The organism is Streptomyces sp. NPDC005566 (genome assembly GCF_040605575.1).
Taxonomy (GTDB): domain Bacteria; phylum Actinomycetota; class Actinomycetes; order Streptomycetales; family Streptomycetaceae; genus Streptomyces.
This window is the reverse complement of record NZ_JBEXDB010000015.1, coordinates 186615-236029: the sequence shown is the minus strand read 5'-3', so window position 1 is coordinate 236029 and position 49415 is coordinate 186615. Positions and strand designations below refer to the sequence as shown.

Sequence of the window (49415 nt, the reverse complement as noted above, 5' to 3'; positions counted from 1 at the left end):
AAAAAACATAAAAAGCAAAACATCTTACGGTTGTAGGTGTTGGTATTTCAGCGGGTGGCCCTCCCCACCCCCCCCCGCAGCCCCCCCCCCCCGGGGGGGGGGGCCCCCCCGCCCCCCCGCCCGCGCCACTCGGATGCGCTACTGACAGCCGCTGTTACGACCAGCCGCCGTACGGGCGGGTGATGAGTTCCATCCCGTGCCCGCTCGGGTCGGGGAAGTAGATCCCGCGCCCGCCGTCGTTGTGGTTGATCTCGCCGGGGAGCTTCTGATGGGGATCGGCGTAGTACGTGATCCCCTGCGCCTTGATCCGCTCGAAGGCCGTGTCGAACTCCGCCTCGGAAATGAGGAACGCATAGTGCTGAGCGGTGATCGATTCGGCGGGAATGGTCGCGAAATCCAGTGTGACGCCGTTCGCGAGAACGAGCGGAATGAAGGGGCCCCATTCCCTCCCGGCGCCCAGGCCCAGAACGTGCGCCAGGAAATCGGCGGACTCACGGTTGTCCCGGCAGTGAATGATGGTGTGATTCAGCTCGACTGACACTGTGGAATGCCTCCAACAGGCATCTCACGGGCTACCTCCACGCCTCACCCGGACGGTGACCGACGCGCGATGCCGTACACAAGATCTTAGGCGAGAGGTCACGGTGCGTCGAGGGCTTGGCCTCTGATCGCCCGGTTTCGGCCGATTGCCGGCCGCCGTCCGTACCGGCGGAGGTGGAGGGCGACACCCCGGCCGACGTGGTGAATTCCCAGGCAGGTGCCACTATGGACAGCACGCGCGAGTGTGCCGTCCCCCGGCGCACAGCCGGTTCCGCCGGTACGGGCCCGGCCCGCAATGGCCTGGACGGATCGCCACGTGGTTTCCCCCTGCGAGGATTCGCAGCGCGACCGCGGGGCACCAGTACCACCCACTCGACGTGGTGGAGGCACTGATGGGACGGATATCGGCGGGCGCCGGTGGCAATGGTGGGAATCGGGGCGCGGCGGCCCGGAGCGGCCGTGAGGAGACGGAGGAGGAGCGGGCGGACCGGCAGTGGACAGATCTGCTGCAGGAGCTGCGGGTTGCCCAGACCGGCGTGCAGATCCTTTTCGGTTTCCTGCTCGCGGTGGTCTTCCAGCCCCGGTTCGCCGACCTCTCCATCGCCGACCGGAATATTTACGTCGTCACCGTCATGCTGGGATCGGCCACCGCTGCCGCACTGATAGGGCCGGTGTCCTATCACCGGCTGCTCACCGGCAGACGGATGAAGCCGCAGACCGTGACCTGGGCATCGCGCCTGACGAAGCTGGGGCTCGGACTGCTCTTCTGCACGATGTGTTCGACCCTGCTGCTCATCCTGCGGGTGGCGCTCCACAACGTCCTGGCCCTGTGGCTGGTGGGCGCGATGGCGCTGTGGTTCCTGGCTTGCTGGTTCCTCTTCCCGTTGTGGGCCATCGCCCGGGGCGGAAACCCGAAGTCCGGCGACGGTGGCCGACCCGGCGACGGGGACTCCGGTTCGGCCGCATGACCCGTTCAGTCGTCGTCCGTGTCGGCGGGGCTGCGTACATCCGTCACGGTGAACAGCCCGCCGTCCGGGTCACGCAGCGTCGCCTCGCTGCCGTGGGGCACACTGCGCCGCTCCATGAGTGTGCCCCCGTGCTGCTCCGCGAGGTGGACCGTCGCCGTCACATCGGTGGTCGGGAACTGCACCTGCCAGTGAGGGCGCACCATGGGGTCGGGGGCGGCCTCGACGGCCCCGGAGCTGATCCGGGCCAGCGGGCGGCCGTCACAGCGCACGAGGACCTCCTCCTTGACGTAGGAGACCTCGCAGCAGCCGGGCGCCCCGCTCTCCCAGTCGAGTACCTCGCCGTAGAAGATCGCGGCGTCGAAGGCGTTCCTGGTGCGCAGCCTGAGCCAGGCGTGCGCCCGGTGCCCGGACGGTGCGAGGGAGGCCGCGCGCCCCGTCCACTCCCAGACGCCGAAGGACGCGCCGTCCCGGTCGGCGGCCAGGACGGCGCGCCCCTTGCCGATGGTCAGCGGGCCCACCGCGACCGTGCCGCTGCGTTCGCGGATGCGGGCCGAGGCCACATCGGCGTCCCGGACCGAGAAGTACGGGGTCCAGGCCACGCCGACCTGGTAGGCGGAGGCGACTGCGCCGATTCCCGCCACGGGCACTCCGTCCGAACGGGCCATGGCGTAGTCCTTGCCCAACGGGCCGGTGCGGAACGTCCAGCCGAGGACGGCACCGTAGAAGCGCTGAGCGGCACCCAGCTCCCGGGTCACGAGATGGACCCAGCACGGCGCTGTGGCGCCGGTCAGCGGTGCCGGTTCGCTTGCGGTCATGGGCGCTCTGCCTTATCGGTTCTGCGGCATGACTTCTTCGGTGCCGCGGGGGCCAGCACCAGCCTCATGTGTGCCGACCGGTCCCGCAACACGCCACCTCCTCGCCGTCGGGTCGGCGAGGAGGTGGCGGCAGGATGTGCGTTCGGGCCCGGGCGCCCGCGTCTCAGTCACGCGGGCGGTCGGTGTCGGGCGGGATCACCTCGTTGCCGTGGCTGCCGAGCTCGTAGGGCGAGAGTCCCCGGCCGTTGTCGGGAAAGTTGTCCGATCCGTGCTTGTCGCTCTCCCGGATCTCCGTCCGGTGATCGGGGCGGTGCGGCTGCTCCTCGGGGCGCGGCGGCGGAAGTTCCTGGTCCCGGCGCCGCATGCCCCACCAGAAAGCGCCGATCAGCACGACCGCCACGGCAAGCCCTGCGATGCCGACGACAACCCCGATCGTGCCGGGCCCGGCAAGGGTGACGGCGAGAGAATCCCTGACTCCGTTTGTTACGTCCATGCATGGCGCATACCCGCGAGGATCGAAAACAGACAGTTGGCGAAGGTAATTCATATTTTGTGACGGTGTCCTGGTGAAAGGGTTTCACGCGGGTGGAACCGGCTACACGATCACCAGGGGGCAGGTCGCCCCTTCGGCCCGGCCCTCCGCCGGGCTGAACCGGCTCGTGTCGCCGACGCGCAGCCACCGGGTGAGCCTGGAGTGGGTGCACCCCGGGGCAGGCCGCGCCTGCGCGTCCGAACGGGGCGGAGTGCCCGCTTGCACGGGAGCCGCGGCCCCGCGTACCGCGCCGTCACCCGGACCGGCCATCGTCTGGCCCTCCACGTGGGCTCGCACGAGTGAACTGGGCGGCCGGCTGGTGACGATCCGCCCCGGCAGCGGTATCGCCTTCCTCGAAGCCGAAAGGAACCACTGTGAACAGCACGGACGTACAGGCCCAGGAGCACCGGGAGAGCGGCGACGTAGTGGTGGCGGTGACCGGTTGCCCGAAGGAGGACGCGCGCACCGTGTTCGACGTGCTGCGCCGCGCCTTCGTCTCCGACCGCCCGGCGAGCGACACCCCCGAGGAGGTGTCGACGACACGCCCGACCGTCTGGACGGCGACCGTCGATGTGTCCGAGGAACGCGCCGGTGCCCGGCCCACACAGCTGTCCGCGCCCGTGACCGTCGAGGCGCAGGGCGGCTACTGGGCCGTCGACCGCCTCCGTCAGCACCTGGCGGACACCTTCACCGTCCGAGTCGTGGGGACGGCCGCAGGTGACCAGGAACAGGAGATCCGGCTGCGACTGGAGAGCCGCGGCCCCGCGTGATGCCCGCACCGCACGAAACCGGAAGGCGCCAGTCCATGGACCTCACCTCCAGGGAGGGCGATCCGGACACCGGACAGGTTCCCCTTCCGAGCACCCGCTCGACCTTCACCCTGCACATCAACGGCACCGCACGGACGGTGACGCTCGATCACCGCACCACTGTGCTGGACGCGCTGCGCGAGCACCTCGGACTCACCGGTTCGAAAAAGGGCTGCGACCACGGTCAGTGCGGTGCCTGCACCGTGCTCGTCGACGGCCGACGCGCCAACAGCTGCCTGCTGTTCGCCGTCGCTCAGGAGGGTGCCCGTATCACCACCGTCGAAGGGCTGGCCGACGGCGACCGGCTGCACCCCCTGCAGGCGGCCTTCCTGGAGAGGGACGCCCTGCAGTGCGGCTACTGCACCTCCGGGCAGATCTGTTCGGCGGTCGGCATGCTCGGCGAGGCGGCGGACGGATTTCCCTCCCACGTCACCCCGTGCACGGCAACCGCCCCCGACGGCCCGGCGGCCCTGGGGCCGGAGGAGATCCGCGAACGGATGAGCGGCAATCTCTGCCGGTGCGGCGCGTACCCCCACATCGTCCGAGCGATCGAGGACGTGGCCCCGTGAAACCCTTCGCCTATCTGCGCCCCGGCTCCGTGGCCGAGGCCGTCCGCGCCTGCGCCGAGCGCCCCGGAGCCCGGTTCCTCGGCGGCGGCACCAACCTCGTCGACCTGATGAAGCTCGGTGTGGAGTCGCCCGGGCTGCTCATCGACGTCAGCCGGCTCCCCCTGGACCGGGTGACGCGGACGGACGACGGCGGTCTCCGGATCGGTGCGACCGTACGCAACAGCGACCTCGCCGCCCACCCCGATGTGCGGACCGGCTACCCCGCCCTGTCGCAGGCTCTCCTCGCCGGTGCCTCCGGGCAGCTCCGGAACACCGCCACAACCGGCGGGAACCTGCTCCAGCGCACCCGGTGCCCGTACTTCCAGGATGTCTCCAAGCCCTGCAACAAGAGAACTCCGGGCTCCGGCTGCCCGGCCCGTGAGGGCACTCATCGCGATCTCGCGGTGCTCGGCCACTCGGCGGACTGCGTTGCCACCAACCCCTCGGACATGGCAGTCGCCCTCGCGGCCCTCGACGCCACCGTCCGGCTGCACGGACCCGAGGGCGAACGGACCGTGCCCGTCACCGGCTTCCACCGGCTGCCGGGCGACAACCCGGACCAGGACACCGTGATCAGGCCCGGCGAGCTGATCACCGAAGTGGTGCTGCCGCCGCGTCCGGACGGCGCCGCCTCCCTGTACCGCAAGGCCCGCGACCGCGCCTCGTACGCCTTCGCGCTCGCCTCCGTCGCCGCCGTGCTGACCGTCCGCGACGGCCGCGTCGAACAGGCTTCGCTCGCCTTCGGCGGACTCGCCCACCGGCCGTGGCGCGCCCTGGCCGCAGAAGAGGTGCTGCGGGGTGCACCCGCTACCGACGAGACCTTCGCCCGGGCGGTGGACACCGAACTCGAAGCTGCCAGGCCTCTGCGGGACAACGGCTTCAAGGTCACCCTGGCACGCAATCTGGCGATCGGGGCCCTGGCGGAACTCGCCGCCCTGCCCGCACCGCCCCGCTGAGCAGCCCGGCCCGCACTCCGACGAACCGAGGACCTCCGCCATGAGTCACCCAACCCAGCCCCCCGGCGCCCCCGTCGTCCGACGCGAGGGGCGGGAGAAGGTCACCGGTACGGCCCGGTACGCCGCGGAGCACACCCCGCCCGGCTGCCTGTACGGCTGGATCGTTCCTGCCACCGTCCCCAGCGGGCACGTCACCGCGACCCGTACCGCCGACGCCCTCGCCGTACCGGGGGTGCACACCGTCCTGACCCTGGACAACGCGCCCCGCCTGAAGGAACCCGACGACCCGGTCCTCTCCGTCCTCCAGGACGACCGGGTTCCGCACCGGGGCTGGCCCGTCGCCCTCGTCCTGGCCGAGAGCCTCGAAGCCGCCCGGGCCGGCGCGGCGGCCGTCCGTGTCGAGTACCGGACGACCGACCACGACGTGATCCTCACCCCGGAGCACCCCGGCCTCTACACCCCCGAGGAGGCCAACGGTGGCCACCCCGCGGTACGCGAACGTGGCGACGCCGACGCCGCGTTCGCCGGCGCCCCGGTTCGGATCGACGCCACGTACACGCTCGGAGGCCTGCACAACCACCCCATGGAACCGCACGCCTCCACCGCCCGGTGGGCCGACGGGCACCTGACCGTCCACGACTCCAGCCAGGGCTCCACCACGGTGCGCGACAGCCTCGCCCGGGCACTGGGCATCGAGCGGGACCGCATCACCGTCGTCTCCGAGCACGTCGGCGGCGGCTTCGGCTCCAAGGGCACCCCGCGCCCTCAGGTCGTCCTGGCCGCGATGGCCGCGGGCCACACCGGACGCCCGGTCCAACTCGCCCTGCCCCGCCGGTACATGGCGGCGATCGTCGGCCACCGGGCGCCCACCGTGCAGCGGGTGCGGCTGGGTGCCGACCGCGACGGCGTGCTCGTCTCCGTCTCCCACGAAATCGTCACGCACACCTCGACGATCAAGGAGTTCGTCGAACAGGCCGCCGTACCGGCCCGCGTCATGTACGCCTCACCCCACAGCCGCACGGTGCACCGGGTGACAGCCCTCGACGTACCCAGCCCTTCCTGGATGCGGGCACCGGGCGAGGCGCCGGGAATGTACGCCCTCGAATCCGCCATGGACGAACTGGCCTGCGCCCTGGGGATCGACCCGGTCGAACTGCGCCTGCGCAACGAACCGGCGGCCGAACCCGACAGCGGACGCCCGTTCAGCAGCCGCAACCTCGCAGCCTGCCTGAACGAGGGTGCCCGGCGGTTCGGCTGGCACGACCGGGACCCGAGCCCCGCCGCCCGGCAGGAGGGGCCGTGGCTGCTCGGCACCGGGGTCGCCTCGGCAACGTACCCGGTGCTCGTCTCGAAGTCCGCCGCCTCCGCGCACGCCGCACCGGACGGCTCGTTCCGTATCGGGGTGAACGCCACCGACATCGGTACCGGCGCCCGCACCGTCCTGGCGCAGATCGCCGCCTCGGTACTGGGCACCCCGCAGGAGAACGTCCGTATCGACATCGGCAACAGCGACCTGCCGGCGGCTTCCGTGGCCGGCGGCTCCTCGGGCACGGCGTCCTGGGGATCGGCGGTGCACAAGGCGGCCACCGCCCTGGTGGACCGGCTCGCCGGACATGACGGGCCGGTCCCGCCGGAAGGCATCACCGTCACGGCGGACACGGAACAGGAGGCGGGGGAGGAGTCCCCGTACGCCCGGCACGCCTTCGGCGCCCACTTCGCCGAGGTGGCGGTCGACTCCCTCACGGGCGAGGTCCGCGTGCGGCGGATGCTGGGCGTCTTCGCCGCCGGGCACATCCTCAACTCCCGCACGGCGCGCTCCCAGTTCATCGGAGGCATGGTCATGGGTCTCGGCATGGCCCTCACCGAGGGCAGCACCATGGACCCGGTCTTCGGGGACTTCACCGAAAGTGACCTGGCCTCCTATCACGTGCCCTCGTGCGCCGACGTCCCCGACATCCAGGCGCACTGGATCGACGAGGACGACCCCCACCTCAACCCGATGGGCAGCAAGGGAATCGGTGAGATCGGCATCGTCGGTACGGCGGCCGCGATCGGGAACGCGGTGCGGCACGCCACCGGGGCGCGGCTGCGCACACTTCCCCTCACCCCGGACAAACTGCTGCCCTACCTGCTGTGACACAGCGTGGCCAGGTCCCTCGGTTGCGCAACCGGCCCCCTCGGGTCACTCTGATGAGTGACCCAGAAGTGGATACTGCTCACGCTTCGTATTCGGGGGTCGTTGGTACAGACGGGGTGAAGTACGTGGGCCTCGCGGTGAGGAGCCTCGACGATGACCGTTCCACTCGACCGGCACTATCTGGTCGAACTGCAGGTGTCGGCAGAGCGCATTTCCCAGCTGCGGCGCATAGTCGCCGCGCACCTTCGTCACTGGAGTCTCGATCTGCACGTCCGGCCCGTGTGCCGGGCCGCGGAAGAGCTCCTGACCAACGTCCAGCGGCATGTCGGTGACGACAACAAGTGCGTCGTCGAACTCCGCTGGAGCGGCCGCCATCTGACGGTGTCCGTGGCCGACAACGATTCCCGGATGCCCAGGCTGCTCAGCGGCGGCGGCGGTGGCCTCAGTCGGGTCATGGCCCTCAGCGACAGCTGGGGCACCTGCCGGACCACCGACGGCAAGGTCGTCTGGTTCACGCGCTACGCCGAGACACCGCGGACCACCGGACTGCTCCCGCGGACGCCGCTCCCCGGCGGCCGTGCGTTCGTCGGCCGGCCCGACCCGGTGCCCGTCCTCGTGTGAGGAGCGGCCCGGCGCCCACCCGGTCGGCGCGGACCGCGTGCCTCGCGCACGCATGATCCGCGCCGGCCGGGTACGTGTGCACCACGGGTCGCGTTGCGCGGCAGGGCGTGGCGCGGCACGGTCGGAGAACCCATGCAAGGAGGCCACTGCCATGCCCATCGCGACGGTCAATCCCGCGAACGGCGAGACGCTCGCGACATTCGACGCACTGGACGAGCAGGAGACCGAGCGCAAGCTCGCCGCCGCCGACCGTGCGTTCCGCCGCTACCGGACCACGCACTTCGCCGAGAGGGCCCGCCTGCTGAACCGGGCCGCCGACCTCCTCGACGAGGACCAGCAGGACATCGCGCGCACCATGACCACCGAAATGGGCAAGCCCGTCAAGGCGGCCCGTGCGGAGGCCGCCAAATGCGCCAAGGCGATGCGCTGGTACGCGGCCAACGCCGAGCGCCTGCTCGCCGACGAACACCCCGAGGACACGGACGTCAAGGACTCCGGGGCGTCCAGCGCCCATGTGCACTACCGCCCGCTGGGCGTCGTCCTCGCGGTGATGCCGTGGAACTTCCCGCTCTGGCAGGTCATGCGCTTTGCCGCACCCGCCCTCATGGCGGGCAACACCGGGCTGCTCAAGCACGCCTCGAACGTGCCGCAGACCGCCCTGTACCTGGAGGACCTGTTCACCCGGGCCGGATTCCCCGCCGGGTGCTTCCAGACACTGCTCGTCGGTTCGGGCGCCGTCGAGGCGATTCTGCGCGACCCCCGGGTCGCCGCGGCGACCCTCACCGGCAGCGAACCGGCCGGCCGGGCGGTCGCCTCCGTCGCGGGTGACGAGGTGAAGAAGACCGTGCTGGAACTGGGCGGCAGCGACCCGTTCATCGTCCTGCCGTCGGCGGACGTCCGGAGGGCGGCGGATACGGCCGTCACCGCCCGCGTACAGAACAACGGGCAGTCCTGCATCGCGGCGAAGCGCTTCATCGTCCATGCCGACGTCTACGACGAGTTCGCCGAGCGTTTCGCCGCCGGGATGCGCGCCCTGACCGTGGGCGACCCGATGGAGGAGTCCACCGACGTGGGACCCCTCGCCAGCGAACAGGGCCGTACCGACCTGGAGGAGCTGGTGGACGACGCCGTACGCGCGGGCGCCGAGGTGCTGTGCGGCGGCGGCCGGCCCGAGGGCCTGGCCGGTGGCCTCGACCGGGGCTGGTTCTACTCCCCGACCGTTCTGGCCGGGATCACCCCAGGCATGCGCATCCATCAGGAGGAGACGTTCGGCCCGGTGGCGACGCTGTACCGGGTCGCGGATCTGGACGAAGCGGTGGACCTCGCCAACGACACGCCCTTCGGGCTCAGCTCCAACGTCTGGACGCGTGATCCGGGGGAGACGAGCCGCTGTGTACGCGATCTGGAGGCGGGCGGTGTCTTCTTCAACGGCATGACCGCTTCGCATCCGGCCCTGCCGTTCGGCGGAGTGAAGCGTTCCGGCTACGGGCGGGAGCTGGCCGGGCACGGCATCCGCGAGTTCTGCAATGTCACGACGGTCTGGCACGGCCCCGAGCCGGAGGTCCGCTAGGAACCACCGGTATCAGCACCCCGGCCGGCCCGCGGAGAAGCGGGCCGGCCGGGGGCGTGCGGGGGTGTCCGCGGTTTCGTGTGCTCAGCGCACCGTCGTGCGGACGACGGGCGAGACCGCGCCGCCGCCGACGATCCGGAGCGCGTTCTCGCCCTTGATGCCGAGCTTCACCCGCAGGCTGTAGCTGTTGCTGCCGCTGGTCTTCATGGCGGCGGGGAGCGAGACCCAGTGCTTGCCCTGCTTCTGCTGGAGGGCGACCGGCGTGCCGGAGCGGATGTTCTGGGCGGAACCGTGGATACGGAACTCCTGCCAGGCGCCGACGCTGGTCAGCGTCGCCTGCGCGGTGAGTGCGGGCCGCGTCGCCAGGTCCTCCGCGCTCGCCCCTGAGGGCGGTGCGGGGACACCGGACGACGCCGCTGCCCCGCCCACCGCGCCGGCCAGCACCGCCGCTGTCAGCAGGGCCGCTGCCGATGCGCGCCTGAATCGGTCCATGAATGGCTCTCCTTCGTGCACAAGCGTGATCAGTGAGATCCCGGAGCGCCAAACCTAGACATAATTCACATAATCTCCATGTAGGGACACGCCGTCAGAAGCACAGGACCGCCGGGATCCCGGCTGGGACAGATCGTCAGAAGCGCAGGACCGCCGAGATCCGGCCGTGGTCGGCGAGGGAGTCGTCGGCGACGAACGCCACCTCGCAGCCGCTGTCCAGTGCCGCCTCGACGAGCTCGTCGACGATGTCCTCGCGGACCTGGTCGTCGACCTTCCCGGTTCCTGCCGTGTCGACCGGCTCCAGGTGCTCGTCGGTGACCCTGACGGTCTGCTGGAAGTGCTCCTCCACCGCGACCAGTCCGGCGCGGCCCTCCCGCACCGCGGCCCACACCTCGTCGAGTCCGCCGGCGAAGGAGCGGCTGCCGCGGGCGTTGTCGAGCCTGCCCTGGATCTCGGCGGCTGCCTGCTTCCGCCGGTCCTCGAGCGCGGGGCGCAGATCCTTGAGCAAATCGGGCGCGGTCGTCTCCGGGGTCGTTCCCTTCGCGACCCTGCCGATCGCCGACTTGGAGCTCTCGCCGACCTCGTCGAGCAGTGCGAGTGCTGGCGCGAGGCCGACCAGGAACAGCGGCCGCGGGTCCGCCGCGAGTACCGCGCGCAGCTTCTCGTCGACGGAGCGCAGGAAGTTGCGCGCGTCCTCGCTGCTGTAGGTGCTCGGGGTGTCGCCGATCCGCTCCTCGCGCTGGGGGTTGGGAGCCTCGTGCGGAGCGGTGAGGGGGAATCCGCCGGTCCGCTCGCCGCGCAGGTCGTCGTTCGTGCCGGACCACAGGGTGGCGTGCTCGGCGGAGACGGCCAGTACCCAGAACAGCTGGGCCCCCGCCTTCGCCGCGACCAGGTTGCGGGTGAGGTAGGAGTCGCTCAGGACCACCCGTTCGGGTGTGGTGCGCGGCAGTTGCCAGATCTGGTAGCCCTCGGCGTCCGCGAGGACGACCAGGGCCTCCAGGGCGCGGCGCTGGTCCACCTCCTCGGCCGCCCGCTGGAGCTGCGCCTTCACCGCGGCCCCGGCCTCGCGGGAGACCCGGGGGTCGCTCTCCAGCCGGTTGCCTGCCTCGGCCACCAGGTTGCGCAGCCGTACGGAGTCCTGGGCGTTGTCGGGCGCCCGGCGGTGGGTCGGCATCGTCAGGGACAGGGCCGGATAGGGCCTGGTCGCTCTCAGTTCCTGCAGCAGACCGGCGGTCAGGGCGTCCGTATCCATCGTTCCCTCCCGGAGGGTTCGGGGCTCGCGGTGCTGGGGTGCCCGCTCCACGGTGGGGGCGGGTCGTTCGACCGGTGCGAGTCGTTCGGCGAGTCAATTCATACCTTTTGATCCTAATATGAGCGAATTGTTATGTTTTCCCCTGGAGGTATGCGATGTCCACGCTCACCGTGTGGAAGTTCCAGTCGGCCGAGGGCGCCGAGAACGTGGAGACGGCCCTGAAGTCCCTCCAGAAGGAAGGCCTGCTCAAGATCCTGGACGCCGCTGTCGTGACGTGGCCGGCCGAGAGCTCGAAGCCGAGGACGAAGCAGCTGATCAACCTCGTCGGCGCGGGTGCGCTGAGCGGCACCTTCTGGGGAATGCTCTTCGGGCTCATCTTCCTGATGCCGCTGCTCGGGGCGGCCATCGGAGCCGCGGCCGGGGCGCTCGGCGGGAAACTCGCCGACGTCGGCATCGACGACGACTTCATCGCCGAGGTCAAGCAGAAGGTGACCCCCGGGACTTCGGCGCTCTTCCTCCTCACCATGAACGAGGTGCCCAGCCGGATCGGGGAGTCCCTCCCGGGGGGCGGCGCCGAGCTGCTGCACAGCAACCTCGACACCGAGCGCGAGGCCAAGCTCCGCGACATCTTCGGTGACGACGCGCAATGAGCGAAGGGAGGCCGTTCCTCTCCGCCGGGACGGACCCGGGATGACCGCGTCCGAAGCCGTCACCGATGCCCTGCGCGAACTGCACTCCCGGTTCGTCGGGATGCGCGGCGGAGAACGGGCCGACTACATCCCGAAACTGACCAGAGCCGACCCGGACGACTTCGGGCTGGCACTCGTCAGCATGGACGGTCACTGCTACAGCGCAGGGGAGGCTGACGTCCCCTTCACCCTGCAGTCGGTCTCCAAACCCTTCGTCTACGCGCTCGCCCTGTCCTCGCTGGGCCTCGACGAGGTGAGCCGGTGGGTGGGCGCCGAACCGAGCGGTGAAGCCTTCAACGCCATCAGCCTGGAACCCCGCACCGGCCGGCCGGCCAATGCCATGGTCAACGCCGGAGCCATCGTCACCACCGCGCTGGTGCCCGGCACCCCGGCCCTCCCCGCCTTCGACCGCATCCTGATCTGTCTCAGCAGGTTCGCCGGACGACGGCTGGACGTCGACGAGGAGGTGTACGTGTCCGAGGCGGCGACCGGGGACCGCAACCGGGCGCTCGCCTACCTGATCCGCAGCACGGGCACCCTGCACGTCGACCCCGTGGCCGCCGTGGACACCTACTTCCGGCAGTGCTCCGTGCGGGTCACCGCCGTCGACCTCGCCATGATGGCCGCCACGCTCGCGCACGGCGGCGTCAACCCGATCACCAGCGAGAGCGTCGTCTCCCCGGCCGTCGCCGCTCAGGTCCTCGCGGTCATGGCCACCTGCGGCATGTACAACGCCTCCGGCGACTGGCTGCTGCGGGTCGGGCTGCCGGCCAAGAGCGGTGTGTCGGGCGGACTGATCGCCGCAGGCCCTGCACGCTTCGGCCTCGCCACCTACAGCCCGCCGCTGGACCCGGCCGGAACCTCGGTACGCGGACAGGCCGCGCTCGGCGCCCTGTCCGAGCGGCTCGGCCTCCACCTCATGAGGAACCCGGCACTCCCCGGCTCCACCGTCACGCTGGCCACCACTGCCGATGTGCTGCCCTCGGCCCCCGCCGGCCCGCGGGAGCGTGCCCTGCACGAACGGGTCGGCATCGTCGCGGCGCAGGGCGCCCTCGACTTCACCGCCGCGGAGCGCGTGCTCCACGCCCTGGACGAGTCGGGCCCCGAACAGACCGGTTCCGTCGTGCTCGATCTGCGCGAGGTGACCGGTGCCGACTCCCTGGCCCTCACCCTGCTGCACGCCGGGCTGGCCCGTCTGGCCGAGGACGGGCGCCGCGCTGCCGTCGTCGACCCGGGCAACCGGCTCGGCCCGCCCGACCTCGTCCGGGAGCGGACCGGCCAGGACCTGCCGCGCTACGGCACCCGCGAGGAGGCCGTGGAACGCTGCGCACAGGCCCTGGCCGGCCCCGACTGAGACCTACCAGATGGCCTCGACCCATTCGGGGTGGTCGATGAACGGGTTCCGGTTGTGCTGGTAGGTGTCGAATATGACGTCGTTGCGGTGCTGCTCGAAGCTGTCCGGCGGGTCCTCCTGGCTCCACTGCTTGAGCACGGAGAGCCGCCCGATGTTCGGGGCCGAACCGTTGCTCACGCTGTCGTTCGGTTCGAGGTCGGCGAAGGCGTCGCCACCCTCGTACCGCACGGCCATGTAGAGGATCATCCGGGCGACGTCGCCCTTGACCGCGTCGCGCGGTTCGAAGGAGTCACCGTCGGTGTAGTTGCCGGGCGCCCCCGACACACTGCTGCCGCCGTTGTCGAAGTCCTTGTTGCCGCGGATGGAGTTGACCTGGACGTCCTCGGGGCGCAGGTGATGGATGTCGGTGCCGGGCCCCGTCGCCGTACCGAAGTCGCCGTGCGACTTGGCCCAGACGTGCTCGCGGTTCCAGTCGCCGGTGTCGCCCCCGTTGCCGCTCTTGGCCTGCGAGCGGCCCGTGTAGAGGAGGATGACGTTGGCGGAGTTGGACGGGTCCTCGTCGGTGGCCTTGAGCGCGTCCCAGACCTGGCTGTACGAGAGCTTGGTCTGGTCGCTGATGATGGTGTGCAGGGAGCTCTTGAGCGCGGTGCCGGTCTTGCCGAGGGCGTCCTGGTAGTAGGTGTCGTCGAGGGCGACGAGTGATGCCGGGGCGGCAGTCGCGTCCTCGGGGGTCGCGGCGGGTGCGGTGGCTGCGACGCCGGTGATGACGGTGATCGCGGCAGCTGTTGCCAGCAGCGGACGCGCGTAGAAATGGCGACGACTGGACATGTGGGGTGTCCTCTCCGAACGGCGGGAACCGCGCCGCCGGCAGGGTAGACGGGCGGGGATGCGGTGCCACGGCGGCCATGTGATGTCTGGTCAGCCGGGAGCCTTCCACACGCACCGTGCCGGTCGTGTGAACGTTGCGTATTCATCATGTGCAAGTCAAGTGACGTCGTGCCGACCCGGCAGGTGGGGCATCGGATGCGGCGACGCCGCCCCGGCGCGAGAATTACCGCAAGGACGAGGAGGCGGTATGAGCGAAGAATCCGAATCCGTATCCGTACCCGTGCCGGAGATCAGGGGGGTGACCCCCGACCGACTGCTGCACACCGGCGGGAGCGACCGGCCCGCCGCGGAGGATCTGGTGCTCGCCTCCGGGCGGGACCTGACCCCCGCGACCCTGGAGTGGGCGCGGCGCAGGCTGGCCCAGGAGGGCCGGTCGGCCATTGACAAGCAGCTTCCGTAGAGGCCCCGGGCGGGGAGCGTGCGGGGTGCTTCCCGCCACTCGGTTAGCCTGAACGCAATATGAACCGTTTGACTACGTCACAGGGTGGGCTCGATCTCGCCCGATTCCCCGAGGACCCGCGCGACCCGTTCCGTGCCTGGGACGCCGCCGACGAGTACCTGCTGCGCCGGCTGGAGGATCCGGAGGGAGGCGAACCGGTCGACCTGACCGGCGAGGTCGTCGTGGTCGGCGACCGCTGGGGTGCCCTCGCGACCGCGCTCGCCGGACACGGCCCCGTGCAGATCACCGACTCGTACCTCGCCCAGCGGGCGACCGCGGCCAACCTGGCACGCAATGGTGCGGCGGCCGACTCCGTTCGGCTCCTGTCGGCGCGCGACACCCCGCCGGAGCGCGTCGACGTCCTGCTCGTACGGGTGCCGAAGAGCCTCGCGCTCCTCGAGGACCAGCTGCACAGACTCGCCCCCGCCGTCCACGCCGGGACCGTCGTCATCGGCACCGGCATGGTCAAGGAGATCCACACCTCCACCCTCAAGCTCTTCGAGCGGATCATCGGGCCGACCCGCACGTCGCTCGCGGTGAAGAAGGCCCGGCTCATCTTCTGCACCCCGGATCCGGCGCTGCCCCGGACCCCGAGCCCCTGGCCGCACCGCTACGACCTGCCCGAAGACGTCGGCGCCGTCTCCGGCCGGACCGTCACCAACCACGCCGGGATCTTCTGCGCCGAGCGCCTGGACATCGGCACCCGCTTCTTCCTGAAGCACCTGCCCGGGCGTACCGGCCCGGACCACGTCGTCGACCTCGGCTGCGGGAACGGCGTCGTGGGCACCTCCGCCGCGCTCGCCAACCCCGAGGCGTCCGTCACCTTCATCGACGAGTCGTACCAGGCGGTCGCCTCCGCGGAGGCCACCTTCCGGGCCAACACGGAGTCGGATGCCAAGGCAGACTTCCTGGTCGGTGACGGACTCGCGGACGTGCCCCCGGGAAGTGTGGACCTCGTCCTCACCAACCCGCCGTTCCACTCCCACCAGGCGGTCACCGACGCGACCGCCCGCACCATGTTCCAGGGAGCCCGGGCCGCACTGCGCCCGGGCGGTGAACTGTGGGTCGTCGGCAACCGGCATCTCGGGTACCACACGCAGCTGCGCCGGACGTTCGGCAACTGCACCACCGTCGCGGGCGATCCGAAGTTCGTGGTCCTGCGGGCCGTCAGACGCTGACCCGCAGGCAGCCGGGGGCGGGACCGCCCCCGGCCGCCCGCGCATGGCCCTGCCCCTCCCCGGAACGTGCACGGTTGCGGTAAGCATGGAGTGACGCCGAAGCGGCACAGCACCTTTCACGGTCTTCCGAGGGCGACCGCACCCCGGCACGACCCGGCCGCCGCGAGGCTTCCCCGTTCCACAGCCGAGCGGAAGCTACGAGCCGATGAGCGACGCAGACCCCGGCCTGTTCGGCCCCCGTTCCGTCACCTGGCAGATGCACGGGGACCCCATGATGTGGGTCGCCGGCGTACGCGCCCTCTACCTGCAGGCGCTCCACCCGCGCGCCGTACGCGGCGTCATGCAGAATTCGGACTTCCGCAAGGACGCCTGGGGGCGCCTGATGCGCACGGCCGACTTCGTCGGCACGCTCACCTACGACACCACCCGGGCAGCGGAGAGGAGCGGCGCCCGGGTCCGCAGGATCCACCGTCTCCTCAAAGCCACCGACCCGGAGACCGGCGAGAGCTACTGCATCGACGAGCCCGGACTCCTGCTCTGGGTGCACTGCGCCGAAGTCGACTCCTACCTCCAGGTGCAGCTCCGCTCGGGCTTCCCGCTCACCGGCGCCCAGGCCGACCGGTACCTCGGCGAACAGCGCGAGAGCGCCCGGCTCGTCGGCCTCGACCCCGTCGGCGTCCCCGCCACGACCGCGGCCCTCGCCTCCTACTTCGACCGGGTGCGCCCCGAACTCGCCGCCGGTCCGGAAGCGCTGGACGTCGACGACTTCCTGCACAACCCGCCGGTCCATGCCCTGCTGGCCCCGGCGCGTGCACTGCTGTGGCGGCGCGTGGCGGCACTCGCGTACGACTCCCTGCCCCCGTACGCCCACGAGCTGTACGGCAGGCCGGCGCCGCCCCCGGAAGCCGTCGACCGCCGCCTGCGCACCACCGGCACCGCCCTGCGCTGCATTCCCGCACGCATCCGCTGGTGCCTGCCACCCGGACACATTGTGAAGGCGATGGCACGACTCGGCCCAGGGAGCCGCCCCGCCCCGTACAAACTCCGCAGTCAGGCCGCCATACTGGACGGGCCGGGGAGGGCGCAGCAGTAGGCGATGCGACGGGGGCGACAGCAGGAGATGGCGGACACCAGGCTGATCCAGAGCCGGTACCGGCTGCTCGATCTGATCGGGCGCGGTGGCATGGGCGAGGTGTGGCGTGCCCGCGACGAGTCCCTGGGCCGCCAGGTGGCCGTCAAATGCCTGAAACCGATGGGGCCCCAGCACGACCCGTCCTTCACCCGCATCCTGCGCGAACGCTTCCGCCGCGAGGCGCGGGTGGCCGCGGCGCTCCAGCACCGAGGTGTCACCGTCGTCCACGACTTCGGCGAGTCCGAAGGCGTCCTCTACCTGGTCATGGAGCTCCTGGAAGGACGCAACCTCAGCCAGCTCCTCGAGGACAACAAGCAGAACCCGCTGCCCGTACCCGACGTCGTCGACATCGCGGAACAGGTCGCCGACGCCCTCGGCTACACCCACCAGCAGGGCATCGTGCACCGTGACCTCAAGCCCGCCAACATCATGCGGCTCGGCGACGGCACGGTGAAGATCTGCGACTTCGGCATCGCCCGGCTCGGACACGACATCGGCTTCACCTCACGCCTCACCGGCACGGGCATCGCCATGGGCACCCCGCACTACATGTCGCCCGAGCAGATCAGCGGCGGTGAGGTCGACCACCGCAGCGATCTCTACTCGCTGGGCTGTGTGCTGTACGAGATCGCCACGGGCGTACCGCCGTTCGACCTGGACGACGCCTGGGCGGTCCTCGTCGGACACCGTGACACCCAGCCCGAGCCCCTGCGCACCCACCGTGCCGAACTCCCCGGGTTCTTCGACCGGGTCGTCCTGGACCTGCTGGCCAAGACTCCCGAGGGGCGGCCCGCCGACGCCGGCGACCTGCGCAGGCGCATCACACTCGGACGCACCGGCGGGCAGACGCAGGGCCAGGACACCGGAAGGGTCCGGCTCGCCCCGCCCGCCCCCGTCCTGCACCCTGCCCGCCGGCCCGCGAGCGGCGCGCAGGGACTGCCGTCCTGGACCCGCAACATGACCACCGGTCACAAGGCGACCGGTGCGATACCCCCGGGAACGGCACCCATCGACCTCTCGCTCGGCCTGACCGGCTCCTGGACGACCGGAACCGACCTGAGGGTTCTGCCCGCCGGCCGTCCTGCGGCCGGGTCCGACCGGCCCACCCCGCCGCCCGAGCTGCTCGCCACCCTGGCCAGCCGGCACAGTGCGGGCCTCAACCTGGGGCGACTCGGCCACTGGGACGAGGCGGGCGAAGTGCACCGCGCGGTCGCCGCCGAACGCGAGCAGGCCCTCGGACCCGACCACCCCGACACCCTCTCCAGCCGGTACGAGGTCGGCTTCACCCTCAGCCGCACCGGACGCGCCACGGACGCCCTGCGCGAGTTCGGCCGGGTCGCGGACGGCCGCGAACGCACCCTGGGACCCGACCACCCGGAGACGCTTGGGGCCCGGCAGGAGACGGCGTACGTCCTGGGCCAGCTCGGCCGGCACTTCGAAGCCCACCAGGTGTACGCGGCGGTGCTCGCCTCCCGGGAGCGTTCGATGGGCCCGGACCATCCGGACACCCTGCGCTGCCGCCACAACCTGGCGTTCAACCTCAGCAGACTGGGGCGCGTGGAGGACTCGTACCGCATGGCCCGCGACGTGGCGAACGCCCGCAGCCGCCTCCTCGGCGCGACCCACCCGGACACCCTGGTCACGCTGTACGAAGTGGCGTACACGCTCGGCCAGCTGGGCCGGTGGCCGGAGGCATTGCAGACCTACCGCGACGTCGCGCAGGCCCGTGCCGTGGTGCTCGGGGCCGACCACCCGGACACCCTCTCCGCCCGCTACGAGGTCGGCATCAGCCTCGGCCGGCTGGGCCGCAGCGCCGAGGCGCTCGAGTTGTACCGCACGCTGGTCGACGACCGCACCCGGGCCGACGGAGCCGCCGACCCGGAGACCCTGCGCGCCCGGCACGGACTCGGCGTCAACCTGGGGCGGATGGCGCGCTGGGAGGAGGCGCTCGTCGAATCACGCGAGGTGTGCGCGATCCGGGAGCGCACCCTGGGACCCGACCACCCCGACACGCTCGTCAGCCGCCGGGAGGTCGCCGTCGGCCTGGGCTGGCTGGGCCGATGGGCCGACGCCCTCACGGACTACCGGAAGGTCGCCGAGGCCCGTGAGCGGGTCCTGGGCGCCGACCACCCCGACGCGCTCGCCAGCCGCAACGACGAGGCGCACTGCCTGGAACAGCTCGGGCGCAGCGCCGAAGCGGTGGACCTCTACCGACGGGTCGCGGCCCTGCGCCGGCAGCGCGGGACACCGCCGCACTGAGCGGACGTCAGATGTTCTGCCCGCGGTACAGGTCACGGAGCAGCGCGATCTCGGCCCCGTGATGCAGCAGCTCCTGGTTGACCCACCACACGATGTCGATGAACGGGTCCTCCGGGTCGCTGCCGTGCGGGTACGTGCTGTACCCGACCGTGTCGAGCGCGGTGTCGTCGGCGCCCAACAGGGCCGTTCGCCATGCGGCGGCCGCGGTCCCGAAGGCGGCGAGTGCCCCGGCCGCGTGCCCCTCGACGCGGAAGTCGTTCCGCGTCAGGCTGTGGCTGCCCGCCGAATGGTCGGCGCGCAGGGCCAGCAGCTCGGTGAGATGACTCAGGCGCCACGCGATGGTGGTGAACGGCGGTGGCGAGGGGTGCGGGAAGGCCGCTGTGTCGCGCCCCCAGTCACCGGTGCCGGCCAGAGCGGTCGCACGCGGTCCGGGACCCGCGGTACGCGGACGGACCGACCAGCAGTCCGGCACGGGCTCCCACAGGTACTCCTCGTCGGTCATCGGCGGGGCCTCGACGTCGGTGCCGTTGCCGCTGTCCACGACGGGTCCCGCCATCCGGTTGCCGAGGCGTCCACACGCCCAGTCGAACTGTTCGAGCAGTGGGGTCAGGCGTGCCGGTGTGGCCATGAACTCTCCTGTGACGGGGCCGGGCAGGGGTGCGGCAAGCAGAAGTGGGGCAAGCAGAGGTGGGGCACAGCGTTCCGGGGAGAGACCCTGCCACAGCCGCCCCGGGCCGCCCACCGATTTCCGTGCCGCTGCTTGCGGGCCCGCCCCGCCGCCCTCCCGGCACCCTCCCGTCACCCGGACACCGACACTCCCCGGCCCTCTGGCCAGGGATGATCGTTCCGTGTTACGAAGGGCCCATGTCCACAGACGAGACGCAGAAGCCCGGCACACCCGCGCACGACAGCTACGACACGGTGATCGTCGGCGGCGGCCACAACGGCCTGGTGGCCGCCGCCTACCTCGCCCGTGCCGGGCAGTCCGTCCTCGTCCTGGAGCGCCTCGGAAGCACCGGGGGAGCGGCCGTGTCCACCCGCCCCTTCGAGGGGGTCGACGCCAGGCTCTCCCGCTACTCGTACCTCGTCTCGCTGCTCCCGCAGAAGATCGTCCGCGATCTCGGCCTCGACTTCGCCGTCCGCAAGCGCACGGTGTCCTCGTACTCCCCGGCCGTGCGCGGCGGACAGGCCACCGGACTGCTCGTCGGCGGTGACAACACCCGGGCGTCCTTCGCGGAACTCACCGGCGACGACCGCGAGTACGAGGCCTGGCAGCGCTTCTACACGATGACGCAGCGCGTCGCCGAGCGTGCCTTCCCGACGCTCACGGAACCCCTGCCGACCCGCGACGGGCTACGGGCGCGGATCGACGACGCCGAAGCCTGGCGCACGCTGTTCGAGGAGCCCATCGGCGTCGCCGTCGAGGAGCGGTTCAGGGACGACCTCGTACGCGGAGTGGTGCTGACCGACGCCCTGATCGGCACCTTCGCCGATGCCCACGACCCGTCCCTGCTCCAGAACCGCTGCTTCCTCTACCACGTCATCGGTGGCGGCACCGGGGACTGGGACGTCCCGGTCGGCGGCATGGGAGCGCTCACCGATGCCCTGGCCGGAGCGGCCCGAGCGGCGGGCGCCGAGGTCCGCGTACGGCACGAGGCCACCCGCATCGAGACCGACGGGACCCACGCCGAGGTCACCGTCCGCTCGCCCGCCGGAGAACGGGTACTGGGCGCCCGCAGGGTGCTCGTCAACGCATCGCCGCAGGCGCTGGCCGCGCTCCTCGGGGACGAGCCGCCGGCCCGGGCGGAGGGGGCGCAACTGAAGGTGAACATGCTGCTCACGCGGCTGCCGAAGCTGCGTGACCACTCCGTCGACCCGCGCCGGGCGTTCGCCGGAACCTTCCACATCGCGGAGGGGTACGGGCAACTGGCCGACGCCTATCGCGAGGCGGCGGCGGGACGGCTGCCCGCCGCCCCGCCGTCCGAGATCTACTGCCACTCACTGACCGACCCGTCGATCCTCGGCCCCGACCTCGTGGCACGCGGCTACCAGACCCTCACCCTCTTCGGGCTGCACACCCCCGCCCGGCTCTTCGCCGCCGACAACGAGGCCACGCGCGCGGCCCTGCTCAAGGCCACCCTCGCAGAGCTCGACGCGCATCTGGAGGAGCCGATCGCCGACTGCCTGGCACTCGACGGCAACGGCGAGCCGTGCATCGAGGCGAAGACGCCGCTCGACCTGGAGGCGGACCTGAGGCTGCCCGGCGGCCACATCTTCCACCGGGACCTGTCCTTCCCGTACGCCGCCGAGGACACAGGCCGCTGGGGCGTCGAGACCGCACACGCCAACGTCCTGCTGTGCGGGGCGGGTGCCGTGCGCGGCGGCGGGGTCAGCGGGGTGCCCGGCCACAACGCCGCCATGGCGGCGCTGGGCCGGTGACGGACCGACCGTCGCCTATTGGCCGAACACTCCGCGCAGCGCGGAGAGCTTGCGCGGCAGGTCGTACTCCGCGCCGCCCTCGTGGCCGTTGTACGGGAACACCTCGATCTCGGCCGGACCGGCGTAGGCGTGGTAGGCCGCGTACACGGTCGAGGACGGGCAGATCCGGTCCATCAGCCCCACCGAGAACCACGCCGGAGCGGTCGCCCGTGCCGCGAAGTTGACGCCGTCGAAGTACGACAGGGTCTGCATCGCCTCCTCGACCCGGAAGCGGTGCCCCGACAGCCAGCGGGCGATCTCGGCGTAGGGTCCCGCGTCCGTGATCTGCGACCCGCGCCGGAAGTGGCACAGGAACGGCACATCGGCGACCGCGGCCGTCACGTCCTCGCGAAGCCCGGCCACGGCGAGGGCGAGGCCGCCGCCCTGGCTGCCGCCGAGGACGGCGACCCGGGAGGAGTCCACGGCCTCGTGGGCCCTGACCGCGTCGACGGCCCGTACCGCGTCGGTGACGAGCCGCCGGTAGTAGTGGCGGGAGGGGTCCTCGATGCCACGGGTGAGGAACCCGGGGGAGGAGGAACCATGCCCGTCGGGGCCGAAGTCGGGGGTGTCCGCGGTGTTCTTGCCGCCGCCGCCCTGGCCCCGGTTGTCCATGACGAGGTGGGCGTAGCCGAGTGCGCTCCAGGTCAGCCAGGAGTACGGGATGCCGCGGCCGCCGTTGTAGCCGATGTACTGCACCACCGCGGGCAGCGGCCCGGAGCGGACCCGCGGCAGCATCAGCCATGCCTTCACCGGCTGGCCGCCCCAGCCGCGGAACGTCACGTCGAACACGTCCACGGTCGCGAATCCGGCGTCGTGGGGCACGAACGAGGCGTCCAGGCCGTGCCGGGCCGTCTCGGTGAGTGTCTTCTCCCAGAAGGCGTCGAAGTCGGCGGGCTCCTCCGGCTGCGGCCGGTATGCGCGCAACCGCTCCAGGGGCATGTCGAACAGCAAGGGTCTAGCTCCTCTTCAGGGTGAGGTTGAGGGTTGCGCCGTGCCGGTTCGCCGTGTCGGCGGTGATCCGGATGCCCCGTCCGGTGGAGGTGGCGCTGACGCCCGGGTCCGCCGCGACGACCGTCAGGCCGCGTCGTGCGAGGTTCACGACCACCGAGGACCGCAGCTGTGTCGGGTCCGAGAGGGCCACCGTGACCGTCCGGCCGTCCGCTCGCACCAGCACCGAGGCGGGCCCGTCGGCGGTCAGCTCCTGCGCGGCGCCCGCGGTCCAGAAGTTCGCGGCGAGCAGACCGTCCGTGCGGCGGCGCACTGCGTGCACGGCCGTCGAGTCGGAGACGAGCTCCACCGAGGGTGTAGCCGCCCACTGCCTGGCGCGCGCGGCGGAGGCCGCCGGGGCCTGCAGCCAGAAGTAGCCGGCGCCGGACGGTGCCGCGCCGTGGTCCTGCCACAGCGTCAGGTAGGGGCGGGTGACGGGCGTGTCGGTGCCGTACTTGAGGTTGATCTCGCGCCAGGTCGCGGTCCGTTCCTCACGCAGGCCGCGCAGCGTGGTGGGCTTCGGGAAGACGTAGCCGCCGGTTCCTTCGGCGTGCAGCCACCGCACCCCGTCGACCTGCGCCGACCAGCCGGCCTCCGTCGGGGCGGCCTTGCCGTTGACGAGGAGCGCGGCGTGCGGGTCGCACAGCTTGCGGTTCTCCACGAGGGTTTCGACCTGTCCCGCGTCCGCCGTGATGCCGGAGCCTACGCACGCGATGACGTCGTCCAGGCAGAACCAGCTCTTGAGGCCGTGCAGCGAACTTCCGTACGCCCGCAGTTCCATGCCGTAGGCACCGAGCGTCGTCCCCGGCAGTGCGGTCCCGCCCGCCCAGTCGGCCGTGCTCGTCGTGCGCTGCCCCGCCGCGTCCGCCGGCCGGCCCGCGACGACCGTGGTGCCGGGCAGCCGGGCGGGGTCGACGGTGGGCCAGTAGTCCTCGCTGTAGTGCCCGAGGTCGTCGGTGTACAGCAGCACCATGCCGTCGGAGAGGTGCCAGCCGTGCAGATTCTCGTTCTGGATCGACTCGTAGATGTAGATCCGGCTCGAGTACGCCGAGATGCCCAGCGCGAACGACGGCCTGTGGCGTTCGTCGCCGGCTCGGTCAACAGCGTCAACCGCCGGGAGCGACTGCGCGGCTTCCGGGCCGCGCTCGAATCGGCGGCCCTCGACCCGGCCGACGCGATCGTGTGGCCCGGTGCGGACACCACCGAATTCGGGGACAAGGACGCCGCCGAGCTGGGCCGGAACGCCGCCCGGGAACTGCTGTCGGGGCCGCGCCCGCCCACCGGGTTCGTCGCGATCAACGACATGTGCGCGATCGGCGTCTGCCGCGGAGCCAAGGACGCCGGACTCCGTGCGGGGCGGGACGTCTCGGTGGTCGGGTTCGACGACATCCTGCTCGCCGATCTCTTCGAACCACCCCTGACCACGGTCCGCCAGCCGCTTCCGGAGATGGCGGCCGAGACCTTCCAGCGGCTGCGGGCCCGGATCGACTCGGCCCCGGGTGCCGGACGGTCGCTGCTGATCAGGCCCCGTCTGGTGGTACGGGAATCCACCGCACCTGCGCCGTCCGCCGCTTCGGCGCCGTCCCCCGCCCTGGCCGAGGCCGGATAGAGGCGACGCCGAACCGCCCCGCCAGGTCTCGGGACCGGGCGGGGCGGTGATGAGGAACGGGGCGGGTGGGTGCGGGTTTCACGCGCCCCGTTCCGGCCGGTGGCCGACTCCGGTCAGGAGGCGGTGCAGGAACCGACTGCGGGCGCCGAGGTGTTGCCGTTCGTCGCGACGGTGAACCCGAAGCTCGTCGAGGCACCCGCGGCGAGATTCCCGTTGTTGCTCGGCTTCACGGTCATCACGTTTCCGCTCGAGTCCCAGGTGGGCGAGCCGTTCCAGGTGGCGCTGACCTTCTGCGGCGAGGCCACGGTCACCGGCACCGTCCACGTACTGATGGCGGAACTGCCGGCCTTGATGGTCACCTGTCCGTTGTACCCGCCGTTCCAGGTGGCGGTCCGGGTGTAGGTGGCGGTGCAACTGCCGGTGCCACCACCGCCGTCCCCGCCACCGGTGGATCCGCCGAGTGCGGCGAGCACCGCGTCGTACGCCGGCTTCTTGTTGTAGTTGCCGTCGAACAGGAGCGGAGTACCGCTGCTGCGCCACGAGTACTTGTCCGTGACACCCCAGACGGTGATGCCGGTGCAGCGCGACACGGCCAGGCAGGCGTTCACCACCTTGGTGTAGTTGGCGGCCTGGGCCGAACCGGACCCCTCGATGTCCAGTTCGGTGATCTGCACGTCGACGCCGAGAGCGGCGAAGCGCTGAAGGTTGGCCTGGAAGTCGCTGGGAACGGGGGAATTGCTGTTGAAGTGCGACTGGAAGCCCACGCAGTCGATCGGCACACCGCGCTGCTTGAAGTCCTTGACCATGTCGTAGACCGCGTTGCTCTTCGCGTTCTGGCCGTCGGTGTTGTAGTCGTTGTAACAGAGCTTGGCGTTGGCATCGACCGTGCGGGCGGTGCGGAACGCCTCCTCTATGAAGCCGTTGCCGAGCTTGTCCTGGAACGGTGAACTGCGCCGGGCCCCGCTGCTGCCGTCCTGGTAGGCCTCGTTCACCACGTCCCAGGAGTGGATCTTCCCTTTGTAGTGCGTCATCACCTGGGTGATGTGGTTGTTCATCGCCGTACGCAGATCGGCGGCACCCAGGCCGCCGACCCAGCCGGGAAGCTGGGAGTGCCACACGAGCGTGTGCCCCCGGACCTTCATGCCCTTGCTCTGGGCACGGCTGACGATCTGGTCGGCGGACGAGAAGTTGAACGAGTTGCGGGAGCCTTCGAGCGCATCCCACTTCATCTCGTTCTCGGGGGTCACCGAGTCGAACTGTGCGTCCAGCGTGGACGCGTACTGCGCCTCGCCGAGGTGATTGGCGGCCACCGCGGTACCGAAGTACCGGCCCTTCGCCGCCGCGGCGTTGCCGAGTGTGCCGACCGCCTCGGCCGTACCGGCGAGAGAGACCACGCCCGCGGCGGCGAGGACGCCCGCCGTGATGAGCGAGACCGCCCGCCGGGCACGGGCCGGCAGGTGCGGACGGGCGAGGGTGTCGCCGGGGGATTTCTTGGCCATCACGTTTCCAGCCTCTTCTCCGGTTGCCGGGCGGAGCGAACTGGGGACCCGGCAAGGTGGTTCGGACCGTTCGAGGAGCTGTGCAGCCGCCGCGGGTGAACCCGGTGGGCGCTCCCGCGGCGGGAGGACGAGCGTTGGAGCAGTAGGGGGCGCGAGGGAGAGTATGCGCTCACTGTGACGAACCGTCAACGCTGCATTTCCGAAATATTTCCGAGCGAACACCCGCTCATGTGTGACCGGGTGGTGATAGGACCTGCACAGAAGGTATGTTTCCGGTATGGAGGAGATTCCTCCGGGCAGGGTCTCCGGCAATCACGCTCGAGCATGACGAAACATGTTCATGAGCAGGTACGAAAGTTTCGGTGACCGAAACGGCGGAACGCGGACCGCTCCTGGGGCGGCCCGCGCTCACTGTCCCTCTCTCGTACTCCTCGCGCCGTGGCGCGCGTCCTCAGTCCCTGCTGAGGGAGAGCCCGATCACGACGCCCGCCGACACGGACACCCTGCCCGGTGTCAGATCGCCCTCGCCGCCGCCGCTCTGCCCGCCGTGGGAGCGGTAGTTCTGCAGCTGCTCCGAGTCCACGTCCTTGATGTGGATGACGGGTCCGAGCCGCACGTCGGCGGCCTCGGCGTACAGGGCTGCCTTCTCGCGTGCCGCGGCCACGGCCGCCGTGCGCGCCCGGGCGCGCAGCTCCTTCTTCGTGCTCACATCGAACTCGACACCCTTGACCTGGTTGGCCCCCGCGTCGACGACATCGATGAGAACGGTCTCCAGGATGTCCAGTTCCCGCAGTTCGATCACGAACGAGGCGGTGCACTCGTAGCCGAGGAACGTGCGCTCGTCGCCGTAGCTCCACTGGGACGACAGGTTCAGCCGCGATGTCGACACGGCGGCCTCGGGCACCCCGTGCCCGCGCAGGACCTCCCGGATCCGGTTCACACCGGTCCGGGTGGCGGCGAATGCCTCCCCGGGCTTGTTCCTGGTCTGCTCGATCGCGACCCGGAGGCGTGCCAGGTCGGGCGCGGCTTCCACGCTGGCCGCACCGAACACCGACACGCCCCACGGGGCATCTATGGACTGGGTTCCATTCATGCCGTCATCCAACCAGCCGGACCGCTCAGTCGGCGGAGAGGATCCAGCCCGTCGCCTCGATGCGGCCCGAGTCGCCGGGCCTGTCCCCGTCGAAGAGCGTGCGGCTGCCGTCCCGGACACGTACACCGTCGACGTACGCACCACGCCCGACGTACAACTGGTCGGTGGTGTAACGCCATCGCAGCAGGACCTCCGTGCCGCGCCAGGCGGCCAGATCCGCCTCGAGACGATGCCAGACCCGGCCCGACCAGCCGGACACCGAGCCCGCCGGGTGCGGCTCGGGCTGCGGGGGCCTGGCTCCGTCCGACGGTACGGTCGTGAACGGCAGGGCCTGCCACGTCGACCCGGAATCCGACGACGCCTCCAGCCGCAGGGAGTCCGAGCCCGGCTCGGTGTCCCACCAGAGCGCGCAGCTCAGCACCGCGTGCGCGGACGCCGGACGCAGCGCGGGCAGGGCGAGTGTGGCGGTCGAGGCGCTTGCCATGCCGGAGAACCAGGCGGTGCGTCCGTGGGCAGGGCGGACGGGAACGGCGCGCGCCATCCGGTTGGCCGCTGCGACCCGCGGGGCACTGCCCGAGCGCCAGCTGCGAACAGGGTGCACCGAGTTGCCGAGGACGATCAGGAACGAGTCCGTGGTCGGATCGAGGACCAGGCTGGTGCCGGTGAACCCGGTGTGTCCCGCGGTGCGCGGCGTGGCCATCGCGCCCATGTACCAGTGCTGGTAGAGCTCGAAGCCCAGTCCGTGCTCATCACCCGGGAACGCGGTGTTGAAGTCGGTGAACATCAGCTCCACCGAGTCCTCGGACAGGATCCGGGACCTGCCGTAGACGCCCCCGTTGAGCAGCGTACGGGCCAGAACGGCCAGATCCCAGGCGCAGGAGAAGACCCCCGCGTGCCCGGCGACCCCGCCCAGGCTGAAGGCGTTCTCGTCGTGGACCTCCCCCCAGACGAGCCCGCGATCCAGGCCGGACCAGGGCAGCCGGGCGTCCTCGGTTGCGGCGATCTTCGGCTTCCAGGACGCGGGCGGGTTGTAGCGGGTGCGGTGCATCCCCAGCGGAGTGGTGATCTCCTCGCGGAGCAGGACGTCCTGGGCGCGACCGGTGATCTTCTCGAGGACCAGCTGCAGCGAGATCAGATTGAGGTCGGAGTAGAGGTACTTCGTGCCGGGGGCGGAGGCCGGCACCTCGTTCCACAGCAGACGGAGCTTCCCTTCCCTGGTCGGCTCCTTGAAGAGCGGGATCCAGGACCGGAAGCCCGAGGTGTGGGTGAGGAGCTGACGGATGGTGACGTCCTGCTTGCCGCCGCCCGCGAAGTCCGGCAGATAGGAGGCGACCGTCGCCTCCAGCTCCAGCGCACCCCGCTCGATCTGCTGCACGGCCAGGATCGAGGTGAACAGCTTGGACACCGACGCCAGGTCGAAGACCGTGTCCTCGGCCATATCGATCTGCTGGTCCGCGGGGAACTCCACCCCCGTGTCGGTCTTCTCGTCGTACGCCGCGTAGCGCACCGCCTTGCCGATGGGCCGGTGCAGGGCCACTGTGCCGCCACGCCCGGCGAGCAGCACGGCCCCCGCGTACCAGGGGTGCGCGGGGGAGTCGGCGAGATACGTCTCCGCGTCGGCGACGAGCCGGTCGAGCGGCTCGGACAGCAGCCCCGCGCGCTCGGCCGAACCGCGGCGGAGTGTGGGTCTGCCCTGCCCCGGCCTCATACCCGTACCAGCTCCCGACTGTGTGCCCGCCTCCGCCCCGAGCTCCGCGGCCGCCGCCGCTCCCGCGAAGGGCATCGGCGCGAGGGCGAGGGCTCCGCCCAGCGCCAGTATCCCGCCGCCCAGCCTCCGACGGCTCATTCCCCTGCCCGACACGTCCCCGGTCATCCGGAACCCCTTCCCCTGATGTGGAAAGCACTTGCGCGAAAGTAACTTTCGAAATCTCGTCCGAGTCTGAAACTTCCTGCCGAAGCAGAGGTTACTGTCACGCCCGCCGTCCCGTACGCCTCTGACGGACAGAAGAATCTGACGTGACATCAGGAGACGCTGGGCGTGCGGATCACGGCGCATTGGCGATCGCGAAGATGCCGGTCCGTAGGTTCACGTGAGCCCGGGGTGCCGTCCCACCGAGCGCTCACGGGCCTCCTCTGGCAGCCTGTGGCCATGAACGTGAGCGCAACGGTCCGTGCCCTGGTCACCCGGTGGACCGTTGCGGTACCGGTCATCGCGGCGGTCGCGCTGGTACTCAGCTGGGGCCGCGAACTGCCCCCGATCGCCGTAGCCGTGGTAGCCCTGTGCCTCGCGGGCGCGGTGCTCGCCGCCGTCCACCACGCGGAGGTGATCGCGCACCGGGTCGGCGACCCCTACGGCTCGCTCATCCTCGCCGTCGCCGTGACCGTCATCGAAGTGGCCCTGGTGGTCACTCTCATGGTCGATGGCGGGCCGAAGGCTTCGTCCCTCGCCCGCGACACGGTCTTCGCCGCCGTCATGATCACCTGCAACGGCATCGTCGGCCTCTCCCTCCTGGTCGGGGCCGTGCGCACCCGGGTGGCCGTCTTCAACGCGGAGGGCACCGGCGCCGCGCTGGCGACGGTGGCGACACTGGCCACCCTGAGCATGGTCCTGCCCACCTTCACGATCGGAAAGCCCGGCCCCGAGTTCTCCTCCGCACAGCTCGGCTTCGCCGCCGTCGCCTCCCTCCTGCTGTACGGGTTGTTCGTCGCCGTACAGACCGTGCGGCACCGCGAGTACTTCCTGCCGCTCACCCAGGACGGCCGGCCGCGCAAGGCCGAGGACGACCCCGCGCCGCTGCCCGGCCGGGGCGCGACCGTGCTCAGCCTGGTCATGCTCCTGGTGGCGCTCGTCGCGGTCGTCGGCGACGCCAAGGCCGTGTCGCCGACGGTCGAGTCGGGTGTCGAGGCCGCGGGGATGCCGCAATCGGTGGTGGGCGTCGTCATCGCGTTGCTGGTCCTTCTGCCCGAGACCCTCGCCGCCGTACGGGCCGCGCGGCGCGAGCGGGTGCAGACCAGCCTCAATCTGGCCCTCGGCTCGGCGATGGCCAGCATCGGCCTCACCATCCCGGCCATCGCGCTCGCCTCGATCTGGCTGGACGGACCGCTCCACCTCGGCCTCGGCGCCACCCACATGGTGCTGCTCGCCCTGACCGTCGTCGTGGGCGCCCTCACCGTCGTACCGGGGCGTGCCACGCTGCTTCAGGGCGGGGTGCACCTGATCATCTTCGCCGCATTCGTCTTCCTGGCGATCAGCCCCTGACGCAGACCACCACTGCGTCAGGGGCCGGTCGGAGCGAGTTCTATCGCCGCTCGTGGACCCGTACCACCCGCAGCGCGGGTGAGCGTGCGATGTCCTTCTCGCAGAACCGCGACGTCACCCAGCGCTCGCCCGAGTACAGCCGGGTCTGGTCGCCGAAGTGCGGTGACGCGGGGTTCGACGACTGTGAGTACGTGAGCAGGGTCCGGGCCACCGGACACGGACCGCCGTCCCAGCCGACCACCTGGATGTAACTGGAACCGGCCGACACCTCGGTGTAGCCGCCTCCTGCCGCGTTCCACACGGGCTCCGTCTTGTTCCACACGCCGAGCGACTCCGTGCCGCCGCCCACCGGGATGCGCTTCCCGTTGCGCACGACGAACTGATGGCTGCCCAGGGGTGCGTCCAGCCCGATCCCCGCCGCCCGCAGCTCGGCCACCGCGTCGGCCAGCGCCACGGCGACCCCCGGCGCCGAGGTGTTCAGGGTGTGCGGGGTCCGGACCGGATCCGCGGCGGAGAACGGCACTTTCCACAACTTGTCGGCGGGGACCGTCCCCGTGGCCCTGCGCCAGAAGCGGTCGAAGAGCAGGGCTCCGGCGCTGCCGGAGTCCATGGTCCGGTCCCAGCGCTTCAGCACGACGCATGCCGCCGACACGTCGACCGGCGAACCGTCGGTGCCGGACGCGGTGCCGCCGGGCAGCGCCGAGCAGGCACGTGCCAGATCAGCGGCCGCCAGGTCACCGGCGGGCGCCCGGTTCGCGAACTGCTGGCGCTGCAGGTCACCGACGGTCAGCCGGCCCTTCTCCGCCATCGCCGCCACGTCCTCGATCGCACCGCGGGTACGCAAGGAGCGCGGAGTGCCGATGGTGCCGAAGACACGCTCGTAGCCGGTCAGCGGTGTGTCCGCATGGGTCAGCCAGGCACTGTCGTTGGAGTTCTCCACATAGGGGGCGTCCTTGAGCACGGGCATCCTGCCCGGCCCGAAGATGCCCGGCTGGAGCGCGTCAGGGTCGGAGCCGAGCGCGCACTCGCTCCTCGATCCGTCGAGCACCGCAAGCCCCGACGAGGGGTACGTGGCCTTTCCCAGCGGGGTGGAGCAGCGCTGGGCCAGGTCGTCCGCGATCCTCGGCAGAACCTGGGACTGGGAGAAGAAGGAGTGACCCCTGGAATCGGCCGCGACCGTGTTCACCCACGGCAGGCCCTGGGTGCGGCGGAGCGTCGACTCGATGTCCGCCGTACTGCGTGCCCTGCTGAAACCGAGCGAGGTGTCCGAGGCGCGCAGGTTCGAGGCGTTGGGATCGTTCAGCGCGTACGCGGTCGTCGTCGTCCACGGCAGCGGCAGCCCCGCCCCCAGCGAGGTGACGACGGGGCCGTAGCGGGTCCACCACTGGCTGCGGGTCACCGGGGCGGCTCCCTTCACGGGCACCGTGACCGTCCGCTTCGTCATGCGCACGCTTCGGCCGTCCACCAGATAGGCCGTCGGATCGGCGGGATCGAGCGTCAGCTGGTGCAGATTGAGCGTGACGCCCGTGGCGACGGTATGGCTCCAGGCGATGTTCCTGTTGTGCCCGATCGACATCGTCGTCGAGCCGAGCAGGGAACCGCCCGCCACATCCAGCTCGCCGGGAATGGTCTGCTGCGACTGCCAGAACCGGCGCCCGCCCTGCCACGGATAGTGCGGGTTGCCGATCAGCAGCCCGCGCCCGCCGGCCGTCGTGGACCCGTTGAAGGCGACGGCGTTGGAGCCCATGTCGGCGTTCTGCGTGGACAGCAGCCGCTGCGCGGCACCGGCTGCGTCCTCGGGCGACACTTCCGGGACGGCCGGGACCGAGGACGGCGGCTGAGCGGCCGTGATGCCTTCGATGCCACGGCCCTGACCGCCGAGCACCGAGATCGCGAAGCCCCGGGCGGCCACGTCCAGCGGGGTGACGGGCCGCACCCAGGAGGCGCCCCGGCAGGCCGGATCGGTGATCCGGTTCTGCTTGATCCACGCGTTGTACCCGGCGGCCCAGCCGCGCATGGTCTCCTTGGCTTGGTGACTCGGACCGGCCGGCGCCGGGACGTTCAGCAGCTTCTCGACGGTGCCGCTCGCGCGCACCCCGCGGAAGTACAGATCGCTGGAGAGGTTCTTCGCCGCCGAGGACAACGAGCCGTCCGGGGCGGCGTCCTGGCCGAAGTACGCCGACCGCTCACCGCGCACGGTCAGGAATCCGTCGGCGAGGACGCACACCTGGTCGGCGGCCTGCGCCCAGCCGTTGCCGAAGCCCAGAGAGGCGTAGTCCTTGGCCACGATGTGCGGGATGCCGTACTCGGTGTACCGGATGACGGCGGACAGTCCGCCGCCCGAAGGACGGTGCTCGGGCGAGGTGCGGGCCGCGGCCGGAGGCAGCGACGCGGCCGCGGTGAACAGGGCGAGTCCGGAGACCGCGAGGAGTCTCAGACGGTTACGGAGGGGCAAGGGTCCTCCCAACTGTGCGGGTGGGAACAGCGGTTGCCCGGGAGTCCCGGACAGTCACGCGCCACTCAGTCAGCCCACCCGTGCACCTGTCAACCGGCTGGTCGGTATCCGGGCTCTTGACCCCCGGCGGCGGGCCGCCCAGGATCACGCCATGACAGGTGTACGCAGCAGCACAGTCGACGGAGTCGTGGCGCGCAGCGCCCGGCGCACCCCCGAGCACATCGCCGTCCGCTACGCCGGGCGGTCCTGGACCTATGCCGCCCTCGACGCGTCCGTCAGTACGGCCGCCGCGGTGCTGACCGGCGCACACGGACTGCGTCCGGGTGACCGGGTCGCCTCGTTCGCCCACAACTCGGATGTCTACCTGATCGCCTATCTGGCGTGCGCCAGAGCGGGGCTGGTCCATGTGCCGGTCAATCAGAACCTCACCGGTGACGACCTGTCGTACATCCTCGAGCAGTCCGGCAGTTCCCTCGTCCTCACCGATCCCGACCTGGCCCAGCGCATCCCCGAGGGGCACGCCGTACGCGCACTGCGCGACGCACCGGACTCACTCCTCGGCGAACTGGACACCCCGCGCCCCTTCACTCCCGACCGCGCCCCCGGCTCCGACGACCTGGTCCAGCTGCTCTACACCTCGGGCACCACGGACCGGCCCAAGGGCGCGATGATGACGCACGGCGCCCTGGTCCACGAGTACGTCAGCGCCGTCACCGCGCTCGACCTGCGCGCCACCGACCGGCCCGTGCACTCGCTGCCGCTCTACCACTCCGCGCAAATGCACGTGTTCCTGCTGCCCTACCTCGCGGTGGGTGCCGAGAACACCATTCTCGACGCCCCGGACGCGGGCCGGATCTTCGACCTGGTCGAGGCAGGGCAGGCGGACAGCCTCTTCGCCCCGCCCACGGTCTGGATCGGCCTCGCCAACCACCCGGACTTCGCCGCGCGGGAGCTCGGCGCCCTGCGCAAGGCGTACTACGGCGCCTCGATCATGCCGGTGCCCGTACTGGAACGGCTGCGCGAGCGGCTGCCCGGGCTGGCCTTCTACAACTGTTTCGGGCAGAGCGAGATCGGCCCGCTCGCCACCGTCCTCGGCCCCGACGAGCACGAGGGCCGGATGGAATCGTGCGGGCGGCCCGTGCTCTTCGTCGAGGCGAAGGTGGTCGACGAGCACGGCAAGGACGTACCTGACGGCACGGCAGGCGAAGTGGTGTACCGCTCCCCGCAGCTGTGCCAGGGCTACTGGGACAAGCCGGAGGAGACCGCCGAGGCGTTCCGTGACGGCTGGTTCCACTCCGGCGACCTCGCGGTCCGCGACGCGCAGGGCTACTTCACCGTCGTCGACAGGGTGAAGGACGTCATCAACTCCGGAGGCGTGCTGATCGCCTCACGACAAGTGGAAGATGCTCTTTACACCCATCCGGCAGTGGCCGAGACGGCCGTCGTGGGGCTGCCCGACGAACGCTGGATCGAGGCCGTCACCGCGATCGTCGTACTCCGTGGCGAGGCCACCGAGCGCGAACTGATCGCGTACGCCCGCGAGAAGCTCCCCCACTTCAAGGCGCCGAAGAGGGTTCTCTTCGTGGACGGGCTGCCGCGCAACGCCAGCGGAAAGATCCTCAAGAGGGAGCTGAGGGACCGATTCTCCGGCAGCCGGACCTTGAGGCCGGGGGAGTAGGCCGCAGGCTCCCCCCGCCCTCGGGACGATCGGATCACCCGCCGTGCTTAGCCCGTTCGCCGTCCGCCCGTCGGTTCCTCCGCCGTCCCCGCCTCCGCTTCGGTGACCTGCGTAAACGATCACGCAGGTGCGTCCTCCTGCGCCTGGCCGGGTGACGTGTACGGCGACATGTCATGTTGCGGATGTGACGGGCTGTCGGTTGCCTCAGGAACGGAGCACAGCAGAGGTACCGCGCAGACAGGCCGGACCCTGCTCCCGTAGGAGGATCCTCATGCGCAACACACGCGTCGGTGCGGGTATCTGTCTGATCGTCGGTGCCCTCGGGCTCTCGGCCCCGGCCGCGGTCGCCGCCACCGGACCTGCCGCCGAGCCCAGCATCCGCATCAGCCCCGGAAGGGCCACGCCCGGTTCCCAGGTCACGGTCAGTACCAAGGCCTGCGGCAAAGAGACCTACGGCAAGGGCACGTCGGAGGTCGGAGGGGCGTTTCACCTCTTCGCGGGTGAGCGCAAGGGCACGCTCGTCGGCGTGTTCGAGATCCCGGAGGGGACCGTCGCCCGCACCGACACCGTGATCGTGAAGTGTCCGCCGCGGATCATGATCACGGATACGTACCGGATCGCCGACCGCGTCCAGAGCGGCGGTGGAGCCCCGAGCGGCGGTCATACGCCGAGCGGTGGTGTCGACGCCGGCTTCGGGGCTCCCACGGACAAGGGCACGCAGCTCGCCGCGGGAAGCGTGCTGCTGGCCGGTGCGCTTGCCGGAGGTGTGGTCAGGATGCGCCGCCGGGTGAGCCCCGTCGGAGCCTGACCGCGTTCGTTCCGGCCGCGTTCGTGAACCGATCGCGGCCGTGTCCTGTCCGCGGGCCCCGGATGCCGTACCGGCCCGGGAGCCCGCGGGCTTCCACCCCCTCCAGTAATTCACCCGCTGCGAAGCAGAGGCACACGAGATGGAAACCGGGCGCAGGTCCAGCACGTCACCGCAGTCGTTCCCCGCGGTCAAGCATCTTGTCTGGGCCCTGGTCGCGGGCACCGCGCTCGTGATCAGCGGAATGCGTGACGACACACCACCACAGCCTCCGACCACGCAGGCCATCGCGGCTCCCGCACCTTCCGCGCCCGTCCGCAGCGCTCCGGCGCCGGCAGCCGCCCCTCCCGCGCGACCGGCGATCTCCCGGGCCTACACCGCCCCGGTGGGTGCCACCCGCGCGGTGCCCGCCTACGTGAGCCCCGCCCCCGTGCCGGCGGAGCTCGCACCCCGGGCACCCGTACGTCCCGCCCCCCTGCGTCCCCTGCCGGCCACGTCCGCCCCGGCGGCTCTGGCCCCCGTGACTCCCGCACCGGCGGCTCCGTCCCCCGGCCGCACCGCCCCGGCCGCGCGGCCCGCCGTCGACCCGCTCCCGCCGTCGGACCCGGTCCGGCTGCGTATCCCCGCTGTCGGTGTGGACGCGCCGGTCGCCCGGCTGGCCCTCGACGCGGCGGGGGCACTGCAGCCTCCGCCCGACGACAACCCGGTCCTGGCCGGCTGGTACGCCGACGGCACCGCTCCCGGCGCCGTGGGCACCGCCATCACCGCCGGACACGTGGACACCCGTGTCGGACCAGGCGTCTTCCACCGGCTCGGATCCGTCCGTAAGGGCGCCACGATCGAGGTCATCCGGGCGGACCTGCGCACCGCCGTGTTCACCGTCTACGCCGTCGAGTCCTACGACAAGAAGAACTTTCCGGACAAGAAGGTCTACGGCCCGTCGTCCCGGCCCGAGATCAGGGTGATCACCTGTGGCGGGGGCTTCACCAAGAAGTCGGGGTACCAGAGCAATGTCGTCGTCTTCGCCGCTCTGACGGCGACCCGCTGACCGGCGGGGTCCGTGCCGGGCCGTGCCTCAGGTGGCGTCCCTGAGGTCGACGATCCGCTTGATCTTCCCGACCGACCGCTCCAGCACCTCAGGATCGACGATCTCGACCCCGACCGTCACCCCGACCCCGTCCTTCACGGCCGCGGCGATCGACCGGGCGGCGGCGGCGCGTTCGTCCGTCGTGGCCCCGGCCCGCGCCTCCGCGCGTACCGTCAGGGCGTCCAGGCGGCCCTCGCGGGTCAGCCGCAGCTGGAAGTGCGGCGCCACCCCCGGGGTCCGCAGCACGATCTCCTCGATCTGCGTCGGAAAGAGGTTCACCCCGCGCAGGATCACCATGTCGTCGCTGCGCCCGGTGACCTTCTCCATCCGCCGGAAGGCCCGCGCCGTACCGGGAAGCAGCCGTGTCAGATCACGGGTCCGGTAGCGGATCACCGGCATGGCCTCCTTGGTGAGCGAGGTGAACACCAGCTCGCCCTCCTCGCCGTCGGGCAGCACCTCGCCGGTCAACGGGTCGACGACCTCCGGGTAGAAGTGGTCCTCCCAGATGTGCAGCCCGTCCTTGGTCTCCACGCACTCCTGCGCGACACCCGGACCCATCACCTCGGACAGCCCGTATATGTCGACCGCGTCGATGGCGAAGCGCTCCTCGATCTCCCGGCGCATCTGCTCGGTCCACGGCTCGGCGCCGAAGATGCCGACCTTCAGCGACGTCGTACGGGGATCGACCCCCTGGCGCTCGAACTCGTCGAGCAGGGTCAGCATGTACGAGGGCGTGATCATGATGATCTCGGGACGGAAGTCCTGGATCAGCTGAACCTGGCGGGCCGTCATGCCGCCGGACGCGGGAATGACGGTGCAGCCGAGGCGCTCCGCCCCGTAGTGCGCCCCGAGTCCGCCGGTGAACAGCCCGTATCCGTAGGCCACATGGACCTTGTGGCCCGGGCGCCCGCCTGCGGCCCTGATCGACCGGGCGACGACGTCGGCCCAGGTGTCCAGATCCCGCTCGGTGTACCCGACCACGGTCGGCCGGCCGGTCGTCCCGCTGGACGCGTGGATGCGCCGTACCCGCTCCTCGGGGACGGCGAACATCCCGAAGGGGTAGTTGTCCCGCAGGTCGGCCTTGACGGTGAACGGGAAGCGGGCGAGGTCGGCGAGCGTGCGGCAGTCCTCGGGCCGCAGACCGGCCTTGTCGAAGGCCGCCCGGTAGAAACCGACGTTGTCGTACGCGTGCCGCAGCGTGGTCCGGAGCCGTTCCAGCTGCAGGGCCTCCAGCTCGTCGCGGCCGAGCCGCTCGGCAGCGTCCAGCAGAGCCGTCATGCGGATGATCCTCTCGCCGAAGCAGACGACCGATCGTTCGGTCGATGTCCCTGGGAGTAGTAATTCAGGATGCCGACGCCATGGCAAGAGGCATGACGTCCATCAGGAGGTGCCGGGCAGGCAGGCGCTCCGCCCCTTCCCGGCAGCGTGGCCGCCTGATCGCTGTGGGCGTATGCGCCCGCAGCCGCCCGCCTGCCCTGTTTGGATGGCTGGCATGCCGACTTTCCGCACGTACGACGGGACCGAGCTGGCCTACCACCTCGCGGGTGACGGGCCCCTGCTGATCTGCCTGCCCGGCGGACCGATGCGGGCCGCCCGCTACCTCGGGGACCTCGGCGGGCTCTCCCGCGTGCGCCGGCTGGTCCTCCTCGACCTGCGCGGCACCGGGGACTCCGCAGTCCCGGAGGACCCGTCGACGTACCGCTGCGACCGGATCGTCGACGACGTCGAGGCCCTCCGCACGCACCTCGGCCTCGAACGGATCGATCTGCTGGCCCACTCCGCGTCCGGGAGCCTCGCGGCGCTCTACGCCGCGAAGCACCCCCAGCGACTGCGTACCCTCACGCTCGTCACTCCCAGCACACGCGCCACCGGCATACCCGTCACCGACGAGGACTGGCGCCAGGCCTCCGAGCTGCGCAGCCAGGAGCCCTGGTACGCCGAGGCCAGGGCCGCGCTGGAAAAGGTCTGGGCCGGGCGCACCACGGCCGACGTCCGGACCGCTGCCCTGCCGTTCACCTACGGGCGCTGGGACACCGCGGCCCGGGCACACGCAGCCGAAGCCGCCGCCCAGACCAACGCCGAGGCGCGGTCGCTCCACCACCCGCATGACGGCTTCGAAACCGCCGCAGTCGTCGAGGCCCTGCGGAAGCTGGAGGCGCCGGTACTCGTCGTCGCAGGGGAGTACGACGGCGGCCCCAGCCCCGACCGCGCGGCCGAGCTCGCCGCGCTCTTCCCGCACGGCGAGCTCGTCGTCCAGCGGGGCGCCGGACACTACCCATGGATGGACGATCCTGGCTCCTTCGTCCGCACCGTCACCGCTTTCCTCGACCCCGGGGTCAGCAGCGTGCAGGCAGGCGGGAACCGGCTCGCCTACCGGACCTGGGGCGATCCCGGCTCCCCGCCCCTCGTGCTCGCCCACGGGCGGGGCGGCAACAGTCTGGACTGGACGGGAATCGCCGAACAGCTCGCCGTACGGCACCGGGTGTACGCACTCGACTTCCGGGGCCACGGACTCAGCGACTGGCCCGGCCGCTACTCCTTCGAGTTCTTCCGTGACGACCTGCACGCGTTCCTGGAGGTCCGCAATCTGGCCGGCGCCGTCGTGGTCGGGCACTCGATGGGCGGCGCGGCGGCCCTGATGCTCGCCGAGCAGTACCCGGGGCTGATCGGCGGACTCGTCATCGAGGACGCCCCGCCCCTGCTCCCGCTCGACCCGCCCCGCGCACCGGCCGAGCGGCCCGCCGGAGAACTCGGTTTCGACTGGGCGGTGGTGGACTCCATCGACGCCCAGCTGAACGCCCCCGATCCGGCGTTCCGGGAGCGCCTGGGCGAGATCACCGCCCCCACGCTCGTGGTCGGCGGATCCCACAGCCACATCGACCAGGAACAACTGGCGTGGACGGCCCGCCGGATACCCGGCGGGCAGTACGTCCGGGTCGACGCCGGGCACCTCGTGCACCACGACAACCCGGACGCCTTCCTCACCGCCCTGAGGTCGTTCGGAGTCGGGTGAGGTGTGGTGGGTGAAGCCGTCGACGAGGTGCGCCGGGCGACCGGTCAGTCGCGGTGGAGCAGCGTCGTCAGTACCTCGTACAGAGTCGCCTCGGGGTCGGCCACGCCGCCCTCGGACCGCCAGGCCACGAAGCCGTCGGGGCGCACGAGCACCGCACCCTCGGGGCTCGTGCCGTGGGCCGCACTCCAGTCGGCCTCGTTCGCGGGCTCCAGAGCGGCACCCGGAACCGAACCGATCGTGAAGGCTTCCAGACGCACCTTCAGGCGTTCCGCCGCCCGGACCGCCGCCGCACGCCATTCCGGGTAGGCGGCATCGCACAGGAGCACGAACGACTGCTCGTACAGATCCAGCGTCGACAGGCGCGCCCCGCCCCTGACGACCCACAAGTGCGGTGCACGGGTGCCGGGTTCGCCCGTGAGACCCATACCCTCGGGTACCACCGGCAGGTCCGTGTCCGTGCCCAGCACCGCACCCCGGAGATAGCGGTATCCGAGCGCGACCGTGAGCATGCCGCCCTTGCGCCCACCGGTCGGACCGGGTGACCCGGCGTAACCCGGGTGGCTGTGCTCTCCCGAGCGGGCGGATGCACGGGCGCTCGTGGCCTTCGCCACCGGCAGACGCTCCGCCTCGTACGTCCCGAGGAGTCCCGGCCCCGCCTCGCCGGAGATCACAGCAGCCAGCTTCCACGCCAGGTTGTGCGCGTCCTGGATGCCGGTGTTCGATCCGAACGCCCCGGTGGGGGACATCTCATGGGCCGAGTCACCGGCCAGGAACACTCTGCCCGACCCGTAGCGCTCCGCGACCCGCTCCGCGGCGTGCCACGGTGCCTTGCCGGTGATCTCGACATCGAGACCGGGCGCTCCGACCGCCTTGCGGATGTGCTCCGCGCACCGCTCGTCGCTGAAGTCCTCCAGCGTCTCGCCCCGGTCCGGCTGCCACGGCGCGTGGAAGACCCACTGCTCCTCGTTGTCCACCGGAAGCAGCGCCCCGTCCGCCTCCGGGTTGGTCAGGTAGCAGACGATGAAGCGCCGGTCGCCCACGACCGAGGCGAGCTGCCGCGACCGGAAGGTGATGCTCACGTTGTGGAACAGGTCGCCCGGCCCCGACTGACCGATGCGCAACTGCTCCCGGATCGGGCTGCGGGGTCCGTCTGCGGCGACGAGGTAGTCCGCCCGGACCGTGGTGTGCTCCCCGGTCTCCCGGTCCTTCACGACAGCGGTCACACCGTCCGGGTCCTGCTCGAAGGTGAGCAGTTCGCTGGAGAACCGCAGCTCGCTGCCCTGGTCACGGGCATGGGTGACCAGCACGGGCTCCAGGTCGTTCTGGCTGCACAGGCACCAGCCGCTCGGGCTGAACCGGGCGAGACCGCCACCCGGGTCGATCTCCTTGAACAGCCACTCCTGGTCGTCCCCGGTGAGCGAACCCGCCTGGAGGATGCCGTGGTTGTCCTCGAGCACCGAGGCGGCGTCCCGGATCAGCTGCTCGGCACCGGCGGTGCGGAACAGCTCCATGGTGCGGACGTTGTTGCCGCGCCCCCGGGGGTGGGTCGACGTGTTCGCGTGCTTCTCGACGAGCAGGTGGCGGACGCCGAGCCGGCTCAGGAAGAGGGAGGCGGACAGGCCCACCAGGGAGCCGCCCACGATGAGGACTGGTACGCGCAGGTCGGTCTTTTCGTTCATCAGTTGCTCCAGCTCGGACGCAGGACGGATGCAGTGTCCATGCCCTCGTGCGGAGGCTTCGGTCACCGCCTCACCTGAACGGTTCATAAATCTGGCGCCGCCCGTACCAGCGTTCCACGATCAGTCGCGGGAGCGAACTCGCGATGCGGGGGCGGACAACACGCATCGGCGGGGAGGGACCTGCTCCGCTTCCACCGAAACCGACGGATGACGAGGGACCACGCGACGTGGCCGCCGATCCGTCTCGAAGGAGAGCGAAAGATGACGACGACACTCTCGGAACGCATATCGCAGTCCGCCTTCGACGGTTCGAGGCTCCGGGTCATACTGCTGCTGGACCTGCACGACGGCGCCCAGAACCAGTTCCTCGAGGCGTACGAGCACATGCGGAACCAGGTGGCCTCGATCCCCGGGCACATCAGCGACCAGCTGTGCCAGTCCATCGAGAACCCTTCGCAGTGGCTCATCACCAGCGAGTGGGAGAGCGCCCCGCCCTTCCTCGCCTGGGTGAACAGCGAGGAGCACGTCGCGACGGTGCAGCCGCTGCACAGCTGCGTGCGCGACACCCGTTCCCTCCGCTTCAGCGTGCTGCGCGAGACCGGTGTCGCCTTCGAGCAGCGGACCCCCGAGCCGGCCAAGGGCCGTCTCCAGGCCGCCCCGCGTCTGGGCGACGGAGTGGTACGCCACGCGCTCACCTTCACGGTGAAGCCGGGTACGGAGGAGATGGTCGCGAAGATCCTCTCCGACTACGACTCCCCGCAGGCACGCGTCGACGAGAACACCCGGCTGTGCCGTACCTCGCTCTTCATGCACGGGAACCGAGTCGTGCGAGCGGTGGAGGTCGAAGGCGACCTGATGGCGGCGCTGCGCCACGTCTCGCGTCAGCCCGAGGTCAGGGCTGTCGAGGAGGCCATCAACCCGTACCTGGAGCAGGACCGCGACCTCAGCGACCCCGACTCCGCCCGGATGTTCTTCACCCGGGCCGCACTACCGACCGTCCACCACGTGAAGGCCGGCCGGCACGCCGCCGCGGACGTCCAGCGGCACGCGCTGTTCTACCAGGCGAAGGAAGGCTGCGGCATGGCGTTGGCCCGGCTGCTCGCAGGCCAGGACGAGGAGGCCGCGGACGACGTCGCAAGCCCCATCGAGAGCAGCACCATCTTCCAGCGCGACGACATCGTGGTGCGGCTCCTCGAAGTGAGCGGCCCGTTCGACGCCCAGCCCACCCAGGCGCTCGGCATCGGCGGCGCCCGCAAGGCGGCCATGCTCGGCCGGCTGCTCGACGGCGGTGCCAACGGCATGCCGACGACCGACCAGGAGGCCGCACGTTTCCTCGCCCAGGCAGAGATGAGCCTGATCACCGACCGTCGGGCCACCGAGTCCTGAACGGCTTCACCGGCATCCCCGGGGACCGCCCCGGGCTGCCGTCACACCGCACACGCGCCTGGAGGAGAGCAGTCATGACCACGCACCGGCCTCGCATCGTGGACCTCAGCGAGACTCAGCCCAACCGCAGGCGCGGAGGCGACCTGCGCGCCCTGCTCACACCGACCGCCGTGGGCGCCACCAGCGGCTTCATGGGGCTGGCCATCGTCAACCCGGGTGAGCGCATCGGCGAGCACTACCACCCGTACTCCGAAGAGTTCGTGTACGTCGTGCAAGGGCTCCTCGAAGTGGACCTGGACGGCGAACCGCACGCGATGCGGCCCGACCAGGGGCTCCTGATCCCCCCGCACGTCCGCCACCGCTTCCGCAACGTGGGCGACGTGGAAGCGCGCATGGTCTTCCACCTCGGTCCGCTCGCCCCGCGCCCGGAACTCGGGCACGTGGACACCGAACACACGGACGTCGCCGAGCGCGGAGCCCCGCCAGAACGAACGGAGGCTGCGTCATGACCCGTCGTGTGGCCGTCACAGGGGTCGGCGTCGTCGCACCCGGCGGCATCGGAGTCCCCGCGTTCTGGGACCTCCTCTCCAGCGGACGTACCGCGACCCGCGGCATCACCCTGTTCGACCCGGCGGCCTTCCGCTCGCGCATCGCCGCCGAGTGCGACTTCGATCCTGCTGCCCACGGCCTCGACGAGGACCTGGTCGCACGATCGGACCGGTACGTCCAGTTCGCCCTGGTGGCCGCCAGGGAGGCGCTGAGCGACGCCGGACTCGACCCCGAGAAGGAGGACCCCTGGCGCATCGGGGTGTCCCTCGGCACCGCGGTCGGGGGCACCACCCGCCTCGAGCACGACTACGTCGCCGTCAGCGGGAGCGGCAAGCGCTGGGACGTCGACCACCGGCCGGCGGGAGCCCACCTGGAGCGGGCGTTCTCGCCCAGCACCCTCGCCTCGGCAGTGGCCGAGGAGGTCGGCGCCCACGGGCCCGTACAGACCGTCTCCACGGGCTGCACCTCGGGCCTCGACGCGATCGGATACGCCTTCCACTCCATCGAGGAAGGCCGGGTCGACGTCTGCATCGCCGGTGCGTCGGACACACCGATCACGCCCATCACGGTGGCGTGCTTCGACGCGATCAAGGCGACCTCGGCGAACAACGACGACCCGGAACACGCTTCCCGGCCGTTCGACGCCCGCCGGGACGGCTTCGTCATGGGCGAGGGCGGAGCCGTCCTCGTACTCGAGGAGCTCGAACACGCCCGTGCCCGCGGGGCGACCGTCTACTGCGAGATATCGGGCTACGCCACCTTCGGCAACGCCTACCACATGACTGGTCTGACCGGCGAAGGCCTCGAGATGGCCGAGGCCATCAACACCGCCCTCGCGCACGGCCGGATCAACGCCTCGCAGGTCGACTACGTCAACGCGCACGGCTCGGGCACCAAGCAGAACGACCGGCACGAGACGGCAGCGGTGAAACGGGCCCTGGGCGCACACGCGTACAAGGTGCCGATGAGCTCGATCAAGTCCATGGTCGGCCACTCGCTCGGCGCCATCGGCGCCATCGAGATCGCCGCGTGCGTGCTGGCCATCGAGCACCAGACGGTGCCGCCGACGGCCAACTACGAGACCGCGGACCCCGAGTGCGACCTCGACTACGTGCCGCGCACCGCACGGCCCCTGAAGCTGCGCAGCGTGCTTTCGGTCGGCAGCGGGTTCGGCGGATTCCAGTCCGCCGTCGCTCTGACCCGAACAGGCGGGAGGACCCCATGAGTACCCGGACACACCGGCGATCCGTCATTACGGGGATCGGTGTCGTCGCCCCCAACGGGACCGGCGCCGGTGCCTTCTGGAAACAGACGCAGGAAGGCGTCAGCGTCCTCGACCTGGTCTCCCGCGAGGGCTGCGAGAACCTTCCGCTGCGCGTCGCGGGCGAAGTCAGGGACTTCGACCCGGTCGCGTTCATCGAGGAGCGCTACCTCGTCCAGACCGACCGCTTCACGCACTACGCGATGGCGGCCGCCGATCTGGCCCTCGACGACGCACGGCTCGGCCGCGCCGACTACGAGAGCGCCCCGTTCAGCGTGGGCGTGGTGACCGCCGCCGGGTCCGGCGGCGGCGAGTTCGGCCAGCGCGAACTGCAGCGGCTGTGGGGGCAGGGCTCCCGCTATGTCGGCCCGTACCAGTCCATCGCCTGGTTCTACGCCGCCAGCACCGGCCAGATATCGATCCGCGGCGGCTTCAAGGGACCGTGCGCCGTCGTGGCCAGCGACGAAGCCGGTGGCCTGGACGCGCTCATGCACGCCGCACGCTCCATCCGGCGCGGCACCGACGCCGTCGTCGTCGGCGCCGCCGAAGCGCCCCTTGCGCCGTACTCGGTCGTCTGCCAGCTCGGCTACGAGGACCTCAGCACCTGCGACGAACCGACCCGCGCCTACCGCCCGTTCACCTCGGACGCCTGCGGGTTCGTACCGGCCGAGGGCGGCGCGATGCTGGTGGTCGAGGAGGAGACGGCGGCCCTCGGCCGTGGTGCCCGGATCCGTGCCGAGCTGGCCGGCCACGCCGCCACCTTCACCGGAGCGTCCCGGTGGGAGCAGTCCCGCGAGGGACTGGCGCACGCCATCGAGGGGGCGCTGGCCGAGGCCGGCTGTGCCCCGGAGGAGATCGACGTCGTCTTCGCGGACGCGCTCGGTGTGCCCTCGGCGGACCGAGCCGAGGCGCTGGCCATCGCCGACGCGCTGGGCCCGCACGGACGGCGCGTACCGGTGACGGCGCCCAAGACCGGAATCGGCCGTGCCTACTGCGGAGCACCCGTACTGGACACGTCCGCCGCAGTACTCGCGATGGAACACGGTCTGATCCCGCCGACGCCCAACGTCTTCGAGGTGTGCCACGACCTCGACGTGGTCACCGGCCGCGCGCGCCCCGCGGAACTGCGGACGGCGCTGGTACTGAGCCGAGGGCTCATGGGCTCGAACGCGGCGCTCGTGCTGCGCCACCCCACCGACACCCCTCAGTGAGAAGGAGTCCCGCATGACCACTCAACTGACCTACGAAGAGCTGGCCGCCCTCATGAAGAACGGCGCAGGTCTCACGGTCGACCCGCTGGCGATGGAGAGCCGTCCCGGCTCGGCCTTCGACGAGTACGGCCTGGACTCACTCGGCCTGCTCGGCATCGTGGCCGTGCTCGAGAACCGGTTCGGCCGCCCGCTGCCGGTCGACGCCGACCGCTGCAAGACCCCCGGCGAGTTCCTCGACCTCGTCAACAACACCCTCGTGACAGGAGCCTGAAGTGTCCGGACACACGGAGAACGAGATCACCATCGCTGCCCCCCTCGACCTCGTCTGGGACATGACGAACGACCTCGAGCACTGGCCGCAGCTGTTCAGCGAGTACGCGTCCGTCGAGGTGATCGAACGGAAGGGCCAGACGACGAGGTTCCGGCTCACCATGCACCCGGACGACAACGGCAAGGTCTGGAGCTGGGTCTCGGAGCGCACCACCGACCGGCCCGGGCGCACCGTGAGCGCCCGCCGCGTCGAGCCCGGCCCCTTCCAGCACATGGACATCCGATGGGAGTACTCGGAGGTCCCCGGCGGCACGCGGATGCACTGGCGCCAGGACTTCGCGATGCGTCCCGACGCACCGGTCGACGACGCGTGGATGACGGACAACATCAACCGCAACTCCCGCGTCCAGCTGGAACTCATCCGCGACAAGATCGAACAGCGTGACCGGGAGCGCCGCTCCGCCTCGGTCCCGGCCAACTGACGCCGTGCCCGCCCACGGCCGGCCCGCGACACCGGGTCCGGCCGTCCCGGGTACCCAGAAAGGCAGCCCGATGCACCACGCCCTGATCGTCGCCCGAATGGCACCCGAGTCCGCCCCGGACATCGCCGAGCTGTTCGCCGAGTCCGACAACACCGAGCTCCCCGACCTCGTCGGCGTCAACAGGCGCACCCTGTTCCAGTTCGGCGACGTGTATCTGCACCTGATCGAATCCGACCGGCCCCCCGGCCCGGAGATCGCCAAGGTGACGCAGCACCCCGAGTTCAAGGCCATCAGCGACCGGCTCACCGCCTTCGTGAGCCCTTACGACCCGCAGACCTGGCGCGGTCCGAAGGACGCGATGGCCCAGCAGTTCTACCGGTGGCAGCGCGACGGCGCCTGACGCGACCGAGGACCGCCCCGGGTCCGGCACCTAGGTGCCGGACCCGGGGCGGTCTCCGTGTACCGCGGACCGTCGTGGACGTCAGTCCGGTACGACGCACTCGAACGCGTGGAGATACGCGTTGACCGGGCGGACCTCGCCGACCCGGAGGCCGGCCTCGGACATCCGGCCGAGCAGGCTCTCCCTGGTGTGCTTCGCGCCGCCGACGTTGAGGAGCAGCAACAGGTCCATGGCCGTGGTGAACCGCATCGAAGGCGTGTCGTCGACAAGGTTCTCGATGATCACCACACGGGCGCCCGGACGGGCCGTCGCGACCACGTTGCGCAGGGTCCTGCGGGTGCTCTCGTCGTCCCACTCGAGGATGTTCTTGATGATGTAGAGGTCAGCCTCGACCGGGATGTCCTCACGGCAGTCCCCGGGCACGATCGATACGCGCGAGGCCAGCGAGCCGCCGTCCCGGAGGCGGGGGTCCGCCTTCGCGACGACGCCGGGCAGGTCCAGGAGCGTTCCGTGGACCGTGGGGTGCTTCTCCAGCAGGCTCGCGAGCACATGCCCCTGGCCGCCGCCGATGTCGACGACCGAGGACACCCCGGTGAGGTCGAGGAGCTCGGCGACATCCCGCGCCGACTGCATGCTGGACGTGGTCATGGCGCGGTTGAACACATGGGCGGACTCGCCCGCGTCCTGGTGGAGATAGTCGAAGAAGCCCTTGCCGAACGTCTCGGGGAAGACGCTGGTTCCGGAGCGCACGGCGTCGTCGAGCCGCGGCCAGACCTCCCACGTCCAGGGCTCCGTGCACCACAGCGAGATGTACCGCAGGCTGTTCGGATCGTCCTCGCGCAGCAGCCGGGACATCTCCGTGTGGACGAACCTGCCGTCGCCGTTCTCGCTGAAGATGCCGTAACAGCACAGCGCGCGCAGCAGCCGCTGCAGCGGTACGGGCTCGGTGTGCACGACCTGGGCGAGCTCCGCCGCCGAGGCGGGCGTGTCTCCCAGCGCGTCTGCAACGCCCAGCCGGGCCGCAGCCCGTACGGCTGCGGCGCAGGCCGCCCCGAACGCCAGCTCCCGCAGCCGCATGGACGGCGGCGGGGCCGGAGCGGCGGTGGGGGCGAGGGGTGCGGCGAGGGTGGCCGCCACAGGGGTGGTGTCGGGGGTGGGACTCACGGTGGTCATACCGTCTCGTTCCTCCTTGTGCGGCGGTGGTCCGTCACTTGGCACACATTCCGGCCGGTACCGACGTCCCGCACTGGTTGCTGGTGAAGGTGTTGCCCTTGCCCGTGGTGTCCCCGTTGGCGAGGTCGGCGGGCTTGTTGCCCTGCACGAGGTTGCGGGTGATGGTGTTGTCCGTGTTGAGGGCGCCCACGAAGCTCTTGAACAGCAGGATCCCGCCGGAGAGCGGGGTGGCTCCCACGTTGTTCCGGATGACGTTGTCCCGTACGACCGTGGCCTCGCTGCCGGTGAGGACGATGCCGGACCCCTGGATGGCCGACAGCCGCGGGGTCGCCGCGCAGAACTTGTTGTTCCCCAGGATCCGGTTGCCGCTGACGGTCATCGCGCCGGCCGCGGGCTTGGACTCGTCGCCCACGACGAAGACCCCGCTGCAGTTGCCGCTGATGAGGTTGCCGTCGATCAGGAGGTTCCTGACCCGCCGGGCGGTGACGCCGATGCGGTTCCCGCGCAGGGTGTTGTTCTGGATCTCGGTCCCACGGGTGTCGGTGGCGCCGCCCTCCTCGCTGACCGAGTTCGCGATGAAGATCCCCGCGTCACCGTTGGCGGTGGCGGTGTTGCGCCGGAAGTCCCCGCGCGTCGAACGCTCCTGGGCGATGCCCCAGGTGCCGTTGTTCTTGGCGGTCACCCGGTGGACGGCCAGTCCGTTGGTCCAGGAGGCCCAGACGCCGCTCTTCTTGAAGCCGGAGACGGTCAGGGACCGGATGTGGACGTCGTGGACGATCCGGGTCTTGGTGCCCACGACGCAGATGCCGTTGCCGCCCGCTGCGCACGTGTTGGCGGCCTTGGTCGCCTTGCCCGCCTTGGCCGGCATGATGACGGTCCGGCCACCGGTGCCGCGCAGGGTCAGTCCCGGCTTCGTGATCAGGACGCTCTCCCGGTAGGTACCGGGCAGGACCACGACGGTGCCGCCGGGTCCTGCGGCGTTCACCGCCTTCTGGATCGAACCGCCGGGCCGGACAACCTGCTCTCGCGGTGCGGCTGCCGAGGACGGAACCACTGCCGCGCCCATTGCCGTAGCCGTGATGACAGTGATGCCCACCAGGCATTTGATGTGTTTTTTCCTCATGAGCTGAAGCTATGGGCGATGACCCGCCCCTGCCACGCAAGGTGAGCGTATGGATACATGGCGTGCCTGAATGGCTTACTCGTTGTGCTGCCCGCCGGTGCCCGGTGCATCACGCCGGGCCCTGTCGCGCCCTGTCCCGGGCCGTCGGCGGTGGCTAGGCTTTGGCCGGGACGACGAGCGGGAGGAGAAGCCGTGACGGAGAGCACCACCGGCCGCCAGCAGTTCGCCGGCTGGGACAAGCCGGAGCTCGACCTCAGTAACGCGGACTGGCGGTCGGGCAGCCAGGGCGCGGGTGATGTCCAGATCGCCTTCGTGGAGGGCTTCATAGCGATGCGCAACGCCGGCAAACCCGGCAGCCCCTCGCTGATCTTCACCCCCGCCGAGTGGCGGGCCTTCGTGATCAACGCGCGGGACGGCGAATTCGACCTCGTGTGAGCCGCGCCGCGGCGGCCGTGCGCGGGTGCCGCCACCACGAGCGGCACCGCACACGGGAGCCGTAACGTTGCCCCCATGACCGGCGAGCGCGATCTGCGAACACTGCTGCACGGCATGCGACCGGAGCTGAACCCCGGTCGCTACGTCTTCACTACGGTGCCGGACGGGAAGGTGCCCGGCGGTGTGACCCCGGTGGTCGCCGTCACCGAGCGCGAAGGGCTGACCCTCGTGGTACCCGAGGCGC

General features: G+C 70.9%; 47 protein-coding genes (1 of these 47 only partly in view). 29 read left to right on the top strand and 18 right to left on the bottom strand.

Features of this window, described 5'->3' with window-relative positions:
- Positions 1 to 154: 154 nt before the first annotated feature.
- Positions 155 to 541, bottom strand: a complete 387-nt coding sequence (locus ABZS61_RS24255) for a VOC family protein (RefSeq protein WP_356424897.1) — start codon at positions 539 to 541, stop codon at positions 155 to 157.
- Positions 542 to 932: 391 nt separating this feature from the next.
- Here ABZS61_RS24255 and ABZS61_RS24250 point away from each other — a divergent pair, with 391 nt between their 5' ends.
- Positions 933 to 1508 (top strand): DUF6328 family protein, encoded by a 576-nt coding sequence (locus tag ABZS61_RS24250; RefSeq protein ID WP_356424894.1) that lies wholly within the window; start codon positions 933 to 935, stop codon positions 1506 to 1508.
- Positions 1509 to 1513: 5 nt separating this feature from the next.
- Here ABZS61_RS24250 and ABZS61_RS24245 read toward each other — a convergent pair whose 3' ends face one another.
- The 3 genes from ABZS61_RS24245 to ABZS61_RS24235 form a co-directional block, all read right to left on the bottom strand.
- Entirely contained in the window at positions 1514 to 2323 is an 810-nt protein-coding gene (locus ABZS61_RS24245) for a VOC family protein (protein WP_356424891.1), read from the bottom strand.
- 163 nt (positions 2324 to 2486) lie between these two features.
- The gene (locus tag ABZS61_RS24240; RefSeq protein ID WP_356424888.1) at positions 2487 to 2816 is read right to left on the bottom strand and encodes a DUF6479 family protein; all 330 of its coding nucleotides are present in this window, start codon (positions 2814 to 2816) and stop codon (positions 2487 to 2489) included.
- A 102-nt stretch (positions 2817 to 2918) separates the two neighbouring features.
- On the bottom strand, positions 2919 to 3152 hold the full coding sequence (locus ABZS61_RS24235) for a hypothetical protein (protein WP_356424886.1): 234 nt from the start codon (positions 3150 to 3152) through the stop codon (positions 2919 to 2921).
- Positions 3153 to 3229: 77 nt separating this feature from the next.
- Between ABZS61_RS24235 and ABZS61_RS24230 the strand changes: the two genes are divergently transcribed.
- The 6 genes from ABZS61_RS24230 (at position 3230) to ABZS61_RS24205 (ending at position 9556) form a co-directional block, all read left to right on the top strand.
- The gene (locus ABZS61_RS24230; RefSeq protein WP_356424883.1) at positions 3230 to 3625 is read left to right on the top strand and encodes a hypothetical protein; all 396 of its coding nucleotides are present in this window, start codon (positions 3230 to 3232) and stop codon (positions 3623 to 3625) included.
- A gap of 35 nt (positions 3626 to 3660) precedes the next feature.
- Positions 3661 to 4233 carry a 2Fe-2S iron-sulfur cluster-binding protein gene (locus ABZS61_RS24225; protein WP_356424880.1) on the top strand — a complete coding sequence of 191 codons (573 nt, stop codon included), beginning with the start codon at positions 3661 to 3663 and terminating at the stop codon, positions 4231 to 4233.
- Entirely contained in the window at positions 4230 to 5228 is a 999-nt protein-coding gene (locus ABZS61_RS24220) for a xanthine dehydrogenase family protein subunit M (RefSeq protein ID WP_356424878.1), read from the top strand. Before ABZS61_RS24225 ends, ABZS61_RS24220 begins: the two co-directional genes overlap by 4 nt.
- 40 nt (positions 5229 to 5268) lie before the next feature.
- Entirely contained in the window at positions 5269 to 7365 is a 2097-nt protein-coding gene (locus ABZS61_RS24215) for a xanthine dehydrogenase family protein molybdopterin-binding subunit (RefSeq protein WP_356424875.1), read from the top strand.
- A 153-nt stretch (positions 7366 to 7518) separates the two neighbouring features.
- The gene (locus ABZS61_RS24210; RefSeq protein ID WP_356424872.1) at positions 7519 to 7986 is read left to right on the top strand and encodes an ATP-binding protein; all 468 of its coding nucleotides are present in this window, start codon (positions 7519 to 7521) and stop codon (positions 7984 to 7986) included.
- A 151-nt stretch (positions 7987 to 8137) separates the two neighbouring features.
- Positions 8138 to 9556, top strand: coding sequence for an NADP-dependent succinic semialdehyde dehydrogenase (locus tag ABZS61_RS24205; protein WP_356424869.1), 1419 nt, complete (start codon positions 8138 to 8140; stop codon positions 9554 to 9556).
- 84 nt (positions 9557 to 9640) lie between these two features.
- Here ABZS61_RS24205 and ABZS61_RS24200 read toward each other — a convergent pair whose 3' ends face one another.
- On the bottom strand, positions 9641 to 10048 hold the full coding sequence (locus ABZS61_RS24200) for a hypothetical protein (protein WP_356424866.1): 408 nt from the start codon (positions 10046 to 10048) through the stop codon (positions 9641 to 9643).
- Positions 10049 to 10184: 136 nt separating this feature from the next.
- The gene (locus tag ABZS61_RS24195) at positions 10185 to 11300 is read right to left on the bottom strand and encodes a chemotaxis protein (RefSeq protein ID WP_356424863.1); all 1116 of its coding nucleotides are present in this window, start codon (positions 11298 to 11300) and stop codon (positions 10185 to 10187) included.
- Positions 11301 to 11455: 155 nt separating this feature from the next.
- On the opposite strand from ABZS61_RS24195, the gene ABZS61_RS24190 reads away from it, so the two are divergent.
- Both ABZS61_RS24190 and glsA read left to right on the top strand, forming a co-directional pair.
- Positions 11456 to 11950, top strand: a complete 495-nt coding sequence (locus ABZS61_RS24190; protein ID WP_356424860.1) for a DUF1269 domain-containing protein — start codon at positions 11456 to 11458, stop codon at positions 11948 to 11950.
- A gap of 40 nt (positions 11951 to 11990) precedes the next feature.
- Positions 11991 to 13343: a glutaminase A gene (gene glsA, locus ABZS61_RS24185; RefSeq protein ID WP_356424857.1), complete on the top strand. Its 1353-nt coding sequence runs from the start codon at positions 11991 to 11993 to the stop codon at positions 13341 to 13343.
- Positions 13344 to 13346: 3 nt separating this feature from the next.
- Here the strand turns inward: glsA and ABZS61_RS24180 are convergent, their stop codons facing one another.
- A complete protein-coding gene (locus ABZS61_RS24180) occupies positions 13347 to 14171 on the bottom strand; it encodes an endonuclease (protein ID WP_356424854.1) in 825 nt (274 codons plus the stop codon).
- Between the two features lie 247 nt (positions 14172 to 14418).
- Here ABZS61_RS24180 and ABZS61_RS24175 point away from each other — a divergent pair, with 247 nt between their 5' ends.
- The 4 genes from ABZS61_RS24175 (at position 14419) to ABZS61_RS24160 (ending at position 19239) form a co-directional block, all read left to right on the top strand.
- On the top strand, positions 14419 to 14631 hold the full coding sequence (locus ABZS61_RS24175; RefSeq protein WP_356424851.1) for a hypothetical protein: 213 nt from the start codon (positions 14419 to 14421) through the stop codon (positions 14629 to 14631).
- A gap of 59 nt (positions 14632 to 14690) precedes the next feature.
- On the top strand, positions 14691 to 15848 hold the full coding sequence (locus ABZS61_RS24170) for a methyltransferase (RefSeq protein WP_356424848.1): 1158 nt from the start codon (positions 14691 to 14693) through the stop codon (positions 15846 to 15848).
- Between the two features lie 205 nt (positions 15849 to 16053).
- Positions 16054 to 16941 (top strand): oxygenase MpaB family protein, encoded by an 888-nt coding sequence (locus ABZS61_RS24165; protein ID WP_356424845.1) that lies wholly within the window; start codon positions 16054 to 16056, stop codon positions 16939 to 16941.
- Positions 16942 to 16968: 27 nt separating this feature from the next.
- Complete coding sequence (locus ABZS61_RS24160; protein ID WP_356424842.1) at positions 16969 to 19239, top strand: serine/threonine-protein kinase; 2271 nt, start codon at positions 16969 to 16971, stop codon at positions 19237 to 19239.
- 7 nt (positions 19240 to 19246) lie between these two features.
- On the opposite strand, the gene ABZS61_RS24155 is transcribed toward ABZS61_RS24160, so the two are convergent.
- Positions 19247 to 19867 carry a DinB family protein gene (locus ABZS61_RS24155; RefSeq protein ID WP_356424839.1) on the bottom strand — a complete coding sequence of 207 codons (621 nt, stop codon included), beginning with the start codon at positions 19865 to 19867 and terminating at the stop codon, positions 19247 to 19249.
- Between the two features lie 236 nt (positions 19868 to 20103).
- On the opposite strand from ABZS61_RS24155, the gene ABZS61_RS24150 reads away from it, so the two are divergent.
- Positions 20104 to 21678 carry an NAD(P)/FAD-dependent oxidoreductase gene (locus ABZS61_RS24150; RefSeq protein ID WP_356424835.1) on the top strand — a complete coding sequence of 525 codons (1575 nt, stop codon included), beginning with the start codon at positions 20104 to 20106 and terminating at the stop codon, positions 21676 to 21678.
- Positions 21679 to 21693: 15 nt separating this feature from the next.
- Here the strand turns inward: ABZS61_RS24150 and ABZS61_RS24145 are convergent, their stop codons facing one another.
- Both ABZS61_RS24145 and ABZS61_RS24140 read right to left on the bottom strand, forming a co-directional pair.
- On the bottom strand, positions 21694 to 22668 hold the full coding sequence (locus ABZS61_RS24145) for an acetylxylan esterase (RefSeq protein WP_356424832.1): 975 nt from the start codon (positions 22666 to 22668) through the stop codon (positions 21694 to 21696).
- A gap of 4 nt (positions 22669 to 22672) precedes the next feature.
- Positions 22673 to 23731 (bottom strand): polysaccharide lyase family 8 super-sandwich domain-containing protein, encoded by a 1059-nt coding sequence (locus tag ABZS61_RS24140; protein ID WP_356424938.1) that lies wholly within the window; start codon positions 23729 to 23731, stop codon positions 22673 to 22675.
- A gap of 48 nt (positions 23732 to 23779) precedes the next feature.
- On the opposite strand from ABZS61_RS24140, the gene ABZS61_RS24135 reads away from it, so the two are divergent.
- Positions 23780 to 24313, top strand: coding sequence for a substrate-binding domain-containing protein (locus ABZS61_RS24135; protein ID WP_356424829.1), 534 nt, complete (start codon positions 23780 to 23782; stop codon positions 24311 to 24313).
- A 113-nt stretch (positions 24314 to 24426) separates the two neighbouring features.
- Here the strand turns inward: ABZS61_RS24135 and ABZS61_RS24130 are convergent, their stop codons facing one another.
- The 3 genes from ABZS61_RS24130 to ABZS61_RS24120 all read right to left on the bottom strand — a co-directional run bounded on the left by ABZS61_RS24130 (position 24427) and on the right by ABZS61_RS24120 (position 28778).
- Positions 24427 to 25812: an endo-1,4-beta-xylanase gene (locus ABZS61_RS24130; protein ID WP_356424826.1), complete on the bottom strand. Its 1386-nt coding sequence runs from the start codon at positions 25810 to 25812 to the stop codon at positions 24427 to 24429.
- A 451-nt stretch (positions 25813 to 26263) separates the two neighbouring features.
- Positions 26264 to 26905, bottom strand: coding sequence for an SIMPL domain-containing protein (locus ABZS61_RS24125; protein WP_356424823.1), 642 nt, complete (start codon positions 26903 to 26905; stop codon positions 26264 to 26266).
- Between the two features lie 25 nt (positions 26906 to 26930).
- Positions 26931 to 28778, bottom strand: a complete 1848-nt coding sequence (locus tag ABZS61_RS24120; RefSeq protein ID WP_356424820.1) for a serine hydrolase — start codon at positions 28776 to 28778, stop codon at positions 26931 to 26933.
- A gap of 282 nt (positions 28779 to 29060) precedes the next feature.
- On the opposite strand from ABZS61_RS24120, the gene ABZS61_RS24115 reads away from it, so the two are divergent.
- Positions 29061 to 30164, top strand: a complete 1104-nt coding sequence (locus ABZS61_RS24115; protein ID WP_356424935.1) for an ionic transporter y4hA — start codon at positions 29061 to 29063, stop codon at positions 30162 to 30164.
- 40 nt (positions 30165 to 30204) lie between these two features.
- On the opposite strand, the gene ABZS61_RS24110 is transcribed toward ABZS61_RS24115, so the two are convergent.
- The gene (locus ABZS61_RS24110) at positions 30205 to 32619 is read right to left on the bottom strand and encodes a penicillin acylase family protein (RefSeq protein WP_356424817.1); all 2415 of its coding nucleotides are present in this window, start codon (positions 32617 to 32619) and stop codon (positions 30205 to 30207) included.
- Between the two features lie 151 nt (positions 32620 to 32770).
- On the opposite strand from ABZS61_RS24110, the gene ABZS61_RS24105 reads away from it, so the two are divergent.
- The 3 genes from ABZS61_RS24105 (at position 32771) to ABZS61_RS24095 (ending at position 36150) form a co-directional block, all read left to right on the top strand.
- Positions 32771 to 34297: an acyl-CoA synthetase gene (locus ABZS61_RS24105; protein ID WP_356424814.1), complete on the top strand. Its 1527-nt coding sequence runs from the start codon at positions 32771 to 32773 to the stop codon at positions 34295 to 34297.
- 271 nt (positions 34298 to 34568) lie between these two features.
- The gene (locus ABZS61_RS24100; protein ID WP_356424811.1) at positions 34569 to 35105 is read left to right on the top strand and encodes a sortase; all 537 of its coding nucleotides are present in this window, start codon (positions 34569 to 34571) and stop codon (positions 35103 to 35105) included.
- A gap of 139 nt (positions 35106 to 35244) precedes the next feature.
- Positions 35245 to 36150, top strand: coding sequence for a class F sortase (locus ABZS61_RS24095; RefSeq protein WP_356424808.1), 906 nt, complete (start codon positions 35245 to 35247; stop codon positions 36148 to 36150).
- A 27-nt stretch (positions 36151 to 36177) separates the two neighbouring features.
- Here ABZS61_RS24095 and paaK read toward each other — a convergent pair whose 3' ends face one another.
- The gene (gene paaK / locus ABZS61_RS24090; protein WP_356424805.1) at positions 36178 to 37467 is read right to left on the bottom strand and encodes a phenylacetate--CoA ligase PaaK; all 1290 of its coding nucleotides are present in this window, start codon (positions 37465 to 37467) and stop codon (positions 36178 to 36180) included.
- 214 nt (positions 37468 to 37681) lie between these two features.
- Here paaK and ABZS61_RS24085 point away from each other — a divergent pair, with 214 nt between their 5' ends.
- Positions 37682 to 39202 (top strand): alpha/beta hydrolase, encoded by a 1521-nt coding sequence (locus tag ABZS61_RS24085; RefSeq protein ID WP_356424802.1) that lies wholly within the window; start codon positions 37682 to 37684, stop codon positions 39200 to 39202.
- Between the two features lie 44 nt (positions 39203 to 39246).
- Here the strand turns inward: ABZS61_RS24085 and ABZS61_RS24080 are convergent, their stop codons facing one another.
- Positions 39247 to 40881, bottom strand: a complete 1635-nt coding sequence (locus ABZS61_RS24080) for an FAD-dependent monooxygenase (RefSeq protein ID WP_356424799.1) — start codon at positions 40879 to 40881, stop codon at positions 39247 to 39249.
- A 261-nt stretch (positions 40882 to 41142) separates the two neighbouring features.
- Between ABZS61_RS24080 and ABZS61_RS24075 the strand changes: the two genes are divergently transcribed.
- The 7 genes from ABZS61_RS24075 (at position 41143) to ABZS61_RS24045 (ending at position 46440) form a co-directional block, all read left to right on the top strand.
- Entirely contained in the window at positions 41143 to 42267 is a 1125-nt protein-coding gene (locus tag ABZS61_RS24075) for a SchA/CurD-like domain-containing protein (RefSeq protein WP_356424796.1), read from the top strand.
- A 74-nt stretch (positions 42268 to 42341) separates the two neighbouring features.
- Positions 42342 to 42776, top strand: a complete 435-nt coding sequence (locus ABZS61_RS24070) for a cupin domain-containing protein (protein ID WP_329214404.1) — start codon at positions 42342 to 42344, stop codon at positions 42774 to 42776.
- The gene (locus ABZS61_RS24065; RefSeq protein ID WP_356424792.1) at positions 42773 to 44041 is read left to right on the top strand and encodes a beta-ketoacyl-[acyl-carrier-protein] synthase family protein; all 1269 of its coding nucleotides are present in this window, start codon (positions 42773 to 42775) and stop codon (positions 44039 to 44041) included. Before ABZS61_RS24070 ends, ABZS61_RS24065 begins: the two co-directional genes overlap by 4 nt.
- Positions 44038 to 45288 carry a ketosynthase chain-length factor gene (locus ABZS61_RS24060; RefSeq protein ID WP_356424789.1) on the top strand — a complete coding sequence of 417 codons (1251 nt, stop codon included), beginning with the start codon at positions 44038 to 44040 and terminating at the stop codon, positions 45286 to 45288. Before ABZS61_RS24065 ends, ABZS61_RS24060 begins: the two co-directional genes overlap by 4 nt.
- Before the next feature lie 13 nt (positions 45289 to 45301).
- Positions 45302 to 45559, top strand: coding sequence for an acyl carrier protein (locus tag ABZS61_RS24055; RefSeq protein WP_351172419.1), 258 nt, complete (start codon positions 45302 to 45304; stop codon positions 45557 to 45559).
- Position 45560: 1 nt separating this feature from the next.
- Positions 45561 to 46040 (top strand): SRPBCC family protein, encoded by a 480-nt coding sequence (locus ABZS61_RS24050; RefSeq protein WP_356424786.1) that lies wholly within the window; start codon positions 45561 to 45563, stop codon positions 46038 to 46040.
- A 70-nt stretch (positions 46041 to 46110) separates the two neighbouring features.
- Positions 46111 to 46440 carry a TcmI family type II polyketide cyclase gene (locus tag ABZS61_RS24045; protein WP_356424783.1) on the top strand — a complete coding sequence of 110 codons (330 nt, stop codon included), beginning with the start codon at positions 46111 to 46113 and terminating at the stop codon, positions 46438 to 46440.
- A gap of 81 nt (positions 46441 to 46521) precedes the next feature.
- Here the strand turns inward: ABZS61_RS24045 and ABZS61_RS24040 are convergent, their stop codons facing one another.
- Entirely contained in the window at positions 46522 to 47613 is a 1092-nt protein-coding gene (locus ABZS61_RS24040) for a methyltransferase (RefSeq protein ID WP_356424781.1), read from the bottom strand.
- 34 nt (positions 47614 to 47647) lie between these two features.
- A complete protein-coding gene (locus tag ABZS61_RS24035; RefSeq protein ID WP_356424778.1) occupies positions 47648 to 48736 on the bottom strand; it encodes a right-handed parallel beta-helix repeat-containing protein in 1089 nt (362 codons plus the stop codon).
- Positions 48737 to 48928: 192 nt separating this feature from the next.
- Here ABZS61_RS24035 and ABZS61_RS24030 point away from each other — a divergent pair, with 192 nt between their 5' ends.
- Positions 48929 to 49171, top strand: coding sequence for a DUF397 domain-containing protein (locus ABZS61_RS24030; protein ID WP_356424775.1), 243 nt, complete (start codon positions 48929 to 48931; stop codon positions 49169 to 49171).
- Positions 49172 to 49246: 75 nt separating this feature from the next.
- Positions 49247 to 49415 carry the start of an ACT domain-containing protein gene (locus ABZS61_RS24025; protein WP_356424772.1) on the top strand. It continues 233 nt past the right edge of the window, so the window shows 169 of its 402 coding nt (coding positions 1–169); the start codon lies at positions 49247 to 49249; its stop codon lies off the right edge, out of view.

Excerpts from the sequence above, each read along its gene's own strand:
- ABZS61_RS24060 (WP_356424789.1), top strand. The coding sequence starts at position 44,038 with ATGAGTACCCGGACACACCGGCGATCCGTCATTACGGGGATCGGTGTC.
- ABZS61_RS24180 (WP_356424854.1), bottom strand. The coding sequence starts at position 14,171 with ATGTCCAGTCGTCGCCATTTCTACGCGCGTCCGCTGCTGGCAACAGCT.
- ABZS61_RS24190 (WP_356424860.1), top strand. The coding sequence starts at position 11,456 with ATGTCCACGCTCACCGTGTGGAAGTTCCAGTCGGCCGAGGGCGCCGAG.
- glsA (WP_356424857.1), top strand. The coding sequence starts at position 11,991 with ATGACCGCGTCCGAAGCCGTCACCGATGCCCTGCGCGAACTGCACTCC.
- ABZS61_RS24215 (WP_356424875.1), top strand. The coding sequence starts at position 5,269 with ATGAGTCACCCAACCCAGCCCCCCGGCGCCCCCGTCGTCCGACGCGAG.
- ABZS61_RS24225 (WP_356424880.1), top strand. The coding sequence starts at position 3,661 with ATGGACCTCACCTCCAGGGAGGGCGATCCGGACACCGGACAGGTTCCC.
- ABZS61_RS24240 (WP_356424888.1), bottom strand. The coding sequence starts at position 2,816 with ATGGACGTAACAAACGGAGTCAGGGATTCTCTCGCCGTCACCCTTGCC.
- ABZS61_RS24250 (WP_356424894.1), top strand. The coding sequence starts at position 933 with ATGGGACGGATATCGGCGGGCGCCGGTGGCAATGGTGGGAATCGGGGC.
- ABZS61_RS24245 (WP_356424891.1), bottom strand. The coding sequence starts at position 2,323 with ATGACCGCAAGCGAACCGGCACCGCTGACCGGCGCCACAGCGCCGTGC.
- ABZS61_RS24065 (WP_356424792.1), top strand. The coding sequence starts at position 42,773 with ATGACCCGTCGTGTGGCCGTCACAGGGGTCGGCGTCGTCGCACCCGGC.
- ABZS61_RS24100 (WP_356424811.1), top strand. The coding sequence starts at position 34,569 with ATGCGCAACACACGCGTCGGTGCGGGTATCTGTCTGATCGTCGGTGCC.
- ABZS61_RS24095 (WP_356424808.1), top strand. The coding sequence starts at position 35,245 with ATGGAAACCGGGCGCAGGTCCAGCACGTCACCGCAGTCGTTCCCCGCG.
- ABZS61_RS24075 (WP_356424796.1), top strand. The coding sequence starts at position 41,143 with ATGACGACGACACTCTCGGAACGCATATCGCAGTCCGCCTTCGACGGT.
- ABZS61_RS24150 (WP_356424835.1), top strand. The coding sequence starts at position 20,104 with ATGTCCACAGACGAGACGCAGAAGCCCGGCACACCCGCGCACGACAGC.
- ABZS61_RS24155 (WP_356424839.1), bottom strand. The coding sequence starts at position 19,867 with ATGGCCACACCGGCACGCCTGACCCCACTGCTCGAACAGTTCGACTGG.
- ABZS61_RS24170 (WP_356424848.1), top strand. The coding sequence starts at position 14,691 with ATGAACCGTTTGACTACGTCACAGGGTGGGCTCGATCTCGCCCGATTC.
- ABZS61_RS24175 (WP_356424851.1), top strand. The coding sequence starts at position 14,419 with ATGAGCGAAGAATCCGAATCCGTATCCGTACCCGTGCCGGAGATCAGG.
- ABZS61_RS24160 (WP_356424842.1), top strand. The coding sequence starts at position 16,969 with ATGGCGGACACCAGGCTGATCCAGAGCCGGTACCGGCTGCTCGATCTG.
- ABZS61_RS24205 (WP_356424869.1), top strand. The coding sequence starts at position 8,138 with ATGCCCATCGCGACGGTCAATCCCGCGAACGGCGAGACGCTCGCGACA.
- ABZS61_RS24085 (WP_356424802.1), top strand. The coding sequence starts at position 37,682 with ATGCCGACTTTCCGCACGTACGACGGGACCGAGCTGGCCTACCACCTC.
- ABZS61_RS24055 (WP_351172419.1), top strand. The coding sequence starts at position 45,302 with ATGACCACTCAACTGACCTACGAAGAGCTGGCCGCCCTCATGAAGAAC.
- ABZS61_RS24195 (WP_356424863.1), bottom strand. The coding sequence starts at position 11,300 with ATGGATACGGACGCCCTGACCGCCGGTCTGCTGCAGGAACTGAGAGCG.
- ABZS61_RS24130 (WP_356424826.1), bottom strand. The coding sequence starts at position 25,812 with ATGGCCAAGAAATCCCCCGGCGACACCCTCGCCCGTCCGCACCTGCCG.
- ABZS61_RS24045 (WP_356424783.1), top strand. The coding sequence starts at position 46,111 with ATGCACCACGCCCTGATCGTCGCCCGAATGGCACCCGAGTCCGCCCCG.
- ABZS61_RS24070 (WP_329214404.1), top strand. The coding sequence starts at position 42,342 with ATGACCACGCACCGGCCTCGCATCGTGGACCTCAGCGAGACTCAGCCC.
- ABZS61_RS24210 (WP_356424872.1), top strand. The coding sequence starts at position 7,519 with ATGACCGTTCCACTCGACCGGCACTATCTGGTCGAACTGCAGGTGTCG.
- ABZS61_RS24200 (WP_356424866.1), bottom strand. The coding sequence starts at position 10,048 with ATGGACCGATTCAGGCGCGCATCGGCAGCGGCCCTGCTGACAGCGGCG.
- ABZS61_RS24035 (WP_356424778.1), bottom strand. The coding sequence starts at position 48,736 with ATGAGGAAAAAACACATCAAATGCCTGGTGGGCATCACTGTCATCACG.
- ABZS61_RS24080 (WP_356424799.1), bottom strand. The coding sequence starts at position 40,881 with ATGAACGAAAAGACCGACCTGCGCGTACCAGTCCTCATCGTGGGCGGC.
- ABZS61_RS24165 (WP_356424845.1), top strand. The coding sequence starts at position 16,054 with ATGAGCGACGCAGACCCCGGCCTGTTCGGCCCCCGTTCCGTCACCTGG.
- ABZS61_RS24040 (WP_356424781.1), bottom strand. The coding sequence starts at position 47,613 with ATGACCACCGTGAGTCCCACCCCCGACACCACCCCTGTGGCGGCCACC.
- ABZS61_RS24105 (WP_356424814.1), top strand. The coding sequence starts at position 32,771 with ATGACAGGTGTACGCAGCAGCACAGTCGACGGAGTCGTGGCGCGCAGC.
- ABZS61_RS24120 (WP_356424820.1), bottom strand. The coding sequence starts at position 28,778 with ATGACCGGGGACGTGTCGGGCAGGGGAATGAGCCGTCGGAGGCTGGGC.
- paaK (WP_356424805.1), bottom strand. The coding sequence starts at position 37,467 with ATGACGGCTCTGCTGGACGCTGCCGAGCGGCTCGGCCGCGACGAGCTG.
- ABZS61_RS24125 (WP_356424823.1), bottom strand. The coding sequence starts at position 26,905 with ATGAATGGAACCCAGTCCATAGATGCCCCGTGGGGCGTGTCGGTGTTC.